This is a genomic window from Paenibacillus massiliensis subsp. panacisoli DSM 21345 (assembly GCF_000426545.1).
GTDB classification, from domain to species: Bacteria; Bacillota; Bacilli; order Paenibacillales; family Paenibacillaceae; genus Paenibacillus; species Paenibacillus panacisoli.
In genome coordinates this window covers 1-55839 of the sequence record NZ_AUFO01000029.1, presented here as the reverse complement: position 1 = coordinate 55839, position 55839 = coordinate 1, and the positions used below count along the sequence as shown (strand labels likewise).

General features: G+C 47.2%; 69 protein-coding genes, 1 rRNA gene and 1 other annotated feature (1 of these 71 only partly in view). Of the genes, 66 read left to right on the top strand and 4 right to left on the bottom strand.

The window, feature by feature from the left end; all coding sequences use genetic code 11:
- The 58 genes from ispD to rpsI all read left to right on the top strand — a co-directional run.
- Nucleotides 1–293, top strand: partial view of a 2-C-methyl-D-erythritol 4-phosphate cytidylyltransferase gene (gene ispD, locus K331_RS0119505; RefSeq protein ID WP_028591602.1) — the 3' portion only. 406 nt of this gene lie to the left of the window's left edge; the window shows 293 of its 699 coding nt (coding positions 407–699); its start codon lies off the left edge, out of view; its stop codon occupies nucleotides 291–293.
- Complete coding sequence (ispF, locus tag K331_RS0119500) at nucleotides 290–781, top strand: 2-C-methyl-D-erythritol 2,4-cyclodiphosphate synthase (protein ID WP_028591601.1); 492 nt, start codon at nucleotides 290–292, stop codon at nucleotides 779–781. Before ispD ends, ispF begins: the two co-directional genes overlap by 4 nt.
- A gap of 29 nt (nucleotides 782–810) precedes the next feature.
- Entirely contained in the window at nucleotides 811–2271 is a 1461-nt protein-coding gene (gene gltX, locus K331_RS0119495; RefSeq protein ID WP_028591600.1) for a glutamate--tRNA ligase, read from the top strand.
- Between the two features lie 440 nt (nucleotides 2272–2711).
- Nucleotides 2712–3410 (top strand): serine O-acetyltransferase, encoded by a 699-nt coding sequence (cysE, locus tag K331_RS0119490; protein ID WP_028591599.1) that lies wholly within the window; start codon nucleotides 2712–2714, stop codon nucleotides 3408–3410.
- A gap of 103 nt (nucleotides 3411–3513) precedes the next feature.
- Nucleotides 3514–4917, top strand: a complete 1404-nt coding sequence (cysS, locus tag K331_RS0119485) for a cysteine--tRNA ligase (RefSeq protein ID WP_028591598.1) — start codon at nucleotides 3514–3516, stop codon at nucleotides 4915–4917.
- Between the two features lie 11 nt (nucleotides 4918–4928).
- Nucleotides 4929–5351, top strand: coding sequence for a Mini-ribonuclease 3 (locus K331_RS0119480; RefSeq protein WP_051289926.1), 423 nt, complete (start codon nucleotides 4929–4931; stop codon nucleotides 5349–5351).
- A gap of 134 nt (nucleotides 5352–5485) precedes the next feature.
- Nucleotides 5486–6232: a 23S rRNA (guanosine(2251)-2'-O)-methyltransferase RlmB gene (gene rlmB, locus K331_RS0119475; RefSeq protein WP_018888205.1), complete on the top strand. Its 747-nt coding sequence runs from the start codon at nucleotides 5486–5488 to the stop codon at nucleotides 6230–6232.
- Between the two features lie 3 nt (nucleotides 6233–6235).
- Complete coding sequence (locus K331_RS0119470) at nucleotides 6236–6757, top strand: NYN domain-containing protein (RefSeq protein ID WP_028591596.1); 522 nt, start codon at nucleotides 6236–6238, stop codon at nucleotides 6755–6757.
- 171 nt (nucleotides 6758–6928) lie between these two features.
- A complete protein-coding gene (sigH, locus tag K331_RS0119465; protein ID WP_018888207.1) occupies nucleotides 6929–7573 on the top strand; it encodes an RNA polymerase sporulation sigma factor SigH in 645 nt (214 codons plus the stop codon).
- A gap of 455 nt (nucleotides 7574–8028) precedes the next feature.
- Entirely contained in the window at nucleotides 8029–8178 is a 150-nt protein-coding gene (rpmG, locus tag K331_RS31625; RefSeq protein ID WP_081625363.1) for a 50S ribosomal protein L33, read from the top strand.
- Nucleotides 8179–8199: 21 nt separating this feature from the next.
- The gene (gene secE / locus K331_RS0119460; RefSeq protein ID WP_018888208.1) at nucleotides 8200–8391 is read left to right on the top strand and encodes a preprotein translocase subunit SecE; all 192 of its coding nucleotides are present in this window, start codon (nucleotides 8200–8202) and stop codon (nucleotides 8389–8391) included.
- 22 nt (nucleotides 8392–8413) lie between these two features.
- Complete coding sequence (gene nusG, locus K331_RS0119455; protein ID WP_018888209.1) at nucleotides 8414–8947, top strand: transcription termination/antitermination protein NusG; 534 nt, start codon at nucleotides 8414–8416, stop codon at nucleotides 8945–8947.
- A 71-nt stretch (nucleotides 8948–9018) separates the two neighbouring features.
- Entirely contained in the window at nucleotides 9019–9444 is a 426-nt protein-coding gene (gene rplK, locus K331_RS0119450) for a 50S ribosomal protein L11 (protein ID WP_018888210.1), read from the top strand.
- 78 nt (nucleotides 9445–9522) lie between these two features.
- Entirely contained in the window at nucleotides 9523–10215 is a 693-nt protein-coding gene (gene rplA / locus K331_RS0119445) for a 50S ribosomal protein L1 (RefSeq protein ID WP_018888211.1), read from the top strand.
- Between the two features lie 68 nt (nucleotides 10216–10283).
- Nucleotides 10284–10436, top strand: a sequence feature (ribosomal protein L10 leader region).
- A 70-nt stretch (nucleotides 10437–10506) separates the two neighbouring features.
- Nucleotides 10507–11010 (top strand): 50S ribosomal protein L10, encoded by a 504-nt coding sequence (gene rplJ / locus K331_RS0119440; protein ID WP_018888212.1) that lies wholly within the window; start codon nucleotides 10507–10509, stop codon nucleotides 11008–11010.
- Between the two features lie 71 nt (nucleotides 11011–11081).
- On the top strand, nucleotides 11082–11447 hold the full coding sequence (gene rplL, locus K331_RS0119435; protein WP_028591595.1) for a 50S ribosomal protein L7/L12: 366 nt from the start codon (nucleotides 11082–11084) through the stop codon (nucleotides 11445–11447).
- A gap of 181 nt (nucleotides 11448–11628) precedes the next feature.
- On the top strand, nucleotides 11629–12225 hold the full coding sequence (locus tag K331_RS0119430; RefSeq protein ID WP_028591594.1) for a class I SAM-dependent methyltransferase: 597 nt from the start codon (nucleotides 11629–11631) through the stop codon (nucleotides 12223–12225).
- Between the two features lie 373 nt (nucleotides 12226–12598).
- The gene (gene rpoB / locus K331_RS0119425; protein ID WP_028591593.1) at nucleotides 12599–16144 is read left to right on the top strand and encodes a DNA-directed RNA polymerase subunit beta; all 3546 of its coding nucleotides are present in this window, start codon (nucleotides 12599–12601) and stop codon (nucleotides 16142–16144) included.
- Nucleotides 16145–16264: 120 nt separating this feature from the next.
- Nucleotides 16265–19879: a DNA-directed RNA polymerase subunit beta' gene (gene rpoC / locus K331_RS0119420; protein ID WP_018888216.1), complete on the top strand. Its 3615-nt coding sequence runs from the start codon at nucleotides 16265–16267 to the stop codon at nucleotides 19877–19879.
- 247 nt (nucleotides 19880–20126) lie between these two features.
- A complete protein-coding gene (locus K331_RS0119415) occupies nucleotides 20127–20381 on the top strand; it encodes a ribosomal L7Ae/L30e/S12e/Gadd45 family protein (protein ID WP_018888217.1) in 255 nt (84 codons plus the stop codon).
- Between the two features lie 147 nt (nucleotides 20382–20528).
- Nucleotides 20529–20951, top strand: coding sequence for a 30S ribosomal protein S12 (gene rpsL, locus K331_RS0119410; protein ID WP_018888218.1), 423 nt, complete (start codon nucleotides 20529–20531; stop codon nucleotides 20949–20951).
- Between the two features lie 53 nt (nucleotides 20952–21004).
- Nucleotides 21005–21475 (top strand): 30S ribosomal protein S7, encoded by a 471-nt coding sequence (gene rpsG / locus K331_RS0119405; RefSeq protein WP_018888219.1) that lies wholly within the window; start codon nucleotides 21005–21007, stop codon nucleotides 21473–21475.
- Between the two features lie 47 nt (nucleotides 21476–21522).
- Nucleotides 21523–23598: an elongation factor G gene (gene fusA / locus K331_RS0119400; protein ID WP_028591592.1), complete on the top strand. Its 2076-nt coding sequence runs from the start codon at nucleotides 21523–21525 to the stop codon at nucleotides 23596–23598.
- 98 nt (nucleotides 23599–23696) lie between these two features.
- The gene (gene tuf, locus K331_RS0119395) at nucleotides 23697–24887 is read left to right on the top strand and encodes an elongation factor Tu (RefSeq protein ID WP_018888221.1); all 1191 of its coding nucleotides are present in this window, start codon (nucleotides 23697–23699) and stop codon (nucleotides 24885–24887) included.
- Nucleotides 24888–25202: 315 nt separating this feature from the next.
- Entirely contained in the window at nucleotides 25203–25511 is a 309-nt protein-coding gene (gene rpsJ / locus K331_RS0119390) for a 30S ribosomal protein S10 (protein WP_009226637.1), read from the top strand.
- A 39-nt stretch (nucleotides 25512–25550) separates the two neighbouring features.
- On the top strand, nucleotides 25551–26174 hold the full coding sequence (rplC, locus tag K331_RS0119385; protein WP_018888222.1) for a 50S ribosomal protein L3: 624 nt from the start codon (nucleotides 25551–25553) through the stop codon (nucleotides 26172–26174).
- 25 nt (nucleotides 26175–26199) lie between these two features.
- Nucleotides 26200–26823: a 50S ribosomal protein L4 gene (rplD, locus tag K331_RS0119380; protein WP_018888223.1), complete on the top strand. Its 624-nt coding sequence runs from the start codon at nucleotides 26200–26202 to the stop codon at nucleotides 26821–26823.
- A complete protein-coding gene (gene rplW / locus K331_RS0119375) occupies nucleotides 26823–27113 on the top strand; it encodes a 50S ribosomal protein L23 (protein ID WP_018888224.1) in 291 nt (96 codons plus the stop codon). Before rplD ends, rplW begins: the two co-directional genes overlap by 1 nt.
- A gap of 29 nt (nucleotides 27114–27142) precedes the next feature.
- Nucleotides 27143–27973: a 50S ribosomal protein L2 gene (rplB, locus tag K331_RS0119370; protein WP_018888225.1), complete on the top strand. Its 831-nt coding sequence runs from the start codon at nucleotides 27143–27145 to the stop codon at nucleotides 27971–27973.
- A gap of 66 nt (nucleotides 27974–28039) precedes the next feature.
- On the top strand, nucleotides 28040–28315 hold the full coding sequence (gene rpsS / locus K331_RS0119365; RefSeq protein ID WP_018888226.1) for a 30S ribosomal protein S19: 276 nt from the start codon (nucleotides 28040–28042) through the stop codon (nucleotides 28313–28315).
- Nucleotides 28316–28350: 35 nt separating this feature from the next.
- Nucleotides 28351–28683: a 50S ribosomal protein L22 gene (rplV, locus tag K331_RS0119360; protein ID WP_018888227.1), complete on the top strand. Its 333-nt coding sequence runs from the start codon at nucleotides 28351–28353 to the stop codon at nucleotides 28681–28683.
- A 13-nt stretch (nucleotides 28684–28696) separates the two neighbouring features.
- Entirely contained in the window at nucleotides 28697–29362 is a 666-nt protein-coding gene (rpsC, locus tag K331_RS0119355; protein WP_018888228.1) for a 30S ribosomal protein S3, read from the top strand.
- 2 nt (nucleotides 29363–29364) lie between these two features.
- Nucleotides 29365–29799: a 50S ribosomal protein L16 gene (rplP, locus tag K331_RS0119350; protein ID WP_018888229.1), complete on the top strand. Its 435-nt coding sequence runs from the start codon at nucleotides 29365–29367 to the stop codon at nucleotides 29797–29799.
- On the top strand, nucleotides 29789–29986 hold the full coding sequence (rpmC, locus tag K331_RS0119345; protein ID WP_018888230.1) for a 50S ribosomal protein L29: 198 nt from the start codon (nucleotides 29789–29791) through the stop codon (nucleotides 29984–29986). The genes rplP and rpmC overlap by 11 nt, the downstream gene beginning before the upstream one ends.
- A gap of 50 nt (nucleotides 29987–30036) precedes the next feature.
- Nucleotides 30037–30300 (top strand): 30S ribosomal protein S17, encoded by a 264-nt coding sequence (gene rpsQ, locus K331_RS0119340; protein ID WP_018888231.1) that lies wholly within the window; start codon nucleotides 30037–30039, stop codon nucleotides 30298–30300.
- 36 nt (nucleotides 30301–30336) lie between these two features.
- Complete coding sequence (gene rplN, locus K331_RS0119335) at nucleotides 30337–30705, top strand: 50S ribosomal protein L14 (RefSeq protein ID WP_018888232.1); 369 nt, start codon at nucleotides 30337–30339, stop codon at nucleotides 30703–30705.
- A gap of 45 nt (nucleotides 30706–30750) precedes the next feature.
- Nucleotides 30751–31107 (top strand): 50S ribosomal protein L24, encoded by a 357-nt coding sequence (rplX, locus tag K331_RS0119330; RefSeq protein WP_018888233.1) that lies wholly within the window; start codon nucleotides 30751–30753, stop codon nucleotides 31105–31107.
- A gap of 28 nt (nucleotides 31108–31135) precedes the next feature.
- Nucleotides 31136–31678 (top strand): 50S ribosomal protein L5, encoded by a 543-nt coding sequence (rplE, locus tag K331_RS0119325; RefSeq protein WP_018888234.1) that lies wholly within the window; start codon nucleotides 31136–31138, stop codon nucleotides 31676–31678.
- A gap of 64 nt (nucleotides 31679–31742) precedes the next feature.
- Nucleotides 31743–31928 carry a type Z 30S ribosomal protein S14 gene (locus K331_RS31620; protein ID WP_013312154.1) on the top strand — a complete coding sequence of 62 codons (186 nt, stop codon included), beginning with the start codon at nucleotides 31743–31745 and terminating at the stop codon, nucleotides 31926–31928.
- A 32-nt stretch (nucleotides 31929–31960) separates the two neighbouring features.
- A complete protein-coding gene (rpsH, locus tag K331_RS0119320) occupies nucleotides 31961–32359 on the top strand; it encodes a 30S ribosomal protein S8 (protein WP_018888235.1) in 399 nt (132 codons plus the stop codon).
- A 31-nt stretch (nucleotides 32360–32390) separates the two neighbouring features.
- Nucleotides 32391–32933 (top strand): 50S ribosomal protein L6, encoded by a 543-nt coding sequence (gene rplF, locus K331_RS0119315; protein ID WP_018888236.1) that lies wholly within the window; start codon nucleotides 32391–32393, stop codon nucleotides 32931–32933.
- 116 nt (nucleotides 32934–33049) lie between these two features.
- Nucleotides 33050–33418 (top strand): 50S ribosomal protein L18, encoded by a 369-nt coding sequence (gene rplR, locus K331_RS0119310; RefSeq protein WP_018888237.1) that lies wholly within the window; start codon nucleotides 33050–33052, stop codon nucleotides 33416–33418.
- 27 nt (nucleotides 33419–33445) lie between these two features.
- Nucleotides 33446–33943 (top strand): 30S ribosomal protein S5, encoded by a 498-nt coding sequence (gene rpsE, locus K331_RS0119305; RefSeq protein WP_018888238.1) that lies wholly within the window; start codon nucleotides 33446–33448, stop codon nucleotides 33941–33943.
- Nucleotides 33944–33955: 12 nt separating this feature from the next.
- Nucleotides 33956–34141, top strand: coding sequence for a 50S ribosomal protein L30 (gene rpmD / locus K331_RS0119300; protein WP_018888239.1), 186 nt, complete (start codon nucleotides 33956–33958; stop codon nucleotides 34139–34141).
- 44 nt (nucleotides 34142–34185) lie between these two features.
- Complete coding sequence (gene rplO, locus K331_RS0119295) at nucleotides 34186–34626, top strand: 50S ribosomal protein L15 (protein WP_018888240.1); 441 nt, start codon at nucleotides 34186–34188, stop codon at nucleotides 34624–34626.
- On the top strand, nucleotides 34626–35921 hold the full coding sequence (gene secY, locus K331_RS0119290; protein ID WP_028591591.1) for a preprotein translocase subunit SecY: 1296 nt from the start codon (nucleotides 34626–34628) through the stop codon (nucleotides 35919–35921). Before rplO ends, secY begins: the two co-directional genes overlap by 1 nt.
- 88 nt (nucleotides 35922–36009) lie before the next feature.
- On the top strand, nucleotides 36010–36654 hold the full coding sequence (locus K331_RS0119285) for an adenylate kinase (protein ID WP_028591590.1): 645 nt from the start codon (nucleotides 36010–36012) through the stop codon (nucleotides 36652–36654).
- Nucleotides 36655–36659: 5 nt separating this feature from the next.
- Nucleotides 36660–37412, top strand: a complete 753-nt coding sequence (map, locus tag K331_RS0119280) for a type I methionyl aminopeptidase (RefSeq protein ID WP_028591589.1) — start codon at nucleotides 36660–36662, stop codon at nucleotides 37410–37412.
- A 9-nt stretch (nucleotides 37413–37421) separates the two neighbouring features.
- Complete coding sequence (locus K331_RS0119275) at nucleotides 37422–37730, top strand: KOW domain-containing RNA-binding protein (RefSeq protein WP_018888244.1); 309 nt, start codon at nucleotides 37422–37424, stop codon at nucleotides 37728–37730.
- A gap of 2 nt (nucleotides 37731–37732) precedes the next feature.
- Nucleotides 37733–37948, top strand: coding sequence for a translation initiation factor IF-1 (gene infA, locus K331_RS0119270; RefSeq protein ID WP_006212898.1), 216 nt, complete (start codon nucleotides 37733–37735; stop codon nucleotides 37946–37948).
- Between the two features lie 84 nt (nucleotides 37949–38032).
- The gene (gene rpmJ / locus K331_RS0119265; RefSeq protein ID WP_003333770.1) at nucleotides 38033–38146 is read left to right on the top strand and encodes a 50S ribosomal protein L36; all 114 of its coding nucleotides are present in this window, start codon (nucleotides 38033–38035) and stop codon (nucleotides 38144–38146) included.
- A 20-nt stretch (nucleotides 38147–38166) separates the two neighbouring features.
- Nucleotides 38167–38535, top strand: coding sequence for a 30S ribosomal protein S13 (gene rpsM / locus K331_RS0119260; protein ID WP_018888245.1), 369 nt, complete (start codon nucleotides 38167–38169; stop codon nucleotides 38533–38535).
- Nucleotides 38536–38554: 19 nt separating this feature from the next.
- Complete coding sequence (gene rpsK / locus K331_RS0119255) at nucleotides 38555–38950, top strand: 30S ribosomal protein S11 (RefSeq protein ID WP_018888246.1); 396 nt, start codon at nucleotides 38555–38557, stop codon at nucleotides 38948–38950.
- 136 nt (nucleotides 38951–39086) lie between these two features.
- Nucleotides 39087–40031, top strand: a complete 945-nt coding sequence (locus tag K331_RS0119250) for a DNA-directed RNA polymerase subunit alpha (RefSeq protein ID WP_018888247.1) — start codon at nucleotides 39087–39089, stop codon at nucleotides 40029–40031.
- 34 nt (nucleotides 40032–40065) lie between these two features.
- Nucleotides 40066–40431 carry a 50S ribosomal protein L17 gene (rplQ, locus tag K331_RS0119245; RefSeq protein ID WP_018888248.1) on the top strand — a complete coding sequence of 122 codons (366 nt, stop codon included), beginning with the start codon at nucleotides 40066–40068 and terminating at the stop codon, nucleotides 40429–40431.
- An 803-nt stretch (nucleotides 40432–41234) separates the two neighbouring features.
- Complete coding sequence (gene truA, locus K331_RS0119235; protein ID WP_028591587.1) at nucleotides 41235–42011, top strand: tRNA pseudouridine(38-40) synthase TruA; 777 nt, start codon at nucleotides 41235–41237, stop codon at nucleotides 42009–42011.
- A gap of 202 nt (nucleotides 42012–42213) precedes the next feature.
- Nucleotides 42214–42651: a 50S ribosomal protein L13 gene (gene rplM, locus K331_RS0119230; RefSeq protein WP_028591586.1), complete on the top strand. Its 438-nt coding sequence runs from the start codon at nucleotides 42214–42216 to the stop codon at nucleotides 42649–42651.
- A gap of 19 nt (nucleotides 42652–42670) precedes the next feature.
- Nucleotides 42671–43063, top strand: a complete 393-nt coding sequence (gene rpsI / locus K331_RS0119225) for a 30S ribosomal protein S9 (RefSeq protein WP_018888251.1) — start codon at nucleotides 42671–42673, stop codon at nucleotides 43061–43063.
- A 296-nt stretch (nucleotides 43064–43359) separates the two neighbouring features.
- Here the strand turns inward: rpsI and K331_RS0119220 are convergent, their stop codons facing one another.
- On the bottom strand, nucleotides 43360–45318 hold the full coding sequence (locus K331_RS0119220) for a copper amine oxidase N-terminal domain-containing protein (protein WP_028591585.1): 1959 nt from the start codon (nucleotides 45316–45318) through the stop codon (nucleotides 43360–43362).
- A gap of 229 nt (nucleotides 45319–45547) precedes the next feature.
- On the opposite strand from K331_RS0119220, the gene K331_RS32770 reads away from it, so the two are divergent.
- Nucleotides 45548–45850 (top strand): hypothetical protein, encoded by a 303-nt coding sequence (locus K331_RS32770; RefSeq protein WP_226383641.1) that lies wholly within the window; start codon nucleotides 45548–45550, stop codon nucleotides 45848–45850.
- Between the two features lie 253 nt (nucleotides 45851–46103).
- Here the strand turns inward: K331_RS32770 and K331_RS0119210 are convergent, their stop codons facing one another.
- Nucleotides 46104–47819, bottom strand: a complete 1716-nt coding sequence (locus K331_RS0119210; protein ID WP_028591584.1) for an NAD-dependent malic enzyme — start codon at nucleotides 47817–47819, stop codon at nucleotides 46104–46106.
- A 271-nt stretch (nucleotides 47820–48090) separates the two neighbouring features.
- Here K331_RS0119210 and K331_RS0119205 point away from each other — a divergent pair, with 271 nt between their 5' ends.
- The 4 genes from K331_RS0119205 (at nucleotide 48091) to K331_RS0119190 (ending at nucleotide 52236) form a co-directional block, all read left to right on the top strand.
- Nucleotides 48091–48783 (top strand): phosphoadenylyl-sulfate reductase, encoded by a 693-nt coding sequence (locus K331_RS0119205; protein WP_028591583.1) that lies wholly within the window; start codon nucleotides 48091–48093, stop codon nucleotides 48781–48783.
- Between the two features lie 117 nt (nucleotides 48784–48900).
- Entirely contained in the window at nucleotides 48901–50070 is a 1170-nt protein-coding gene (gene sat, locus K331_RS0119200) for a sulfate adenylyltransferase (protein WP_028591582.1), read from the top strand.
- Between the two features lie 227 nt (nucleotides 50071–50297).
- Nucleotides 50298–51059, top strand: coding sequence for an N-acetylmuramoyl-L-alanine amidase CwlD (gene cwlD, locus K331_RS0119195; RefSeq protein WP_028591581.1), 762 nt, complete (start codon nucleotides 50298–50300; stop codon nucleotides 51057–51059).
- 73 nt (nucleotides 51060–51132) lie between these two features.
- Complete coding sequence (locus tag K331_RS0119190; RefSeq protein WP_036635359.1) at nucleotides 51133–52236, top strand: P-loop NTPase; 1104 nt, start codon at nucleotides 51133–51135, stop codon at nucleotides 52234–52236.
- Between the two features lie 78 nt (nucleotides 52237–52314).
- Here K331_RS0119190 and gerD read toward each other — a convergent pair whose 3' ends face one another.
- Together gerD and pdaB are read right to left on the bottom strand one after the other, a co-directional pair.
- Nucleotides 52315–53043, bottom strand: a complete 729-nt coding sequence (gene gerD, locus K331_RS0119185) for a spore germination lipoprotein GerD (RefSeq protein ID WP_028591579.1) — start codon at nucleotides 53041–53043, stop codon at nucleotides 52315–52317.
- 176 nt (nucleotides 53044–53219) lie between these two features.
- A complete protein-coding gene (gene pdaB, locus K331_RS0119180; protein WP_025679953.1) occupies nucleotides 53220–54008 on the bottom strand; it encodes a polysaccharide deacetylase family sporulation protein PdaB in 789 nt (262 codons plus the stop codon).
- A gap of 101 nt (nucleotides 54009–54109) precedes the next feature.
- Here pdaB and K331_RS0119175 point away from each other — a divergent pair, with 101 nt between their 5' ends.
- The 3 genes from K331_RS0119175 to K331_RS0119165 form a co-directional block, all read left to right on the top strand.
- Nucleotides 54110–54724, top strand: a complete 615-nt coding sequence (locus K331_RS0119175) for a stage II sporulation protein M (protein WP_028591578.1) — start codon at nucleotides 54110–54112, stop codon at nucleotides 54722–54724.
- 359 nt (nucleotides 54725–55083) lie between these two features.
- Nucleotides 55084–55308, top strand: a complete 225-nt coding sequence (locus K331_RS0119170) for a hypothetical protein (RefSeq protein WP_018888315.1) — start codon at nucleotides 55084–55086, stop codon at nucleotides 55306–55308.
- A 360-nt stretch (nucleotides 55309–55668) separates the two neighbouring features.
- A 16S ribosomal RNA gene (locus K331_RS0119165) occupies nucleotides 55669–55839 on the top strand; the annotation flags it as partial.

Here is a 55839-nt window from a genome sequence, read left to right as displayed (position 1 = left end):
AGGATACGATTAAGCAGGTGGATCAGGACGGTAAAGTTGTGGCAACGCCAGAACGCCGAAGTCTGTGGAGCATTCAAACGCCACAGACTTTTCGTCTTTCCGATTTGGAAGAGGCATATGTGCTGGCGGAGAAAGACGGATTCCTGGGTACGGACGATTCGATGCTGGTAGAGCGTCTTGGTATCCGTGTACAGATGGTAGAGGGCAGCTATACCAATATCAAGATTACTACCCCGGAGGATCTGGAGATCGCAACATTATGGACGGGCAGAGAGGAAGAGGAGACAGAATGATTCGAGTAGGACAAGGATTCGATGTTCATCAGTTGGTCGAAGGAAGGCCGTGTATTATCGGGGGCGTAACTATTCCGTATGAGAAAGGTCTGTTGGGCCATTCCGATGCGGACGTACTGTTACATGCGATTACGGATGCGATCTTGGGCGCCCTAGGTATGGGAGATATCGGCAAGCATTTTCCTGACAACGATCCTGCATTTAAGGATGCGGATAGCCTCAAGCTACTGCAGCATGTATGGCAATTGGCCAAGGAGCAGGGATACGAGCTTGGCAATGTAGACAGCACGATTATTGCCCAGCGCCCGAAGATGGCTCCATATATTCCACAAATGGTAGATGTTATAGCAGAAACGCTTGGGGCGAAGGAACGTTCACAGGTTAACGTCAAGGCTACAACGACTGAGCAGCTTGGCTTCACCGGGCGTGGTGAGGGAGTCGCTGCACAATCGGTTGTGTGCCTTGTCAAGGGTATGCTATCATCATGAGTTGAGAGATAAGTTACGGAGGGGATTGTATGAGCACGGAAGTCCGTGTACGGTATGCGCCAAGTCCAACGGGACATCTACATATCGGAAATGCAAGAACAGCACTGTTCAATTATTTGTATGCTAGAAATCAGGGTGGTAAATTCATTATTCGTATTGAAGATACCGATGTGAAGCGTAACATTGAGGGTGGCGTGGAGAGTCAGCTTAAATATTTGAAGTGGCTTGGCATCGACTGGGATGAAAGCGTGGATGTTGGCGGTGAATACGGCCCTTATCGTCAGACTGAGCGTCTGGATATCTATAAGGAGCAATGGCAGTCCTTGCTGGACAATGGCCTTGCTTATCGTTGTTATTGCACGGAGGAAGAGCTGGAGAAAGAGCGTGAAGAGCAGATGGCTCGTGGCGAGACCCCTCGTTACTCTGGCAAGCACCGGGATTTGACTGAGGAACAATGTAAGGCCTTCGAAGCAGAGGGACGTGTGCCGAGCATTCGTTTCCGGGTACCGGAGGACCGTGAATATACATTTGATGATATGGTGAAGGGCTCCATTACGTTCAACTCCAAGGAGAGTGGCGATTTTGTTATCGTCAAGAAGGATGGAATTCCGACCTATAACTTCGCGGTAGCAGTGGATGATCATTTGATGAAGATTACTCACGTCCTGCGCGGCGAGGATCACGTATCCAATACTCCGCGGCAGCTGATGATCTATGAGGCGCTTGGTTGGGAGCCGCCGATCTTTGGACACATGACTCTAATCGTGGGTGAGGATCACAAGAAGCTTAGCAAGCGGAATGAATCCATTATCCAATTCATGGAGCAATATGACCGTCTTGGCTATTTGCCAGAGGCTATGTTCAACTTTATCGCACTTCTGGGATGGTCACCAGAGGGAGAAGAAGAGATCTACGATCAAGAGCAATTGATCTCCATCTTCGATCCGAATCGTCTGTCCAAGAGCCCGGCTGTATTTGATCCGCTGAAGCTGGCTCATCTGAATAATCACTACATCAAGCATGCTGACTCTGCACGGATTACGGCAATGGCTGTTCCGCATCTGCAGGAAGCTGGATTAATTCCACAGGAGCTGACAGAGGAGCAGGCTGCATGGGCCGAGGCTCTGGTACGCTTGTATCAGGAGCAAATGACAGCTGCGTCGGATATTGTCAAATTATCAGACGTCTTCTTCCGCTCACATCTGAAGCTTGATGGGGAAGCCCAGGCTGTACTGGCAGAAGAGCAGGTCCCAGCTGTACTACAGGCATTTGTGGACAAGGTACAGGCAAGTGAAGAGTTCACAGCAGCACGTATGGCTGCCCTCATCAAGGAAGTACAGAAGGAGACTGGCTTCAAGGGCAAGCAGCTATTTATGCCGATTCGTGTGGCGTTGACGGGCCAGACCCACGGAAGAGATCTGAACGAGACTATTTATCTTCTTGGTCGGGATAAGGTCATTCAGCGTTTGCAATCCCAGATCAAAGGCTAAGTCCTGAACTGGAATTGTTGTCAGTTTGTTGTCTTTCCGCTATAATGGGTGTCACCAACGAAATGATTGATGACGGTGTATTTGCGCCGTAACATAAAAGCAACGAGCAGGAGAAGTACATTGCAATAGTCATCTAACCAGAGAGGACAGACGAAGGCGAAGGCCGGGGCTGTGAGTTGTCCAGATGGCCAGCAGTAGAAATGCGCCTGGGAGCTGTTCGATTGAACCTGTGATACCGGATCGGTAGCCAGGACAGGTTGAACCGTGTCATCCGCGTTACTGGATGTGAAAGATGAGAGGTCGGCATATGCTGCGGCATCTCAAGCAGAGTGGAACCACGGTAAAACGTCTCTGCAGCTTTGGCTGCGGAGGCGTTTTTTTATGCCTTATTTGCCTTATTGCATGTATGGAATCTCGACCGAAGCAAAAAGGGGGCTCCTATGTTCACAAAGATGAAGTCGGACATTCAGGCGGTGCTGGATAACGACCCGGCAGCTACAGGGCCGCTGGAGGTTATTTTTACGTACTCCGGGATTCATGCCATTTGGTTTCACAGAGCAGCTCATGGCCTTTATCGCAAGGGCTGGCGTACACTGCCTCGCATTATATCGCAATTTTCGCGCTTTATGACAGGAATCGAGATTCATCCGGGAGCCCGCATCGGGGATCGTCTATTCATAGACCACGGTATGGGTATCGTCATTGGTGAAACCTGTGAGATCGGAAATGATGTCATTTTATATCAGGGAGTTACTCTTGGGGGAACGGGAAAAGAAAAGGGTAAAAGGCATCCTACCATTGGTAATAATGTAGTTATCGGCTCGGGCGCGAAAATACTGGGGTCATTCACTGTAGGAGATCAGTCCAATATAGGCTCCAACTCAGTGGTCCTGAAGGAGGTTCCTCCATATAGTACGGTAGTAGGTATTCCAGGACGTATTGTGAAGCAGGCGGGAATTAAACAGGATCGCTTAAGCCACCAGCTTCCAGACCCGATCGTAGATTCCATACGGAGTCTGCAGGCTGAAATCGAGCTACTGCGCACAGAGCTTGCTGAAGTGAGAAGCAGCCCATCTTCGCGGGAAAAGCTTCACGATGAGCGTATGCATGTCCCATCGGTAAAAGATGAGCAGGATTGAGAAACGTCCTGGCAATCAAGTAAGATGATATTAATACAGCAAAAGCTGTCCGGATATAGCTTCTCGTGCGGTGCATGGGATTCCGGTTAAGGAGGAATAGCGTATGACGCTTCAGGTCTATAACACGATGCATAGGAATAAAGAGGTGTTCGTCCCCCAAGAACCTGGAAAGGTCAAGATGTATGTATGCGGACCGACGGTGTATGACTATATTCATATTGGCAATGCCCGTCCAATTATCGTGTTTGATATGGTGCGTAGCTACCTTGAGTATTCAGGATACGAAGTTAACTACGTTACGAATTTTACCGATGTGGACGATAAGCTGATCCGTAAGGCGGAAGAGCTTGGCACAGATGTACCTACAGTGGCTGAGCGCTTCATTAAAGCTTACTACGAGGATATTGCGGGGCTAGGTATACCTGCGGCCACTCTTAATCCGCGAGTTACCGAGAGCATGGATCTGATTATTGAATTCATCCGTGAGCTGGTTGAGCGTGATTACGCCTATGAGAACGGCGGAGATGTATTCTACCGTACCGAGAAGTTCAAGGACTACGGCAAGCTGTCAGGTCAGAATCTGGAGCAGCTGCAATTTGGCATTCGAATCGGTGTCGATGAGCGCAAGGAGCGCCCGGAGGATTTTGTACTGTGGAAGGCTGCCAAGCCAGGCGAGATCTACTGGTCCAGCCCGTGGGGAAATGGTAGACCCGGCTGGCATATCGAATGCTCTGCCATGGCCCGTCATTACCTGGGCGATACGCTGGATATTCATGGCGGTGGACAGGATCTGCAGTTCCCGCATCATGAATGTGAGTGCGCGCAGTCGGAAGCATTGACCGGCCAGCCGCTCTCCCGTTACTGGATGCATAATGGCTATATTCGAATCAATAATGAGAAGATGTCGAAATCGCTCGGCAATGGTATCCTTGTCAAGGATCTGCGGGCACAGTATAAGAAGGAAGCCATACGTTACTTCATGCTGTCTACGCATTATCGCAATCCACTGAATTTCAATGAGGAGACCATGAGTCAGGCTGAGAAAAGTGTCGAACGTATTGCGAATGCTGTCGCAAATGTAACACACCGCTTGAAGACGGCATTGCCAGGTGATGGCCAAGTAGGCCAAGAGCTAGCGAGCAAGCTGCAGCAAATCCAGTCTCAGTTCCGCGAGAAAATGGATGATGACTTTAATACGCCAGATGCGATTACAGCATTGTTCGATTGGGTAAGTGAAGCTAATCAGACATTGCAGCGGGAGGTAGTGATTACTGCTGAGCTGACAGCTCTCCTGAAGACTTTCGAGGGGATGAACAATGTACTGCGACTTTATGACGCTACGAGCAGTGAACTGCTGGATGAGGAAGTAGAGCAGCTGATAGCAGAGCGTGTAGAGGCAAGAAAGTCCAAAAATTGGGGCAGAGCGGATGAGATTCGTGATCTGCTGGCAGAACAGGGCATTCTGCTAGAGGATACAGCTCAAGGCATGCGCTGGCGGCGGAGATAAGCGGAGGGAACATGGAATTGCAGAAGCTTTGGTTCCCCTATCCCCCTTCCAAGCCAGCAAGACTCATCCCCCCTATATCGTTGGCTTATATTGGGGACGCTGTATATGAGGTTGCCATACGCCAATTTTTGCTGAGCCAGACTAACTTGCGCCCACACCATCTGCACCGCAGAGCGATAAGTCTGGTGTCAGCCAAGGCGCAGAGTGTGATGCTGCAGAAGCTCGAAGCGATCCTCACAGAAGAGGAGCAGGATATTGTACGGGCTTGTCGCAATGCTAAATCAGGCAGCATTCCCAAAAATGCGGATGTGCTGGAGTACAGACATGCTACAGCTCTGGAAGGGCTGGTAGGATTTCTGTACTGTGATGGTCGATTGGACAGACTCACCGAGCTGCTTGATGAGGGGATTCGGGCGATGGAGTCTAATGTCTAGCATTAACGAGGCGAATTTCGACAAAGTTTGAAAGCTCACTTTGGGCAAATACTTTGTGGGTATACAATAAAGAAATTATATAGTGCATGTAAGAAGTGGGCAGGAAGGCTTCATACAGCAGGGAGGTTACACGGATGGAAGAAGAATGGATTGCCGGTAAGCACTCGGTTATCGAGGCTTTGAAGTCAGGCAGGACAATTAATAAAATATGGCTGGCTGAGCAAGCACAGAAGCACTTGGTTCAGCCAATCATTGCGGAGGCCAAAAAAGCGGGTGTCATCGTACAGCAGGCGGACAAGCGTAAGCTGGATCAGATGGTTCCAGGCATACAGCACCAAGGAGTAGTGGCACAGGCAGCGCCATATGCCTATGCAGAGGTTGAGGACCTGCTCGCAGCTGCTGCGGCAAAAGGACAAGCTCCTTTTCTGATATTGCTGGACGAAATAGAGGACCCTCATAATCTGGGCTCCATTCTACGTACAGCTGACTGCACAGGTGCTCATGGCGTAATCGTACCCAAAAGACGCTCTGCATCCATCACGGCAACGGTCTCCAAGACGTCAGCGGGGGCAGTAGAATATGTACCCGTCGCTAGAGTGAGCAACCTTGGACAGACCATTGATCGTCTGAAGGAAGCTGGTATATGGGTGGTCGGTACCGATGTCGAAGCTACAGAGCCGGTGTTCGGTAATAATGTATTCACAGGACCGGTCGCCGTCGTGATCGGAAATGAAAACAAGGGAATGGGGCGGCTGATCCGTGAAAAATGTGACGTCCTTGTCAAGTTGCCGATGGAGGGTCGAATTAATTCCCTGAACGCTTCCGTAGCTGCCGGGGTCGTAATGTACGAAGTACTGCGCGGTCGATTGGCCGGGAGCTAGCCTATGGCTGATATGCGGGATGTTCTGCTTGTGGACGGTTATAACATGATCGGGGCCTGGTCCGAACTTTCCGCATTGGCGCAGCACAGCTTGCAGGAGGCACGGGACAGTCTGCTTGAGAGGCTCGCGGATCATCAGGCCTTTTCGGGGAGAAGGGTCATCGTTGTATTTGATGCGTATCGTGTACCCGGGCTTGGCAAATCTTTTACACATAGCAAAGTACAGATTTACTTTACCAAGGAGAAAGAGACGGCAGATGAATGTATTGAGCGTCTGGTTCGGGAGTTAAGTACGAGGCGTCGAACGATCTATGTGGCAACAAGCGATCAGGTGGAGCAGCATGTGGCTTTTGCTCAGGGAGCTCTACGGGTATCTGCTCGAGAGCTGAAGATTGAGGTGCAGGAGTCCGAGCGACAGGTAAAGCAACGGATTGAGCTGGATCAACAGCGCTCAAAGGGCAATACACTGGATGCAAAGCTTTCGCCAGAGATGAGAAAGCTATTCGAGCGCTGGCGCAGAGAGTGAGCCTAATCTTCTTCAAATAATTTTAAATTTTTACAAATTACACATTAATTATCCTCCTTTATGATAATTGTGGAAAGTTCAGTTGACGTTGTCGTATGCGTTCGCTTATACTTGTCGTATATTTTGAGAGAAGTAACGGGGACCTTGCGTTGCGGCCGGAGGGATTGTTAAGTGAGTGTCGACCTCAAGGATATCATGTTATCTGATTATGATTACAGGGATGATGAAGACATTGTTGCAGCGGTCCATGAAGGTGACAGCGAGGCTCTGGAGTTCCTGATCAACAAGTATCGGAACTTTGTTCGCGCGAAGGCCAGATCTTATTTTCTGATCGGTGCCGATCGCGAAGACATCATTCAAGAAGGCATGATTGGCCTGTATAAGTCCATTCGTGATTTCAAGGGTGATAAGCTGGCTTCCTTTAAAGCGTTTGCGGAATTATGTATCACGCGACAGATTATTACAGCGATCAAGACGGCCACACGTCAGAAGCATATTCCTTTGAACTCTTACGTGTCGCTGGACAAACCTATTTATGATGAAGAGTCAGATCGTACATTGATGGATGTCATCTGCGGTTCGCAAGTCAGTGACCCTGAGGAATTGATTATCAATCAGGAAGAATTTGTCGGCCTGGAAGACAAGATGTCTGAGATATTGAGCGATCTGGAGCGCAAGGTATTAATGTTATATCTAGATGGGCGTTCCTATCAAGAAATTGCAGTGGATTTGAACCGTCATGTGAAGTCTATAGACAATGCTTTGCAGCGAGTCAAACGAAAGCTTGAAAAATACCTAGAAGTTCGCGATAATTAGTATATACGTTTCGAGAAAAGGCTCAGTGATTCGAGTCTTTTTTTGTTGGAGATTATTCTGCACAATCTAAAGTGAGTAACACTGAAGTGTAGTCTCCAATTTCAGCAATTAGTGGATCGAAGTGATTCATCCGTCTATGTATTTCACAAGAGCAATGACACCAAACGGTACAAAATGCTCGTTGTCGACAAGTCGGAGGTTTATAACGCTGCGATTTGATAAATACTGGCATATGAATGTATGGATATCCAATCTGGCGATCGTGGCCAGAAGCCTTTAGCCGTTTGGGATTTAGACAGCAAGATGCGGAAAATAAATCAGAGAAAATGACTACAAACATTCGTTGACATGACTACCCCCTTGTGATAAAGTGTTTTAGGTAGGCCTAAATTCGCGTTTTTTAGGATCAATTTAGAGACTCCGTCTTTTTTGGATGTCTTCGGGAGGTGCACATCATGCGGGTAATAATTACTTTGGCTTGTACAACTTGCAAACAAAGAAATTACACTACGACCAAAAACAAGCGTAATCACCCTGACCGCATGGAGATGAAGAAATTCTGCAAGTTCTGTAACGAGCAGACTCCTCATCGGGAAACTAGATAGTTTTTTGGAGGTGTAGTCGGCGTGAAACGTAGTTTCAAGTCTCTGATTTCCTTTTTCTCTGAAAGCTGGGCTGAACTCAAGAAAGTTCGCTGGCCCAATCGTAAAGAGTTGACGAACTATACGTTGATCGTTATCGGTACAATTGCGTTTGTCACAATTTATTTTTGGGTTCTGGATATCGGCATCTCTGCTGTGATCGAAGCGATTATTTAAGAAGGGTCCCAGGTGGCTTGATATGGAAAAAAGATGGTATGTCGTTCATACCTATTCTGGGTATGAGAACAAAGTCAAAGCCAATTTGGAAAAACGCGTTGAGTCCATGGGCATGGAGGACAAGATATTCCGAGTTCTTGTTCCGATGGAAGAAGAACTGGTAAACAAAGACGGTAAGAAAAAGACTGTCATGCGTAAAGTTTACCCGGGTTATGTCTTGGTCGAAATGATTCAAACCGATGATTCCTGGTATGTTGTGCGCAATACACCGGGCGTGACCGGATTTGTAGGATCGACGGGTTCTGGTTCCAAGCCTACGCCTTTGCTTCCTGAGGAAGTTGAGCAGATTCTGAAGCATATGGGTATGGTCGAGCCGAAACCGAAGATTGAATTCGACGTGAAGGAATCCGTTCGGATTAAAGTTGGTCCATTTGCGAATTTTGTGGGCTCCGTGGAAGAAATATTGGCTGACAAAAGCAAGTTGAAAGTGCATGTCAACATGTTTGGACGGGAAACCCCGCTGGAGTTGGATTATACTCAAGTGGAGAAAATATAGGTTTTCTTAAGGTTTCTTGTGGGAGGATCATCTGATCCATTGTACCACTATTGAGTCAAGGAGGTGTCACCATGGCAAAAAAGGTAATCAAAATGGTAAAACTGCAGATCCCTGCAGGTAAAGCGAATCCAGCGCCTCCAGTAGGTCCGGCTTTGGGTCAAGCAGGTGTCAACATCATGGCATTCTGTAAGGAATTCAACGCTCGTACTGCTGATCAAGCAGGCCTGATCATTCCGGTTGAAATTTCTGTGTTTGAAGATCGTTCCTTTACTTTCATCACAAAAACTCCACCGGCTGCAGTTCTGTTGAAAGTTGCTGCTAAAATCGAAAAAGGTTCCGGCGTGCCGAACAAAACGAAAGTAGCTACTGTAAAACGCGATACTGTTCGTCAAATCGCTGAGCAAAAAATGCCTGACCTGAACGCAGCTTCCGTTGAAGCAGCTATGCGTATGGTTGAAGGTACTGCTCGCAGCATGGGTATCACCATCGAAGATTAATCGTAAGCTTCGACAATCGGCTTTGTACCGATTCATGTGGGAGGTATATCCGCTAATACCACAAAGGAGGAAATGAAAATGGCTAAACACGGTAAGAAATACCTGGAAGCTGCTAAGCTGATCGACAGCGAAGCAACTTACGAGCCTTTGGAAGCCGTTGAACTGGTGAAAAAGGCAGCGACTGCAAAATTCGACGAGACCGTTGAAGTAGCAGTTCGTCTGGGCGTTGACGCTCGTAAACAAGACCAAGCCGTTCGTGGCGTAGTTGTATTGCCGCACGGTACTGGTAAAACCCAACGCGTCTTGGTGTTCGCTAAAGGCGACAAAGTGAAAGAAGCAGAAGCAGCTGGTGCTGATTATGTTGGTGATCAAGATATGATCAACAAAATCCAACAAGGCTGGTTCGAATTCGATGTCTGCGTAGCTACACCAGATATGATGAGTGAGGTTGGTAAACTGGGTCGTCTGCTCGGTGGTAAAGGTCTCATGCCTAACCCTAAAGCAGGAACAGTTACTTTCGATGTTGCCAAAGCTGTTCAAGAAATCAAAGCTGGTAAAATCGAATACCGTCTCGACAAAGCTGGTCAAATTCACGCGCCAATCGGTAAAGCGTCCTTCACAGCTGAGCAACTGGGTGAGAACCTCAAAGCTTTGGTTGATGCCCTGAACCGCGCGAAGCCTGCGGCTGCTAAAGGTGTATACCTGAAGAACATCGCAGTATCTTCCACAATGAGCCCAAGTGCTCGTGTAAACACAGCTAGCTTTAGATAATAATTTTTGATTGACTAGTTCAATCTGATCTGTTATTATATTGAAGTTGGTTACGGAAGATTGACCGTTAAATTTGAATATGCTTACCGTAGACAGTAGGTGCCGTCAGGCTTAATTTCCTACCGAGGTGTTATGATAGAACGACTCATGCGGCGGTTCTTACCGCCCATGTTGATTTATCAAGCCTTCGTGATTGCTACGGAGGCTTTTCTTGTGCTCAAGTAGCCTACTTGTAGTGAGATCTAGGGATCTTCATTAGAAGTGAATAAATTTCATCAGGAGGTGTACAGTTTGGCAAATGCAAAAGTGATTCAAGCAAAACAAGAAGCCGTTGAAGCTGTAACTGCAAAGCTGCGCGAGAGCGCAACTACTGTTGTTGCTGACTATCGTGGTCTGAATGTTGCTCAAGTAACTGAGCTGCGCAAGCAACTGCGTGAAGCAGGCGTAGAACTTCAAGTACTGAAGAACACATTGTTGCGTCGTGCAACTGCAGCTGCAGAACTGTCTGAACTGGACGAAGTATTGACGGGCCCTACCGCAATCGCGTTCAGCGTTGACGATGCTGTAGCTCCAGCAAAAATCCTTAATGATTTTGCTAAAAAGAACGATGCTTTGAAACTGAAAGGCGGAGTAGTAGAGGGTCGTGTAGTTGGTGCTGAAGAAATCAAAGCACTGGCAGAACTGCCATCCCGCGAAGGTCTCCTTTCCATGCTCCTCAGCGTGCTTCAAGCTCCTGTGCGCAACTTCGCGCTTGCAGTTAAAGCTGTTGCCGAGAAGGAAGAGCAAAGCGCATAATCGAATATTCGGTTCTGCGACTGCAGTAATGGTATAAACAAAAAAACTATTATATAAACGGAGGTTCAACCATGAGTAAAGAGCAAATCTTGGAAGCAATTAAAGGTATGACTGTACTGGAACTGAACGATCTTGTTAAAGCAATCGAAGAAGAATTCGGCGTAACAGCTGCTGCTCCAGTAGCAGTAGTAGGCGGAGCTGTTGGTGGCGCTGCTGAAGCTGAGCAATCCGAGTTTGATGTAGTTCTGGCTAACCCAGGCGCATCCAAAATCAACGTTATCAAAGCAGTTCGTGAAGTTACAGGTCTCGGCCTGAAAGAAGCTAAAGAGCTTGTTGACAACGCTCCAAAGCCAGTTAAAGAAAAAGTGGGCAAAGAAGAAGCTGAGTCCATCAAAGCTAAGCTGGAAGAAGCAGGCGCTACTATCGAGCTGAAATAGTATTTTGCAATGAGGTTAGTAATAAACCCCTTGGAGTATTCTTCAAGGGGTTTATTGCTGTAGTTTGTTCAGTATAGATGTCTGAAAAAGCCTGGAGATGGATAGGATGTTAAGAAACCCTCTATCATCGTACTCTCAGGAGACGGACCGCGATCATAACAAAACCAAAGGTGGGCAGATGATGTCTGAGCATTATTATTCCAATAGCCCGAGTGTGGGACATGATCGGCGTGTGCTGGAGACGGAGCTGCGCGGACATTCTCTTCGCTTTATTAGTGATGCCGGGGTATTTTCTAGGGATGGAGTGGACTATGGCAGTCGAGTGTTGATTGAGGCCATGGAGCTGCCGGCGGGTGCGAACATTTTGGATGTGGGCTGCGGATATGGACCGATAGGTCTTGTGGCAGCACGCCTGAATCCTTCGGGCCATGTAACGATGTTGGACATTAACGAGCGGGCAGTTCAGCTGAGCAAAGAAAATGCAAGCAACAACGGGATTAAGAATGTGACTGTGATGCAGAGTGATCGGCTAGAGGCTGTGCAGGGACGGCAATTCGATGTGATTCTGACCAATCCGCCTATACGGGCCGGTAAGCAAACGGTGCATTCGATCTTTGAGCAGGCTGCGGTTCATGTGAAGGAAGGCGGGACACTGTGGGTAGTCATTCAGAAGAAGCAAGGTGCGCCATCGGCACGAGCCAAGCTGGAGGAGTTATTTTCACAGGTCGAGGAAGTCACCAAGGACAAAGGCTATCGGATATTTAAGGCAAGTAAATAATTACAGAAAATTCGAATAAGACCATTGACTTAGGTCATAGCCTATGATATTATTGTATAATGTCAGTATTAGGATGCCCTTTATGGCTTTAGTTTGCTGAAATGTCAACTATTTTATACGAGAATTAGGCATGGATAAGTCCTTCTCTACGTATAATATAACCATTTTGGGTAAATCTACAAGTAATAATGTGGTTCCGGCAGGAAGACCTCACAGATGAGTCGCTCTTTTTTCGAATGAATTCGAGTAAGGGCTTTTCTTTATTTGTGTGGTATGTGTGTTACATGCTCTTCTGTATGAGTTCATTATACGGCTCCAAACAGAGGTTCGCAATGAAATTTTTAAGTGAGTAGACATGAGGGGTGAGTTAAAGTTGGCAGGACATCTTGTTCAATATGGTCGACGCACTCGGCGCAGTTATGCACGAATTAACGAGGTACTCGAAGTTCCCAATCTGATTGAGATCCAGCAGAAATCGTATGACTGGTTCCTTGAAGAAGGATTGCGTGAAATGTTCCAGGATATCTCGCCAATTCAGGATTTTACGGGAAATCTGGTGCTGGAATTCATCGATTACAGCCTCGGGGAGCCTAAATATACAGTTGACGATGCGAAGGAACGCGACGTCACGTATGCAGCGCCTCTGCGTGTAAAGGTCCGGCTTATTAATAAAGAAACCGGAGAAGTTAAAGAGCAGGAAGTATTTATGGGAGACTTCCCGCTGATGACCGAGACCGGTACGTTTATTATTAACGGTGCGGAACGGGTTATCGTCAGCCAGTTGGTTCGCTCTCCCAGCGTCTATTTCAGTACTAAAGTAGATAAAAACGGTAAACAGGCCTATACGGCAACAGTAATTCCTAACCGCGGAGCCTGGCTTGAGCTGGAAATGGACGCGAAGGATATTATCTATGTCCGCATTGACCGTACCCGTAAGATTCCGGTTACTGTTCTGCTGCGTGCTCTGGGGTTCGGCACCGATGCCGAGATTCTGGATTTGCTTGGCAATGACGAATATATTCGCAACACACTGGACAAGGATAACACCGATTCTACGGAAAAGGCCCTCATTGAGATTTACGAGCGTCTTCGTCCGGGTGAGCCGCCTACGCTGGATAACGCCAAGAGCTTGCTCGTAGCGCGTTTCTTTGATCCAAAACGTTATGACCTGGCTAATGTAGGTCGTTACAAAATCAACAAAAAGCTGCACATCAAGAACCGTCTATTCAACCAACGTCTGGCGGAGTCACTGGTAGATACCACTACAGGTGAAATCATTGCCGAGGCGGGTCAAATGGTGGATCGTCGTCTGCTGGATGAGATCATGCCACACCTGGAGAACACTGTTGGCCACCGCACTTATCATGTAGCGAGCGGTGTACTGGACAGCAATGATATTCCTCTCCAGACGATTGACGTGTTCTCGCCGATCGAGGATGGTAAGGTAATCAAGTTGATCGCTAACGGCAATATTGATAAATCCGTGAAGAACGTAACACCTGCGGACATCATTTCGTCGATTAGCTATTTCATCAACTTGCTTCACGGAATCGGTAGCACCGATGACATTGACCACCTGGGCAACCGTCGTCTGCGTTCTGTAGGTGAGTTGCTGCAGAATCAGTTCCGTATCGGTCTATCCCGTATGGAGCGTGTAGTTCGTGAGAGAATGTCGATTCAGGATGCAAATGTGATTACACCACAGGCCCTGATCAACATACGTCCCGTTATCGCATCCATTAAAGAGTTCTTCGGAAGCTCCCAATTGTCTCAGTTCATGGATCAGACCAACCCACTGGCTGAACTGACGCATAAGCGTCGTCTATCAGCACTGGGACCAGGTGGTCTGACACGTGAGCGTGCGGGCATGGAAGTACGGGACGTTCACCCGAGTCACTACGGTCGTATGTGTCCAATCGAGACACCGGAAGGACCGAACATCGGTCTGATCAACTCCTTGTCCACCTTTGCGCGGATCAATGAGTATGGCTTCATTGAGGCACCTTATCGTTGGGTTGATCCTAAGAACAGCCAAGTTACTACGCAGATTGATTATCTGACGGCTGACGAAGAGGATAACTATGTCGTGGCACAGGCGAATGCGGAGCTGACAGAAGAGAATACCTTCAAGGATGAAGTCGTAATTGTGCGTTACAACAAGCAATCCGACAACATCATTCCGATGCAAAGTAGCCGTGTTGACTACATGGACGTATCACCGAAGCAGGTTGTATCCGTAGCGACGGCGCTCATTCCGTTCCTTGAGAACGATGACTCCAACCGTGCGCTCATGGGATCTAATATGCAACGTCAGGCTGTTCCGCTTCTGATTCCGAAGGCTCCGCTGGTAGGTACAGGAATGGAGCATAAGGCTGCGAAAGACTCTGGTGTGTGTATTGTGTCCAAATATGACGGAATTATTGAGCGTTCCTCTGCGAATGAGATCTGGCTGCGCCGGGTTGAATTAGTGGACGGTCAAGAAGTCAAAGGCGACATTGTTAAATATAAATTACACAAATTTATGCGTTCGAACCAAGGAACATGCATCAATCAGCGTCCAATTGTGAAACGTGGGGATGCCGTCAAGAAGGGCGACATTCTTGCAGATGGACCATCCACAGAGATGGGCGAATTGGCACTGGGACGTAACGTAGTCGTAGCATTCATGACTTGGGAAGGTTACAACTACGAGGATGCGATCCTGCTGAGTGAGAAGCTTGTGAAAGAAGATGTATACACCTCCATTCATATTGAGGAATACGAATCCGAAGCACGTGACACGAAGCTCGGCCCTGAAGAAATTACTCGTGATATCCCGAACGTGGGCGAAGAAGCGCTCCGCAATCTGGATGAGCGTGGTATTATCCGGATTGGTGCCGAGATTGGCGCAGGCGATATTCTCGTAGGTAAAGTTACACCTAAGGGGGTAACGGAGCTGACGGCGGAAGAGCGTCTCTTGCATGCGATCTTCGGTGAGAAAGCGCGCGAGGTGCGTGATACCTCCCTGCGTGTACCACACGGTACTGACGGTATCGTTGTGGACGTTAAGGTGTTCACTCGTGAGAACGGTGATGAACTGCCACCAGGTGTGAATCAACTGGTTCGCGTATACATTGCCCAAAAACGTAAAATCTCCGAAGGCGATAAGATGGCCGGACGTCACGGTAACAAGGGTGTCGTTGCCCGTATTCTGCCAGAAGAGGATATGCCGTTCCTGCCGGACGGTACTCCGGTTCAGGTCGTACTGAACCCGCTGGGGGTACCATCACGGATGAACATTGGTCAGGTACTCGAGGTTCACTTGGGTATGGCCGCAATGCGTCTGGGTATTCACGTTGCTACTCCGGTCTTCGACGGAGCGAACGAGTATGATGTATTCGACACCATGGAAGAAGCAGGTATGCAGCGTAATGGTAAGACCGTACTGTACGATGGACGTACAGGCGACCGTTTTGAGCGTGAAGTTACTGTAGGCGTCATGCACATGATCAAACTGGCGCACATGGTTGATGATAAAATCCATGCCCGTTCCACAGGACCATACTCTCTCGTTACGCAACAGCCGCTGGGTGGTAAAGCTCAGTTCGGTGGACAGCGTTTCGGTGAGATGGAAGTATGGGCACTTGAGGCTTATGGTGCTGCCTATACACTTCAAGAGATCCTTACCGTCAAATCTGACGATGTGGTCGGCCGTGTGAAAACGTACGAATCCATCGTGAAGGGCGAGAATGTTCCAGAACCAGGCGTGCCTGAATCCTTCAAGGTATTGATCAAGGAGCTGCAAAGCTTGGGTATGGACGTCAAGATTCTCTCTGAAGACGAGCAGGAAATTGAAATGAAAGAAATCGACGACGAGGACGATAACACAGGCGACAAGCTGAGCCTTAACTTGGAAGGTGCTGAAGTCGGAGCTGAATAAGCTTCGGCAAGGCCGCTGATATTCGTCTACAGCAATGGTATTCTGCAGGCTCCCGTACCGGAGAGAATCCTCTCCGGTGTGGAACCTAGAACATAGGATTGGGTTAAGGAGGGTTGCTCCTTGTTGGACGTCAACAATTTCGAATATATGAAGATCGGGCTTGCTTCCCCGGAAAAAATTCGCTCTTGGTCCCGCGGAGAAGTCAAAAAACCGGAGACAATTAACTACCGTACGTTGAAACCGGAAAAAGAAGGACTGTTTTGCGAAAAGATTTTCGGACCGACGAAGGACTGGGAATGTCACTGTGGTAAATACAAACGTGTCCGTTATAAAGGCGTTGTATGTGACCGTTGTGGTGTCGAAGTAACCCGCGCCAAGGTTCGCCGTGAACGGATGGGCCACATTGAGCTGGCTGCTCCAGTTTCGCATATCTGGTATTTCAAAGGGATTCCAAGCCGTATGGGCCTTGCGCTCGATATGTCTCCAAGATCCCTGGAAGAGATCATCTACTTCGCTTCCTACGTAGTCACTGATCCAGGTGATACACCATTGGAAAAGAAGCAACTGCTCTCCGAGAAGGAATACCGCAGCTATCGTGAGAAATACGGCTATGGATTCCAGGCTGGTATGGGAGCAGAGGCTGTTAAGAAGCTCCTCCAAGATCTGGACATCGAGAAAGAACTGGAGTTCCTGAAGGAAGAGCTGCGTACAGCTCAGGGACAACGTCGTAACCGTGCTATCAAGCGTCTTGAGGTTATTGAGGCATTCCGCAACTCTGGTAACCAACCGGACTGGATGATTATGGATGTTCTTCCGGTAATTCCTCCAGAATTGCGCCCAATGGTACAGCTCGATGGTGGGCGTTTTGCGACCTCTGACCTGAATGATCTTTATCGCCGCGTGATCAACCGTAACAATCGTCTGAAAAGACTGTTGGATCTCGGTGCTCCAGACATCATCGTACAGAACGAAAAACGGATGCTGCAGGAAGCTGTCGATGCGCTGATCGACAACGGTCGCCGTGGCCGTCCTGTTACTGGACCAGGTAACCGTCCACTGAAATCCCTCAGCCATATGCTGAAGGGTAAGCAAGGTCGTTTCCGGCAGAACCTTCTCGGTAAACGGGTTGACTATTCCGGTCGTTCCGTTATCGTAGTAGGTCCTTACCTGAAAATGTATCAATGTGGTCTCCCGAAAGAAATGGCTCTGGAGCTGTTCAAGCCATTTGTTATGAAGGAGCTTGTTAATAAAGGTTTGGCTCATAATATCAAGAGTGCGAAGCGCAAGGTTGAACGCGTGAGCGCTGAAGTATGGGATGTTCTTGAAGAAGTTATCAAGGAGCACCCGGTTCTGTTGAACCGTGCCCCTACGCTTCACCGTCTTGGTATTCAGGCATTCGAGCCAATCCTGGTAGAAGGACGTGCGATTCGTCTGCATCCACTCGTATGTACAGCCTACAACGCTGACTTCGATGGTGACCAAATGGCGGTTCACGTACCATTGTCCGCTGAAGCACAAGCTGAAGCACGGCTTCTGATGCTCGCTTCCGGTAATATCCTGAACCCTAAGGACGGCAAGCCTGTTGTTACTCCGTCTCAGGATATGGTCTTGGGCTCTTACTATCTGACAATGGACAACAAAGAAGAAATTGGCAGCAACATGGTGCTGCGTGACGTTCATGAAGCGGTATCCGCATACCAACGCGGTATCGCCGGTCTGCATGCGCGTGTAGCCATCCCGGTTAAGTCTTTGGGCAAAACGAGCTTTACTGAAAAACAACAAGGTGCTTTGCTGATCACAACGATCGGTAAAATCATTTTCAATGAAATCTTCCCGCCAAGCTTCCCGTATATTAACGACGCTACCCGTGCGAACCTGTTGCAAGGTACAGCTGAGGAGTTCTTCGTATACGAGAAGGGTGTTAATTTGAATGAAGCTATTCAGAATGCGCCTCAAGCTGGTGGTGTTGGTAAGGATTATCTGGGTAACATTATCGCCCGTTGCTTCGAGATCTACCATACGACTCTGACTGCAGTGATCTTGGATAAGATCAAGCAGCTTGGCTTCACGTACTCTACTCGTGCGGGTGTAACCGTAGCCGTAGCAGACGTAGTCGTACCGCATGAGAAGCAGGAGATCCTGAAGGCATCCGATGATAAAGCGCAAATCGTTACGAACCAGTACCGTCGTGGTCTGATTACGAATGAAGAGCGTTACGATAGAATCATTGATATCTGGTCCAAAGCAAAAGATGATATTACCGAAGTGCTGATGAAGTCCATGGATCGTTATAATTCTATTATGATGATGGTGGATTCCAAAGCGCGTGGTAACAAATCGCAGATTACCCAGCTGGGCGGTATGCGTGGTCTGATGGCGAATCCATCAGGTCGTATCATCGAGCTCCCAATTAAATCGAACTTCCGTGAAGGTCTTACGGTTCTCGAGTACTTCATCTCCACGCACGGTGCACGTAAAGGTCTGGCGGATACGGCGCTGCGTACAGCGGATTCGGGTTACCTGACTCGCCGTCTGGTAGACGTAGCTCAGGACGTTATCGTTCGCGATGAGGATTGCGGCACGGATAAAGGCTTCACAGTAAGCCGTATCCAAGACGGTAAAGAGGTTATCGAGGACCTGTATGACCGTATTGAAGGTCGTTACTGCTTCGAGACCGTTCGTCATCCAGAAACGGGTGAAGTATTGGCTCGCCGTAACGAGTTGATCGATTCTGACAAAGCCGAAGCCATTGTCAAAGCTGGTGTAGCTAAGCTGCAGATTCGCTCCGTACTCAGCTGCCGTGCGAAGCATGGTGTCTGCAAGAAGTGCTATGGTCGCAACCTTGCGACTGGCAAGCACGTGGAGATCGGTGAAGCGGTTGGTATCATCGCAGCTCAATCCATCGGTGAGCCAGGAACACAGCTCACGATGCGTACGTTCCATACAGGGGGCGTAGCTGGAGACGATATCACACAAGGTTTGCCTCGTATTCAGGAGCTGTTCGAAGCACGTAACCCTAAAGGTCAAGCTACGATCAGTGAAATTGACGGCGTCGTCAAGGAAATCCGCGAAGGCAAAGATCGTCGTGAGATTGAAGTTGAGGGTGAAGCAGAGACTAAGACATACTCTGTTACCTATGGGTCTCGTCTGCGCGTAAGCGAAGGCATGACCATTGAAGCAGGGGATGAGCTGACCGACGGTTCTATCGATCCGAAGGAAATGCTGCGCATTAAAGGCGTTCGCGGTGTGCAGAACTACATCCTGCAAGAGGTTCAACGTGTATACCGTAACCAGGGTGTTGAGATCAACGACAAGCACGTTGAAGTTATGATTCGTCAAATGCTGCGTAAAATCCGTATCATTGACGCTGGTGACACGACATTGCTGCCAGGCTCCTTCGTGGATGTTCATGAATATGAGCAAGCCAATAAGATTGCCATTCTTGGTGGTAATGAGCCGGCTGTTGCCAAGCCAGTCCTGCTCGGTATTACGAAAGCTTCCCTGGAGACAGACTCCTTCTTGTCTGCGGCTTCCTTCCAGGAGACGACACGCGTACTTACCGATGCTGCAATCAAGGGCAAGGTAGACCAATTGCTTGGTCTGAAAGAAAATGTTATCATCGGTAAGCTGATTCCAGCGGGTACGGGAATGAACCGTTACCGGAGTGTAAGATTTGCCGAGGCTGACAATGGTGAATTGTCTGCTGAAGAGCTGGAGACAGCTAGCGTTGAATAAGCTGCTGTAACGTACCCATAAATATTCAGGAGCGCTGTCTGATGTAGACGCGCTCCGCATTAAAAAATTCCCGAAAATACTGCCTCGATGTACGGCCATAACTGGTCATGAATTGCGATGTAGCAGTATTTTCGGAGTTTTTTTGTGAAATAGATATATGTCTTGACATTGTCTATTAGGAATGCTAATATAGCAAAGGTGCGTGAGTTGCAGCTGAGATATTCAGGTCTTTTCGGAGGAATGCGAAATGTCTAACAATGAATATGCACTGCAAGATGCTCATGTCAAGATCGGTACCAAGCAGACACTTAAGACTGTCGAATTGGGTTTAGCCTCAGAGGTATATCTGGCGCAGGACGCAGATCCACGCCTCGCTTCACGCTTGCTTGAACTGTGTAACAGACAAGAAGTGAAGGTTACGCTTGTAGCTACCATGCAAGAGCTTGGTAAAGCTTGCGGAATTGAAGTGGGAGCAGCGATGGCTGCTATCGTAAAACAATAACGTAAGGAATGTTTTTGTCAGTGCTTCTGTAAGCATCAAAGGCAAGAACTTTTCATTTGTTCTTTTATGAACCGCCTGGGTCTGTGGACTTAAAAGTGAGTTTGCAAAAGATCATTTTAAAAATCGAGGAAGGAGGTGGCAATTAACATGCCAACTATCAATCAATTGGTGCGTAAAGGCCGTAAAGCTAAAATTTACAAATCCAAATCACCAGCTCTGCAAAGAGGATTCAACGCTCTGAAACGTGAGGCTACTGAAATCAGTGCTCCACAAAAGCGTGGTGTCTGCACTCGTGTAGGTACAATGACTCCGAAAAAACCGAACTCCGCACTTCGTAAATATGCTCGTGTTCGCTTGACGAACCGTGTAGAGGTGACTGCTTACATTCCTGGTATCGGACATAACCTGCAAGAGCACAGTGTCGTGCTGATTCGTGGAGGTCGGGTAAAAGACCTTCCAGGGGTACGTTACCACATCGTTCGCGGTGCATTGGATACTGCAGGTGTTAACAACCGTATGCAAGCTCGTTCCAAATATGGTGCGAAGCGTCCAAAAGCTAAAAAAGCTTAATGAATTCAATCCCGGCATGAATGTCGGTGAATATGTGAGAAAGGGGGATATCCATGCCACGCAAAGGTCCAGTTACCAAGAGAGACGTGCTGCCTGATCCGGTATACAACAGCAAGTTGGTTACTCGTCTGATCAATCGCATCATGCTCGACGGAAAACGCGGAGTTGCTCAAAACATTCTGTACAATGCGTTCAAGCTTATCCAAGAACGTACTGGGAATGACCCAATGGAAGTTTTCGAAGCAGCTATCAAGAATATCATGCCAGTCCTGGAAGTTAAAGCTCGTCGTGTAGGCGGCGCTAACTACCAAGTACCAATCGAGGTTAAGCCAGAGAGACGTACTTCCCTGGGACTTCGTTGGCTCGTGAACTACTCCCGCAACCGCGGTGAGAAGACAATGGAAGAGCGTTTGGCTGCTGAGATTATCGATGCATCCAACAACACAGGCGCTTCCGTTAAGAAACGCGAAGACACGCACAAAATGGCTGAAGCGAACAAAGCATTCGCTCACTACCGCTGGTAGGATTCAGTTTTACAAAATAACTTCTATTTTGAAGGGAGACCCATTTCATGGCAAGAGAGTTCTCCTTGAAAAATACACGTAATATCGGGATCATGGCTCATATTGATGCGGGTAAAACTACGACAACTGAGCGGATCTTGTTCTACACAGGCCGTACGCACAAAATCGGTGAGGTTCACGAGGGTGCTGCGACAATGGACTGGATGGAGCAAGAACAGGAGCGCGGAATTACGATTACATCCGCTGCGACTACAGCCGCTTGGAAGGGTCACCGCGTTAATATCATCGACACCCCGGGGCACGTTGACTTCACTGTTGAAGTTGAACGTTCCCTTCGTGTATTGGACGGAGCAGTAGGTGTTTTCAGTGCGAAGGAAGGCGTTGAGCCTCAGTCTGAAACTGTATGGAGACAGGCTGACCGCTATGGCGTTCCACGGATCGCATATGTTAACAAAATGGATATCATCGGTGCTGACTTCCTGAACGTTGTTGCTGACATGCGTGATCGCCTTCAGGCAAACGCTGTTGCAATCCAACTGCCAATCGGTGCTGAGAATGACTTCCAAGGTATCATTGACATCGTTGAGCAAAAAGCTCACATGTACAAAGATGATCTGGGTCAAAACATCGAAGAGGTAGAAATTCCAGATGAGTTCAAAGGCCAAGTCGAGGAGCTCCGCAATGAGCTGATCGAGAAGGTTGCTGAGCTGGATGAAGAGCTGACTATGAAATACCTTGAGGGTGAAGAGATTTCCGTAGAGGAAATCAAAGCTGCTCTCCGTAAAGGTGTAGTAGAAGTTAAGATCTTCCCAGTTATCTGTGGATCTTCTTACCGTAACAAAGGCGTTCAATTGATGCTGGATGCAGTTATCGACTACCTGCCAGCACCAGTTGACGTACCAAGCATTCAAGGTCACCTGGAAGATGGAACTGAAGTAGAGCGTCACTCTTCTGATGAAGAGCCATTCTCTGCTTTGGCTTTCAAAATCATGACTGACCCTTATGTTGGTAAATTGACATTCTTCCGCGTATACTCCGGTGTTCTGCAATCCGGTTCTTACGTATTGAATGCAACGAAAGGCAAGCGTGAGCGGATCGGACGTATCCTGCAAATGCATGCTAACAGCCGTCAAGAGATCACTGAAGTATTCTCTGGTGATATTGCAGCAGCTGTAGGTTTGAAAGATACTGGAACAGGTGATACACTGTGTGATGAGAAGCATCCAGTTATCCTTGAGTCCATGAACTTCCCTGATCCGGTTATCGAGATCGCGGTTGAGCCTAAGACTAAGGCTGACCAAGACAAGATGTCCGTAGCTCTGGGTAAGTTGACTGAAGAGGATCCAACTCTTCGCGCTTCTACTAACGAAGAAACAGGACAAACTATCCTGGCTGGTATGGGTGAGCTTCACTTGGATATCATCATCGATCGTATGCGTCGTGAGTTCAAAGTGGAGACGAACGTAGGTAAACCACAAGTTGCCTATCGTGAGACATTCCGTGCTCCTGCACGTGTTGAGGGTAAGTTCGTTCGTCAATCCGGTGGTCGTGGTCAATACGGTCACGTATGGGTTGAGTTCGAGCCACTTGAAGCAGGTACAGGAAGCCAGTTCGAAAGTAAAGTTGTTGGTGGATCTGTTCCGAGAGAATATATCGGACCTGCTCTTGCAGGGATCGAAGAGCAAATGAAGAACGGCGTAATCGCAGGCTTCCCGCTTGTTGACGTTAAGGCTACCATCGTTGATGGTTCCTACCATGATGTTGACTCCAACGAAATGGCATTTAAAATTGCTGGTTCGATGGCGCTGAAAGCTGCGAAAGACAAATGTAAGCCGGTATTGCTTGAGCCGATTATGAAAGTTGAAGTAACGGTTCCTGAGGAGTACATGGGCGACGTTATGGGTATGCTGAACTCCCGTCGTGGACGCATCGAAGGTATGGATGCTCGCGGTGGTGCTCAAATCATCCGTGCGAAGGTGCCTTTGTCCGAGATGTTCGGATACTCGACAACTCTTCGTTCTGGTACACAAGGACGCGGTGTGTTCTCCATGGAACTCTCTCACTATGAAGAAGTTCCTAAGAGCATTGCGGACGAAATTGTATCCAAAACAAAAGGTGAGTAATACACCTGAAGTGTAACTGGACTGGCGGAGCTTCACTCATAAGGTGTCGCCTCGACAGTCTACACATAAAACCAAGATATTGAGGAGGACTTGTTCAAATGGCAAAGGCTAAGTTTGAGCGTAATAAACCGCACGTTAACATTGGTACTATCGGTCACGTTGACCATGGTAAAACAACTCTGACTGCTGCAATCACAACTGTATTGTCCAAAACTTACGGTGGTGCTGCAGTAGCGTTCGACCAAATCGATAAAGCTCCAGAAGAAAGAGAGCGTGGTATCACAATCTCCACAGCTCACGTTGAGTACGAAACTGACAATCGTCACTATGCACACGTTGACTGCCCAGGTCACGCTGACTATGTTAAAAACATGATCACTGGTGCAGCTCAAATGGACGGAGCAATCCTGGTTGTATCCGCAGCTGACGGCCCAATGCCACAAACTCGTGAGCACATCCTTCTGTCCCGCCAAGTAGGCGTACCTTACATTGTTGTATTCTTGAACAAATGCGACATGGTTGAAGACGAAGAGTTGCTTGAACTGGTTGAAATGGAAGTTCGTGACCTGCTGAACGAATATGAGTTCCCAGGCGATGACACTCCGATCACTCGTGGTTCCGCTCGTGAAGCTCTGCAAAACCCTGATGGTGAGTGGGCTCAAAAAATCGTTGAGATGTTCAAAGAAATTGATACTTACATCCCAACTCCAGAGCGCGACACTGAAAAACCTTTCTTGATGCCTGTTGAGGATGTATTCTCCATCACTGGTCGTGGTACAGTTGCTACAGGTCGTGTAGAGCGTGGTACTGTTAAAGTCGGTGACGAAATCGAAATCATCGGTATCCAAGAAGAAACTAAGAAATCCGTTGTTACGGGCGTTGAAATGTTCCGTAAATTGCTGGATTCCGCTCAAGCTGGTGACAACATCGGCGCACTGCTTCGTGGTGTAGATCGTACTCAAATCGAGCGCGGTCAAGTACTGGCTAAACCCGCTTCCGTTAAACCACACACTGAATTCACTGCTCAAGTGTATGTTTTGACTAAAGAAGAGGGTGGACGTCACAAACCTTTCTTCACTGGCTACCGTCCACAGTTCTACTTCCGTACAACTGACGTAACTGGTATCATCAACCTGCCAGAAGGTACTGAAATGGTTATGCCTGGTGACAACATCACAGTTACAGTTAACCTGATCGCTCCAATCGCGATCGAAGAAGGTACTCGCTTCGCGATTCGTGAAGGCGGACGTACAGTAGGCGCTGGCGCTGTAGCAACAATCATTAAATAATAAGGGATTATCCCTTATCACATAAGCAACATTGTACTGGAACGAGTAACATTGTACTGTAACGATTCGGAAGCCTCCACCTTCGGGTGGGGGCTTTTTCATTAGCGTATCTGCAATGATATTATTATTTTATATTTTTTTGGTTTAATGCTTGCATTAAGCCTATATATTCTATATAATAAGAATGTTGTTTGTGACTGTGCGATGATGTGAGAGGTTACTGACACACCCGGCCCCTTTGCCATGGGGTGGTGGTTAGAAAATTTTCACGGAGTATGTCCGATACCAAATTGGGCGATAGAAGGAGGGACTACAATGGCAAAGCAAAAAATTCGTATTCGTTTGAAAGCATACGATCACAGAATTCTTGATCAATCCGCTGAGAAAATTGTTGAGACAGCAAAACGTTCGGGTGCAGGTGTATCTGGGCCAATTCCGCTGCCAACTGAAAAACAAGTTATTACTATTCTCCGTGCGGTACACAAGTACAAGGATTCCCGGGAGCAATTCGAGCAACGCACTCATAAGCGTCTGATCGATATTGTGAACCCAACTCCACAAACTGTGGATGCCTTGATGCGCTTGGATCTGCCGTCCGGTGTAGATATCGAAATTAAACTGTAATAAGTAGATGTAACTAAGGAAAGGAAAAGAGGTGTCAACATGAAAGGTATCTTAGGAAAAAAACTTGGAATGACCCAAGTGTTTACCGCTGAAGGTAATGTAGTTGCGGTTACAGTAATCGAAGCTGGTCCTAACGTTGTTCTGCAAAAGAAAGACGTGGAAAACGATGGCTACGAAGCGATTCAACTGGGTTACTCAGATAAGAAAGAAAAGAATGCCAACAAACCAGAAGCAGGACATGCCAAAAAGGCTAATACTGCACCTAAGCGCTACGTTCGTGAATTCCGCGGTGTTGATTTTGCTGCCTACGAAGTAGGTCAAGAATTGAAAGCAGATATCTTCGCTGAAGGTGAGTTCGTTGACGTAACCGGTACTTCCAAAGGTAAAGGTTTCGCTGGTGTTATCAAACGTTGGGGACAAAGCACAGGTCCTATGTCTCACGGTTCCCGTTACCACAGAGGTCCAGGTTCCATGGGTTCCATCCAAGCGAACCGCGTACCTAAAGGTAAACGTCTGCCAGGACACATGGGTCATGATACAGTGACGATCCAACGTCTTGAAGTTGTTAAAGTCGATGCAGAACGCAACGTGCTGCTCGTAAAAGGCTCCATTCCTGGACCGAAAAACAGCTTAGTGAAAATTAAAGAATCGGTGAAGAAATAAGGACTGAAGAAAGGAGGAACACGAAATGCCTAAGGTAGCACTTTACAATATTAGCGGAAGCCAAGTTGGCGAAGTTGAACTGAATGATGCGATTTTCGGAATCGAGCCGAATAAGCACGTTCTTCACGAAGCAGTTGTTATGCAACTGGCATCCCTGCGTCAAGGTACTCACAAAGTGAAAGGGCGCTCTGAAGTACGTGGCGGTGGACGTAAACCTTGGAAACAAAAAGGTACAGGTCGCGCTCGTCAAGGCTCTATTCGCTCTCCACAATGGAAAGGCGGCGGTGTTGTTTTCGGACCTACACCACGTAGCTATGCCTACAAACTGCCTAAGAAAGTTCGTCGTCTTGCCATCAAATCGGCACTGTCTTCCAAAGTGATCGCGAACGAAATTATCGTATTGGATGCACTTACTATGAATGCTCCAAAGACGAAAGAATTCGCTGCTATCCTGAACAACCTGAAAGCAGACCGCAAAGCGTTGATCGTAGCGCCTAGCTATGATGATAATGTGGCTCTTTCCGCCCGCAATATTCCTGGGGTGAAGTTTGTTGCAGCAGACGGTATTAATGTTCTTGACGTGCTCAAACACGACAAGCTGATCATTACGAAAGAAGCAGTCCAGAAAGTTGAGGAGGTGTTCGCGTAATGAAAGATCCTCGTGATATTATCAAACGTCCTATTATCACTGAGCGTACAGCTGAGATGATGGGCGATATGAAATATGTGTTCGAAGTGGATATGCGTTCCAATAAGATCGAAATCAAACAAGCGATTGAAGCTATTTTCAACGTGAAAGTTTCCAATGTGAACACTCTGCGTGTTCCTGCGAAGCCAAAACGTTACGGTCGTCACTCCGGCTACACTAGCGAGTGGAAAAAAGCTTTCGTAACGCTGAGCAAAGACAGCAAACCGCTTGAGTTCTTTGAATCGGTATAAGAAACCTTTAAAGTAAGGAGGGAAAATCAGTGCCAATTAAAAAGTACAAACCGACGTCACCTGCAAGACGTGCAATGTCCGTATCTACTTTCGAAGAGATCACGACTAATCAGCCGGAGAAATCCTTGCTGGCGCCTCTGAGCAAAAAAGCAGGACGTAACAACCAAGGTAAAATTACGGTTCGTCACCACGGCGGTGGACACAAACGTAAATACCGTATCATTGACTTCAAACGTACCAAAGATGGAATACCGGGCCGCGTTGCTACAATCGAGTATGACCCGAACCGTACTTCCAACATCGCGTTGATTCATTATGTGGATGGCGAGAAGCGCTATATCATCGCTCCTAAAGGTCTGAAAGTAGGAGACGAGGTAGTGTCCGGACCAGCTTCCGACATCAAAATCGGTAACTCCCTGCCACTGGAAAACATTCCTGTAGGTACAGTGATCCACAATATTGAGTTAAAACCAGGTAAAGGCGGACAACTGGTCCGTGCAGCTGGTACTGAAGCTCAACTTCTTGGTAAAGAAGAAAAGTATGTAACAGTTCGTCTGTCCTCCGGTGAAGTTCGCCGCATTCTGAAAGTTTGCCGCGCTACAATCGGTTCCGTTGGTAACGAAGATCACGAGCTCGTGAAAATCGGTAAAGCGGGACGTAATCGTTGGTTGGGCAAGCGTCCTGAAGTCCGCGGGGTAGTAATGAACCCTAACGATCACCCTCACGGTGGTGGTGAAGGTCGTGCACCAATCGGGCGTAAGTCTCCAATGTCTCCTTGGGGCAAACCGACACTCGGATTCAAAACTCGTAAGAAAAATAAAGCTTCTGATAAATACATCGTTCGTCGCCGCACGAAATAATGCACGCATTGCTTAATGCGTGCCTGGACTAAGAACGAGAACGTTTGACGAAGGGAGGATTCACATATGAGCCGCAGTCTTAAAAAAGGACCATTCGTAGATGCATACCTGCTGAAAAAGGTAGAGGTTTTGAATGAAACGGACAAGAAAGTAGTAATCAAAACCTGGTCCCGTCGTTCCACAATTTTCCCGCAGTTCATCGGACACACTTTCGGTGTATACGATGGTCGCAAGCACGTGCCTGTATATGTAACTGAGGATATGGTTGGTCACAAGTTGGGAGAGTTCGCTCCTACCCGTACTTACAAGGGCCACGACGACGACAAGAAAACAAGAAGATAATGAACCACTGCTATGTTTGAGAGGAGGGTAACTCAATGGAAGCAAAAGCACATGCTAGATCTATTCGGATCTCCGCACGTAAAGTTAAACTCGTTATTGACTTGATCCGCGGCAAGCAAGTGGGTGAAGCGGTCGCAATCCTGCGCCACACACCAAAGTCAGCTTCTCCAGTAGTAGAGAAGTTGCTGAACTCTGCAATTGCTAACGCTGATCACAACTATTCCATGGACGTAAACAAATTGTATGTATCCGAGGTATTCGTAAACCAAGGACCAACAATGAAACGTTTCCGTCCACGCGCAATGGGTCGTGCTAGCCGGATTAACAAACGCACTAGCCACATCACTTTGGTGGTATCTGAAAAATAAGGAGGGAAAACGTGTGGGACAAAAGGTAAACCCCGTAGGACTCCGAGTCGGTATTATCCGTGATTGGGAATCCAAATGGTACGCAGGCAAAGATTTCGGTGATCTTTTGCTGGAAGACGTAAAGATTCGTGAACACCTGAAGAACAAGCTGAAAGACTCCGCTGTTTCCCGTATCGAGATCGAAAGAGCAGCGAACCGCATCAACGTAACAATCCACACTGCGAAGCCAGGTATGGTAATCGGTAAAGGTGGTTCTGAAGTTGAAATTCTGCGTGGTGAAATCACCAAAATCGCAGGCGGTAAAAAAGTACACATCAATATCTCTGAAATCAAAAACCCTGAACTGGATGCAATTCTGGTTGCTGAAAGCATTGCACAACAACTGGAGCGTCGCGTATCGTTCCGTCGTGCTTTGAAACAAGCAATTCAAAGAACTATGCGTTCCGGTGCAAAAGGGATTAAAACACAAGTGGGCGGCCGTCTTGGCGGTGCTGAGATCGCTCGTTCAGAAGGCTACAGTGAAGGAACTGTTCCACTGCACACGCTTCGTGCCGACATCGATTATGGTACAGCGGAGGCTCATACTACTTATGGTCGTATTGGCGTAAAAGTATGGATCTATCGTGGAGAGGTTCTTCCTACGGCTAAGAAACAAGCTGCTCAGGAAGGAGGCAACTAATCATGTTGGTACCAAAGCGCGTAAAACACCGCAAGCAACAACGCGGACACATGAAAGGCCGTGCTAAAGGCGGCACAACGCTGAACTTTGGCGAATACGGTCTGCAAGCTGTTGAACCAGCTTGGATCACTAACCGTCAGATCGAATCTGCTCGTATCGCGATGACACGTTACATCAAACGTGGCGGTAAAGTGTGGATCAAGATTTTCCCAGACAAACCGATTACACAAAAGCCTCTTGAAGTGCGGATGGGTAGCGGTAAAGGTAACGTTGAAAAATGGGTTGCAGTCGTGAAGCCAGGTAAGATCATGTTCGAACTTGCTGGCGTACCGGAAGAGGTTGCTCGCGAAGCAATGCGTCTTGCCGCTCACAAGCTGCCAATCAAAACTAAGTTTGTGAAACGTGAAGAATTGGGTGGTGAAGTAAATGAAGGCTAGTGAATTTCGCAACCTAACCACTGCTGAACTTGAACAAAAAATTACCGGGTTTAAAGAAGAACTCTTTAACCTCCGCTTTCAACTCGCTACCGGTCAGCTCGACAACCCGACTCGCATCCGCGATGTTCGTAAGGAAATTGCTCGTGCTAAAACCGTAATCCGTGAGAGAGAACTTGGGATTAGCTAAGAACTCATACCAGACGAGGACATCGTCTGTAATTAGGAAGGAGGCCAACAATGAGCGAACGTAATGCCCGTAGAGTACAAGTCGGCAAAGTAGTTAGTGACAAAATGGATAAAACGATCGTGGTAGCTGTAGAAACTTACAAAAAACATGATCTCTACCATAAACGTATCAAGTATACGAAAAAGTTCAAAGCACATGATGAGAACAACACTGCACAAATCGGTGATACTGTTAAAATCATGGAAACTCGCAAACTTTCCAAGGATAAGAACTGGAGAATGGTCGAGATCGTTGAGAAAGCAGTAATTATCTAATATAGAAGCAGTTTTGTCCGAAAGGAGGATATCTAAATGATTCAACCATTTACACGTTTGGCTGTAGCCGATAACTCTGGTGCTAAGCAACTGATGTGTATCCGTGTATTGGGCGGAACTGGACGTCGTACAGCCCAAATCGGTGATCTGATCGTTTGCTCCGTCAAACAAGCAACACCAGGCGGCGTTGTCAAAAAGGGTGATGTAGTTAAGGCGGTTGTTGTTCGTACAAAACGTTCCGTGCGTCGTAAAGACGGTTCCTACATCGGCTTTGACGAAAATGCAGCGGTAGTTGTGAAAGAAGACAAGAGCCCACGCGGAACTCGTATTTTCGGACCAGTTGCTCGCGAACTTCGTGATAAAGACTTCATGAAAATCGTTTCTTTGGCTCCGGAAGTAATCTAAGCAGAGACCCTGCCCGTATACAGCAAGTTATAGGAGGTGTACGAAATGCCAAAAGTGAAAAAGGTTCTGGAATCCCACAACAACAAGCTGCACGTCAAAAAAGACGACACTGTTATGGTGATTACAGGCAAGGATAAAGGTAAAAAGGGACGCGTAATTGCTGCTTATCCTCGTGAAAACCGTGTGCTTGTGGAAGGTGTTAACATGATCAAAAAACACCAAAAGCCTAACCAGCAAAATCCACAAGGCGGCATCATCGAGAAAGAAGCTCCAATTCATGTTTCCAACGTGATGCATATCGATCCAAAGAGCGGAAAAGTAACCCGTATCGGTTACAAAGTATTGGATAACGGTAAAAAAGTGCGCGTTGCTAAACGTTCCGGAGAACAAATCGATAAATAATCTTTAAAGGAAAGGAGGACCATTGTTCATGGCTATTCGAATGAAAGAGCGTTTTCTGAATGAAATCACTCCTGCTCTGATGCAGAAGTTCAACTATACGACTGTAATGCAAGTGCCTAAGATCGAGAAAGTTGTAATCAACATGGGGGTTGGCGAAGCTGTTCAAAACTCCAAAGTGCTTGATTCCGCTGTTAACGATCTGCAGCTGATTACTGGTCAAAAGCCAGTTATCACTCGTGCTAAGAAATCCATCGCAGGCTTCAAGCTGCGTGAGAACATGCCAATCGGGGTTAAAGTAACACTGCGCGGCGAGCGTATGTACTACTTCCTGGATAAGCTGTTCAACATTACACTGCCACGCGTTCGTGACTTCCGTGGTGTATCCACTAAAGCCTTTGACGGCCGTGGTAACTACACACTCGGTCTGAAGGAACAATTGATCTTCCCTGAGATCGAGTATGATCAAGTGGACAAAGTTCGCGGTATGGATATCGTTATCGTAACAACTGCGAACACTGACGAAGAGTCCCGTGAGTTGCTGACTCAACTGGGAATGCCTTTTGCAAAGTAATATTGGCTTAACGTTGTGGGCAGCTGCCCATTTCTCCGAATCTATCTAGGAGGTGTCAGGCTAAGTGGCAAAAACTTCGATGAAAGTTAAACAACAACGCACGCCGAAATTCAAAGTTCGCGCATACACTCGTTGTGAGCGTTGTGGTCGTCCACATTCCGTGTTGCAAAAATTCAAGATCTGCAGAATTTGCTTCCGTGAATTAGCTTATAAAGGCCAGATTCCTGGCGTGAAAAAAGCAAGCTGGTAAAAAGTCCTGAACGGGAAGGAGGTTTATACACAATGACTATGTCTGATCCAATTGCAGATATGCTTACTCGTATTCGTAACGCGAACACTGTTCGCCACGAGACAGTTGAGATGCCTGCTTCGACAATGAAAAAGCAAATCGCAGACATTCTGAAGCGTGAAGGCTTCATTCGTGATGCGGAATTTGTTGAGGATAACAAACAAGGGATTATCCGTGTTTTCCTGAAATACGGTGCTAATAACGAGCGTGTTATTACTGGTCTGAAAAGAATCAGTAAGCCTGGTCTGCGCGTGTACACGAAGAGCAATGAGATTCCTCGCGTACTGGGTGGACTCGGAATCGCGATCATTTCTACATCTAAAGGTATCATGACTGATAAAGAAGCTCGTCAGTCCAAAGCCGGCGGAGAAGTTATTTGCTACGTGTGGTAATACAAAGCTAAGAAGATAGGAGGTGCAATACATGTCCCGTATTGGTCGCAAACCAATCGCAGTACCAAGTGGTGTGGATGTAACACTGAATAACGCAGTGATCACTGTTAAAGGACCGAAAGGAACTCTGACTCGTGAACTTCACAAAGACATGCAGGTTACTGTTGAAAACAATGAAATTAACGTAGTTCGTCCTTCTGATAACAAACTTCACCGTTCTTTGCACGGAACAACCCGCTCCGTTGTCAATAACATGGTAAGTGGTGTAACTGAAGGATTCGCTAAATCTCTGGAACTGGTTGGGGTCGGATATCGTGCAAGCAAATCCGGAGATAAAATCGTTCTGAACGTTGGTTACTCCCATCCGGTAGAAATCACTCCAGAACCGGGCATCGAGTTCGAAGTTCCTTCGAACACTAAAATCATCGTTCGCGGAATCGACAAAGAGCGCGTAGGTGCCTACGCTGCTAAAATCCGTTCCGTTCGTGAGCCTGAGCCGTATAAAGGTAAAGGTATTAAGTATGAAGGCGAACGCATCATCCGTAAAGAAGGTAAAGCCGGTAAGAAGAAATAACTTTCTTACCGCCTTTCTGTGGTCTGCCGTCTTGGGGAGACTACGTGCCTCTTTTTTACCCAGTGCGTCTTGATCTGAAGCTGTTAAAGGCAAACTGAAGGGAGTGAAAGAAGAAGATGATTACGAAAAAGGATAAAAACAAAGCACGTGTGAGAAGACATCTGCGTGTTCGTAAAAAAATCCAAGGAACGGCTCAACGTCCTCGTTTGAACGTATTCCGTTCTGAAAAACATATCTACGCTCAACTGATTGATGACGTAGCAGGCGTGACATTGGCAGCTGCATCCACTATGGATAAAGAGCTGAGCAAAGATATCGCTAACGGTGCTAGCGTGGAATCCGCACGTAAAGTCGGAGAACTCGTTGCTAAGCGCGGTAAAGAAAAGGGTGTTACTGCGGTTGTTTTCGACCGTGGAGGCTACCTGTATCATGGACGTATCCAAGCGCTGGCTGAAGCAGCTCGCGAAACTGGACTTGAGTTTTAAGACATTTTACAAAAGGAGGTTAACGACTTGCGTGTAGATCCGAACACTTTAGAACTGTCTGAAAGAGTTGTAAATATTAATCGTGTAGCTAAAGTTGTAAAAGGCGGACGTCGCTTTAGTTTCAGCGCACTGGTTGTTGTCGGTGACGGCAATGGCTGGGTTGGTGCTGGTATCGGTAAAGCTGGCGAAGTACCTGAAGCGATTCGCAAAGGTGTGGAAGACGCTAAGAAAAACCTGGTACACGTTCCACTCGTAGGAACTACAGTTCCTCACCTGGTTACTGGTAAGTTCGGCGCAGGCCGCGTTCTGTTGAAGCCAGCATCTGAAGGTACTGGTGTAATTGCAGGCGGTCCTGTTCGTGCGGTGCTCGAACTGGCTGGCGTAGGTGATATTTTGACAAAATCTCTGGGTTCTTCGAATTCCATGAACATGGTCAATGCGACTTTGGAAGGTTTGTCCCGCTTGAAACGCGCTGAAGATGTAGCGAAATTGCGTGGCAAAACTGTCGAAGAGCTGCGCGGTTAAGGAGGATATGTCATGAGTAAATTAGAAATTACCCTTGTCCGTTCTTTGATTGGCCGCCCAGGTACTCAAAGAACAACTGTGAACACTCTGGGACTGCGTAAGCTGAACCAAACTGTAGTTCACAACGACGATCCTGCCATTCGCGGTATGATCAACAAAGTAAGTCATCTGGTTTCGGTTAAAGAAATCGAAGCTTAAGAGATACAGAAGTTCAACAAATAATCAAGGAGGTGCAACGAACGATGAAGTTACATGAGCTGTCCTCAGCTACTGGCTCCCGCAAAGAACGCAAACGCGTTGGTCGCGGTACTAGTAGCGGTACAGGTAAAACATCAGGTCGCGGTCATAAAGGTCAAAACTCACGTTCCGGTGGTGGTGTGCGTCCGGGCTTCGAAGGTGGTCAAAACCCATTGTATCGTCGCTTGCCTAAGCGCGGTTTCGTGAACCCAACTCGCAAAGAATATGCAGTTGTGAATATCGAAGATCTGAATAGTTTTGCAGAAGGTACTGAAGTGACTCCTGAATTTTTGGTTAACAGCGGAGTTGTGAAAAACACAAAATCCGGAATCAAAATTCTTGGTAACGGTGAAGTCACTGTCAAGCTTACTGTAAAAGCTAACAAGTTTTCTCAATCTGCGGTAGAGAAAATTGAAGCTGCCGGCGGTAAAACCGAGGTGATCTAATGTTCAAAGCCCTTTCTAATATATGGCGGGTTGAAGATCTGCGGAACCGCATCGGGTTTACACTTATGATTCTCATAGTGTTCCGTATTGGCTCATTTATTACAGTACCAGGAGTCGACAAAAATGTATTTACTAATGATACAGCAGGCAGTGAGCTGTTCGGCCTACTGAACACCTTCTCCGGAGGTGCGTTGTATCAGTTCTCTATCTTTGCTCTCGGGATCGTGCCGTATATTACGGCTTCGATCATCGTGCAGCTCCTATCCATGGACGTCATTCCGAAGCTTGCGGAATGGGCAAAGCAAGGGGAGCATGGTAAAAAGCAGTTGGCGCAAGTTACACGTTATGGTACGGTAGTACTGGCGCTCATTCAGGCATTTGGTACCTCGATCGGATTTAATCGTCTGTATGGAGCACAAATGATTCCTGGAGCAACAGTTGCAGACTACATCCTGATTGCGATCGTGCTTACAGCGGGGACTACGTTCCTGATGTGGCTTGGAGAGCAAATAACGGAAAGAGGTATTGGTAACGGTATTTCCATCCTCATCTTCGCAGGGATCGCAGCTGGCATACCAAGACACATTCGGACAATTGCTGAGTCGCAGTTTATCCAAGCGGATCAACTGTTCATCAATATTCTCAAAGCGATTATTATCGTTTTGGTAATTGTGCTGATTGTCGTGGGTGTTATCTTTATCCAGCAAGGTATTCGTAAGATTCCTGTGCAGTATGCCAAGCGCGTTGTGGGGAACAAAATGTACGGTGGCCAGAATACGCATATTCCGATGAAAATCAATGCGGCAGGCGTTATTCCGGTTATCTTCGCAGTGTCGTTGCTGCAGTTCCCGATTATTATTGCAAGCTTCTGGGCGGATAAGGCATGGGCACAATGGGTAACTACTCACTTGTACTATGACAAACCGCTTGGTATGGTGTTATATGTTGTAATGATTATCGGCTTCACATTCTTCTACACCTTTGTGCAGATGAATCCGCAGCAAATGGCCGACAATATGAAGAAGAACGGCGGCTACATCCCAGGCATTCGCCCTGGTAAAGCCACTGAGACCTACCTGACGCGGGTAATGTCCCGTCTTACTATGACAGGGGCACTGTTCTTGGCAGTCATCTCGGTTCTGCCGGTATTCTTCGGTGCACTTTCTGGTTTGCCTCGTTCTGTACAGATCGGAGGTACTTCACTGCTCATCATCGTTGGTGTTGCATTGGATACCATGAAGCAAATCGAAAGCCAGCTCATTAAACGCCATTACAAAGGCTTCATCAATAAATAGTCAATAGGTTCCGGAACAGGATTATGCCTGTTCATCGGCACCTATTGTGCTGTTTCTTGTGTAGGGGTCGTTCCTGAGGAGTGAGAGAGTGAACATTCTGATCATGGGCCCTCCTGGGGCTGGAAAAGGCACACAAGCTGAAGTAATCGTTAATGAACTCGGTGTCCCACATATCTCTACAGGTGATGCATTCCGTCTGGCTATGAAGCTCGGTACTCCAATCGGTATCAAGGCCAAAGAATACATTGATCGTGGAGATCTGGTACCTGACGATATTACGATCGGTATCGTAGAGGAGAGACTCCAGCAGGCAGACTGCAAGAAAGGCTTTCTGTTGGATGGATTTCCAAGAACTTTGGCACAGGCTGAGGCGCTGGACCAAATTCTCGGACGTCTGGGCATGTCGCTTGATCATGTTGTCGATCTGAAGGTAGACCGCGACCGTCTGCTGGCCCGTATTACGGGTCGCCGCATCTGCAAAACCTGTGGTGCAACGTACCATCTGGTATTCAATCCACCAAAGGTAGAAGGCATTTGTGACAAAGACGGAGGCGAGCTGTACCAACGCGCTGATGATAATGAAGAGAGCGTTGCGACACGGCTTGATGAGTATAGCAACAAAACGGCACCACTCCTCTCGTTCTATGAGAACAAAGATCTTTTGCGTCAAATCGACGGGGAGCAGGATATTCATCAGGTATCTGAAGATCTGGTATCCTTGCTGCGGGGTTAATTGTAATGATCGTTTGCAAGTCCGAAACGGAATTGAGCTATATGAGGGAAGCCGGACGCATCGTAGCTGAGACCCACAAGATTCTGGCCGAACAGATTGAGCCCGGCATAACCACCGGTGAGCTTGATCATATAGCTGATCAGTACATTCGCAGTCAGGGAGCTGTGCCGTCTTTTAAAGGTTATAATGGTTTTCCTGCTAGCATTTGCGCTTCAGTCAACGAACAATTGGTGCACGGGTTCCCCGGCAGCCGCAAGCTAGACGAAGGTGATATCGTTACGTTTGACATTGGTGCGCAGTATCGGGGGTACCATGGGGACTCCGCATGGACATATCCAGTTGGCAGCATCTCGGATGCTGCACAAAGGTTATTAGACGTGACGGAAGGCGCCCTGATGGAGGGACTGTCTCAGGTCAAGCCGGACGTTCGCCTGTTTACAATCTCGCATGCGATTCAGAGATACATTGAGGAAGCAGGCTTCTCAGTAGTGAGGGAATATGTCGGTCACGGCATAGGAGCCAAGCTGCATGAGGATCCGCAAATTCCGAACTACGGTATCCCGAACGTGGGACCGAGGCTCAAACCAGGCATGGTACTGGCGATCGAGCCCATGGTCAATGCCGGCTCCCGGCATGTACGGACGTTGGAAGACAACTGGACGGTCGTAACGGTGGACGGATCACTTTGTGCTCATTTTGAGCATACGGTCGCGGTAACGCCGGACGGCATGGAGATTTTCACTATACTGAAATCGTAGGTGGTAAGCATGAAAGCACAAAACAGCCTGCAGATCGGTCAGATTGTGAAAATCCTGAGAGGTAGAGATACCGGTCAGGCAGCTGTCGTAGTATCCATAGCGGATGATCGTTTTGTATATATTGCTGATGGCAACAAGCGCAAGTTTGATCAGGCCAAGAAGAAGAATATTCTTCACCTGATGCCGCAGCCAGTAATTAGCAGCGAAGTTGTGAATAGTTTGCAGGAATGCGGTCGGGTTACGAACGGAAAGCTGCGTCATGCAGTGAATGAATTCCTGGATTCCACCAATCCAACAACTGAAGAGAAAGGAGACTAGCTGTGGCCAAAGAAGATGTCATTGAAGTAGAAGGTACTGTGATCGAACCTCTTCCCAACGCAACATTCAAGGTGGAGCTCGAGAACGGTCACCAAATTCTTGCTCATGTTTCCGGAAAGCTGCGGATGCATTTTATCCGCATTCTGACAGGCGACAAAGTGGTCGTTCAGTTATCGCCTTACGATTTAACCAAAGGTCGTATAACGTACCGGAAATAAATCGTGTGTTATCTTTTGTTCCAAAAACTATGAATGGTTATGAAACGAGTTTTACCAGGGTAAGACTTGGAGGAGGTAATTAGCATGAAGGTAAGACCTTCTGTAAAGCCCATTTGCGAGAAATGCAAAGTCATTCGCCGCAAAGGCAATGTAATGGTTATTTGCGAAAATCCGAAACACAAACAAAAACAAGGTTAAAGAAGGGGGTGTAGCGTAAAATGGCTCGTATAGCTGGTGTGGATTTGCCACGTGACAAACGCGTTGAGATCGCCTTGACTTACATTTTCGGAATCGGTAAAACGACTTCTCAGAAAATCCTTAAAGAATCAGGCATCGATGTGAACACTCGTGTTCGCGACTTGACAGAAGATGAAGTGAGCAAATTACGTGAAACAATCGACGGATCGGTAAAAGTAGAAGGTGATCTGCGTCGTGAAATTTCCTTGAATATTAAACGTCTGACTGAGATCGGTTGCTACCGCGGTATTCGTCACCGTCGTGGTCTGCCTGTTCGTGGTCAACGTACAAAAACGAATGCCCGTACACGTAAAGGTCCTCGTCGTACTGTAGCAAATAAAAAGAAATAAGAAAGGAGGATAACATTCAATGGCTAAACCGAAAAAAGTTGTACGCACCAAACGTCGTGACCGTAAAAATATCGAATCTGGCGTGGCACACATCCGTTCCACGTTCAACAACACTATCGTTACAATTACGGACCCTCACGGTAACGCAATCTCTTGGGCAAGCTCTGGCGGTCTTGGATTCCGCGGTTCCCGTAAATCCACTCCGTACGCTGCACAAATGGCTGCTGAAACAGCTGCCAAGGCTGCAATGGAGCATGGCATGAAGAGTGTTGAAGTTATGGTTAAAGGACCAGGCGCAGGCCGTGAAGCAGCGATTCGTTCCCTGCAAGCTGCGGGTCTGGAAGTTAACCTGATTAAAGACGTGACTCCGGTACCTCACAACGGATGCCGTCCTCCAAAACGTCGTCGTGTCTAATGAGATTTATCCTGTACGTGTAGTATAAAACCATTGCAATCTGCTAATAATGATTGTTTAGACAATACTGCATGGTTAAAAATGGATATGGTGAAGGTTTCATATAGGAGCGACGTTTTGAAGGAGGGATATTGCAGTGATTGAAATCGAAAAGCCGAAAATTGAGACGGTGGACGTCAATGATGATGGCACCTATGGGAAATTCGTAGTAGAACCTTTGGAACGCGGATACGGCACGACGCTGGGCAACTCGCTTCGTCGTATTCTGCTCTCCTCTCTGCCGGGTGCGGCAGTGACATCGGTGCAAATCGATGGAGTTCTGCACGAGTTTGCAACAGTTCCAGGTGTGATGGAAGATGTAACGGAGATTATCTTGAACCTGAAGGCTCTCTCGCTGAAGATCCATTCCGATGAAGAGAAAGTGCTCGAAATCGATGCGGAAGGCGAAGGAACTGTGACGGCAGGAGATATTCGTGCGGATAGTGATGTTGAAATCCTGAATCCGGATCTTCATATCGCCACATTGGGGCCGGGTTCGAGACTTCACATGCGTATTTTCGCCAATCGCGGTCGCGGCTATGTTAAGCAAGACCGGAACAAACGCGAAGATCAGCCGATCGGCGTTATCCCCGTCGACTCCATCTATACACCGATCTCACGTGTAAACTACGGAGTGGAGAATACGCGTGTTGGCCAAGTAACCAACTACGATAAGCTGACACTCGAAGTATGGACCGACGGAAGTATTCGACCTGAAGAGGCTGTAAGTCTCGGGGCTAAAATTTTGACCGAACATCTTATGCTGTTCGTTGGCTTGACTGATGAAGCCAAAGACGCTGAGATTATGGTTGAAAAAGAGGAAGACAAGAAAGAAAAAGTATTGGAAATGACGATTGAAGAACTGGATCTTTCCGTCCGTTCCTACAACTGCCTTAAGCGCGCTGGTATCAACACGGTACAAGAGCTTACTACGAAATCTGAAGAAGATATGATGAAGGTCCGTAACTTGGGCCGCAAATCTTTGGAAGAGGTTCAAGAGAAGCTGGAAGAGCTTGGTTTAGGACTTCGTACGGAAGAATAGTTTAGCAACGTCCTGAGTGAAGGAGGGAAAACACATGGCATATCAAAAATTGGGCCGTAACTCCAGTGCACGTAAAGCATTGTTCCGTGACCTGGTAACGGATCTGTTCCTGTATGAGCGTATCCAAACTACTGAGGCGAAAGCGAAGGAAGTTCGTTCCATCGCTGAAAAGCTGATCACTAAAGCTAAAAAAGGTGATCTGCATGCACGTCGTCAAGTAGCTGCTTATGTTCGTCGCGAAACTTTGGACGGCGATCAGGATGCAATCCAAAAACTGTTTAGCGATTTGGCTACTCGTTACTCCGAGCGTCCAGGCGGGTACACTCGTATCCTGAAACTGGGACCTCGTCGTGGCGATGCTGCTCCAATGGTTTACTTGGAATTGGTTGACCGCGCGTAAGCAGGTGGAAGAGGAAAGGGTGGCAGAATCCGATGATTCTGAGCGGCCCTTTTTTTCTTCTGTGGGAGAAGCTCTGTAAGGGCTTCTCCTTTTTAATGATTGTATTTCGATCCCCCTATAATTCCCCCTTAGCCAAGGGAGACCCCAGGGGGATGCGGTCCCCTGGACCCCTGCAAGCTTGGCGGTAGGCGGGCATATAAGAGGGGAACGAATATATTGTCTAGGAACGGCTCTCCTTCCACAGCCGCATTCTTGCGAATGCAACCGTGGAAGAGCCTTTCATGCGAGTGCCTGGTTGCTGGCCTGCTTCGGGCCAGCGCTGCACTAGTGTCTTGCTTTCATGAACAGTTGCATGGAGTCATAGAGCAACGGAGGACTTTATATCAGCAAGCAAGCGCAGCGCTTGCTGTAATCAATGCTAACAAAATGTATGGGCAGAGGAAACGAAGTGCTCGCCTTTGTAGCTCAGCAGATTCAGGCATCGAGCATAGCTTGGCATGCGCCTATTCATCTGAATTTATGAGGTTAAACGTACAGCTTACGCCGGAACGGAGAGAGCAGAAAAAACCTGGAGAAGCGAAGCGCTCGCCTTTATCCCTGGATTCATTCCTTTCATATGAATTAATCAAAGAATCCGGGGATAACTGCGATCGGAAGGTTGTTCTGATCTCGGAGTGAATGTCCGGAGCCAGCGCGAGTGTGAACTCTATGAATGGATAGCCTATGTTGACGCACACAAATCTGCTTGCTGCAACAGCGATCCGATGCACATACATCATCCATAAGAAGGTGCGATTTCAGACATGCGGAATATTTGCATGAAAGTGAACTATGATGGAACGAGCTATTACGGTTTTCAGACACAGCCTGGCGGTAATACGATTCAGGATTATATTGAAGATGCTATCTTTTCCTTAACAGGAGAAAGGCTCAAGATAACTGCTTCAGGGCGTACGGACGCGGGCGTGCATGCGTATGGGCAAGTCTTCAACTTCCTTACGGAATCACGTATCCCGTTACACCGCTGGTGTCTGGCGCTGAATGCGTGGTTGCCGGAAGACATCATTCTTACGGAGGCCACAGAAGTGCCGCTGGAATTCCACGCACGTCATATGGCCAAGCGTAAGACGTACCGCTATACCGTGAATGCCAATCGCTTCCCGGATATTTTTCATCGCAGGACGCAGATGCATCATCCAACTCGTCTGGATATTGAAGCTATGAAGCAGGGGCTTCAGCTCCTCATCGGAACGTATGATTATACATCGTTCGCTTCCCGGCATTCGCAGAAGACGAATCATGTACGGACCGTGTATGATGCCCATATGACGGTGGATTATTCCTTTTCTAGACCTGGCTCGGATGATCAAGGAATTATTTATACGTATTTTACCGGCAATGGCTTCTTGCAGCATATGGTCCGGATCATGATGGGAACGTTGTTGGAGATTGGTGAAGGAAAGAAACGACCTGAGGATATCCCGCATATTTTGGCTGCCAAGAGCCGAAGTGCGGCTGGTCCGACTGCCGTGGCTCATGCCCTGATGCTGTGGAAAGTGGATTATGAAGAAAACACATAAAACACTTAAAAATACATGATAATTTGCTTGCGGAATTGCAATATATCGTGTAGTATATAAGTTGTGTTTTCTTAATGGCTTTCCCACAGCCCCAATTAAGATGTACACCTAATGAGTAAATATCCATCACAAATGCAATAACTTAATGAACGAAGATAAATGAATATTAATGATTGTAATGATCTGAGGGAGGAACATTTTCATGCGTACTACGTATATGGCTAAGCCAAGTGAAGTTGAGCGCAATTGGCATATCATTGATGCTGAAGGCAAAACTCTTGGTCGTCTGGCTAGTGAAGCTGCTGCATTGATCCGCGGTAAGCACAAGCCACAATTCACTCCACACGTTGACGGCGGTGATTTCGTTGTCGTTATCAATGCGGAGAAGATTGTACTGACGGGTAAGAAAATGGAGAACAAAAAATACTACCGTCACTCGCTGCACCCAGGTGGTCTAAAAGTGACTGTCGCTCAAGACATGATTAAAAACAAACCAGAGCGTATGCTGGAATTGGCTGTTCATGGTATGCTTCCTAAGACTCGTATGGGCGAAAAAATGAAGCTGAGATTGAAAGCTTACAAAGGCACTGAGCATCCACATGCAGCACAAAAACCTGAAGTTTACGAACTTCGCGGATAATTAAAAGGAGGACAGTTTCATGGCACAAGTACAATACTATGGGACAGGTCGTCGTAAACATTCGGTAGCTCGTGTTCGTCTTGTACCGGGTGAAGGACGCATTGTCATTAACAAACGTGATATCAATGATTATTTCGGTGTAGAAACACTGAAAATGATCGTAAGACAACCACTGAACCTGACTGAAACAAATGGTAACTACGATGTTGTAGTTATCGCACATGGTGGTGGTATCTCTGGTCAAGCTGGAGCAATCCGTCACGGGATCTCCCGTGCACTGCTCAAAGCAGATCCAGAATTCCGTCCCGCTCTGAAAAAAGCAGGATTCCTGACTCGTGACCCACGGATGAAAGAACGTAAAAAATACGGTCTCAAAGCCGCTCGTCGCGCACCTCAGTTCTCCAAACGTTAATATTTCTTGTTATCAAGAATATGCAGCTCTTGGCTTTATGGCCAGGAGCTGTTTTTATTTTAAGAGCTGTTTATATAGAACATAGCTGACATAGTGAATAATTTACTCGGTGAAGTTTTTGCTTTTGAGCTGCTTCCGATTGTGATAATTGGATTCGATCTGATGAACTATCTCTTGAACAAAGAAGGTATGTATTTGCAAGGTACGTCATTCTCTTCAACAAATAAAAGCCAACCAGTTGGTTGGCTTATAAGTAAAGCTACATTGCGTACGATCGAGCTAAAGCGAATTTATATTTAGAGTAAAATCTCCGTAATCTTTCCGCCCTCAAAGATCACTGCTTTGAAGTAAAAGGATCGATCTCCATAGACCCATATCTCCACACCAGATTCCTTGCTTTTGACTGTGGGTCTTCCCCAGGCGAATTCAGCTTGTGTAGTATTCATTCCAAAGCTTACCTCGTTACGCTTGATACTGTTCCAGATGGAGGTAGACCAGTTATATTTCTCATAAGGATTGTAGGTCAGGAATTGATCTGAATCAGACAGCATGTCTGGTATACGTGAAGCTCCAATATCAGCTGGTGTTCTATACACTTGGCCATTAGGTGTTCTGAATACAACACTGAAGGATTTCACTCCCATAGCGTCTGAGCTCACCTCAATATCCTGAATGGTCACCTTTTCGAATCGTTCTCCGGCATTGTAATAATTGTTCACCCAGTAGCTTTTGCCAATAAGATTCACCAGATTTCCGAGCGCGATGGACTTCTTGATCTTCCCGGTGGCAGAGGACTCTACAATTAACTTGGAGCCTGCGATGTCTAGTATCGCCTGCTGAAGCTTATTGTCCCATTGAGCTGTACCTTTCTTTAGATCCGCAAGGAGGCTTGCAGGGAACACTGTCTGCCCATTAGCAGTCTGTATTGCCCCTTTAAGTGTGATGGTCTGTCCGTTAAGTGAAGCTGTAGTACTGCCCTTACGAAGTACAATGACATCCTTACCTAGTCGCACAGTGAACTTCTGTCCCTCAACCGCAATGGTGCCTCCTAGTGTCTTGAATACAGGTTGTAGAGGCAGATATGCTTTGCCTTCTAGCATTGCTGCGCCAGTCAGTGGTTGAACAGTAGTCACAGATAGTGCTACAGAGGAGCTAAAGCCGCCAGTGCTAAGATTCACAGTTGAAGTGCCTATGCCACGTACCTTCAATGTACCTGGATCCTGGAGCGAAGCTACCTCAGTCTGATCAACCGTAATTTCTCCTGCATTGGGGTCTCGGACGAGCTGGTACCCATTCGAGTACGTCTCCTTGACCTGTAGATAGATAGTATCACCGACAGCTGCATTTCCCTCGCTACTCATTAAGGACACACTGCTTAGAACAGGAATAGATAGTGGGGTAGACACTCCATTTTGATATCCAATCCAGGAACCATCCCTTAGCTGTACAAAGAGCTCATTTTTGGAATCGACGAGCTTTACTGCATTCGTAATTCCACTCAGTTGGGTAGGCTTATAACGCTGCATACGGTCGTAGCTCCATACGGAGCCGTCTTGATGAATGGTGAAGAGGGTATGAGTACCTTTCTTCCAAATGATATAGCTGATGCCCTGTCCCACTTCAATCGGAGCCTCATCTGTCAAAAGATCAAGCATAACGACGCGCCCATTCGTCTGTAGTACAGCTGCATAGGCGCTGCTCATCTGGATATCAACAGCATGATCTACATGACCGACAATTCTAGGCTTGGAGCCAGTATAACCAGACGAGTACCATACATCGCCGGCATCAGTAATTGCTGTGAATTGTTCTTCACGTTTGTCGCCATCTACAATGTTTGATAGTCCATTCACAATTCGGCCACCTACGAGCACCGTCCCATCTTTTTTAACGGCAAATCCTTCTCCCGAGATCTCCTTAATGTTCGCCGATTGAGTGGGTACACTGGCTTGACCGGTTGCGGTGTTCCAGGACACCGAGTGCCCGTCCGTGGTCCAACCATAATGACTGGAGCCCTTCCCCGCAGTGATGCCGATAAGGTCCAAGTGTTCTAATGCAGGTCCATCGACACTGGTAGTCCACAATGAACCATCCTCAAGTAAATAATTGTTGCGATCAATGACATCTGATATTTTGGCGCTCTTCCATGAATCATTCACAGCAGATTGAGCTACCACCGCTGAATAGCTAGCCGTAGGTAAATATGTCGCTACTAAAAGTGTTGCTGCCAAAGCCGTTGTTACAATCTTCTTCATAAGTGCTCCCCTTTATGTGAATACATCTGATTCTTTTGACCTGAATCCAAGGTCTTTTTATTATTCTGGAGGCGCCCTTATTTTTCCTTCAATGGATGGAGCATTGTGTCAGACCAAGCCAGAGCTAACAGTCAAGCATAAGATGAAGGAGACAGAGAGAGCGATGGGGAGAGCTCTCTCTAAGAAGGGCAATGCGTGCAGATCGACATATGAAAAAGGGGGTGAGATCATGCAGCGAGGGACGAATTGGCGGAGAAAGCTATCCAGCCGTAAGTTCTGGGCACTGCTAGCTGGGTTGATTACTTCCATTCTGTCGGCTCTAGGCTATTCGGAGAGTATTGCGATTCGGGTGACGGGTATTATAACAGCAGCGGGTGCAGTTATTGCTTATATTCTCGCTGAGGCATATATAGATGGCAAGCATGTTGAATCGCAGTATATGAGAAAGGAAGACCATCAGATTCAGCAGGAAGGACACCCATCCCCTGATTCAGCGTCGAATGCTCCGCCTTCTGACACAGAAACCCATTGACTGGATTATGCTCAAGTATGAAAATCGGACGCATGCAACTTTATCAAATTGTCACCATGCAAGTAGAGCGGTCTCTCAGAATGCCAATATGCCAAACAAGCTAATACACCAATAAGCAACAGATCTTCCCGAGGGACAATCTGTTGCTTATTGGTGTTGTGTCGTTGCTATGGGGATTCCATCAATATCATGGGCAACAAGTGGATGCTGGTGTACTTATAGATAGATATCAGTACTGTTGTTGTATTTTCATTTAGTAGCTCATCATAGGCTCGGACGCGTGAATAGGTCTATATTGTGGCTCCCATACGAGACTTCGGATAGCTGTAGCAAGATCCTCCGGTTGCTCCCGAGCTACATGATCCTCGATAGCCGCCTGAGCTACTGCTATGGCAACCTGGAAGGATACCTTCTTAAGCTCCTCAATACTAGGCAGTAGAGACGCACCCGGACGGTCTAGACGAGTGCTCTTGGCTACGGCATCTGCAGCTGCTGTGAACATGTTAGGTGTAATCATGGATGCTCGAACTGCAATTGCGCCCAAGCCTAGACCTGGAAAGACAAAGGCGTTATTGGACTGTCCAATTTCGTATGTAATTCCCTCGAAGGATACGGGCTCAAAGGGACTACCTGTCGCTACAAGTGCCTTACCATTAGTCCAGCGGATGAGATCCTCAGGCATGGCTTCAGCAAGAGTAGTAGGGTTGGACATCGGCATAATGACGGGACGTTCCACGTGACAGGCCATCTCCTTGATAATTTCTTCTGTGAAGGCTCCGCTTACGCCACTTGTTCCGATCAGGATCGTCGGCTTCACCTGACGGATTACCTCAAGTAAGCTGATTGCACCATTCAAGTCCCGCTGCCAGTGCATTGTCTCTTCTGCTTGACGTACATAAGGCTGTTGGAATTCCAGGATGTCCTCCATACCTTCTGTTAAAAGACCGCGATAGTCGATGGCCCAGAATCGTGCGGAGGCTTCTTCTTTTGTAAGTCCATCTCGTACCATGGCATCACGGATTTGATCAGCATTCCCAATTCCCGCTGCCCCCGGACCAAATACGACCACACGTTGATCGCGCAGTGAGCTACCGTTTATCTTCAGGGCGGAAATAATTGCGGCCAGCGTTACAGCTCCAGTACCTTGAATGTCATCATTGAAGGTCAGGATCTGTTCGCCATAGCGGTTAATAATGTTGCGTGCATTTACATTACCAAGATCCTCCCAATGCAGCAGAGCTTTAGGAAATTGTCTTAGAGCATGTTGGACAAACAGATCAATGAACTCTTCATATTGCTCTCCACGAATGCGGTAATGACGATTGCCTATGTATAAGGGATCTGCCAGTAGCTTTTCGTTATTAGTACCCACATCCAATACAACTGGTAGTACTCGAGCCGGATTAATGCCGGCTGCAGCTGTGTATACAGCGAGCTTTCCAATCGCAATATTGATGCCGCCCACTCCCCAGTCGCCAATGCCTAGAATACTCTCCGAGTCCGTAACGACAATAAGGTCTACATCCTCCTGCGTGAGGCCGGTATTGGCAAAGGCCTGCTGAATACCTTCTGGATCATCAATGGAGAGATATATACCACCTGGGCGATGATATTCATGACTGTATTCCTGTATAGCCTGGCCTACGGTCGGGGTATAGACTATAGGCAGCATTTCACTCAAATGATCCGAGAGCAGTCTATAGTAAAGCACTACATTTCGATTGTACAGGTCATTAAGGGATGCATTGCGGCGAAGCATGGTTGGCTGGGCGAGGAATTGCTCATAGGCTCTCTCCACCTGTTCCTCCAGCGTTAATACGGTTGGGGGTAAAATGCCGTTCAATCCCAGCCTTTGGCGCTCCTCGTAGGTAAAAGCCACCCCTTTGTTGAGGAGCGGATTCGCCAGTACATCCTTTCCTTTTAGTGAAGTACATAAAGACCCGTCTTCTCGAATATAAAATGCTTCCATTTCCTAAATACCTTCTTTCTCATTTTTCATTACATTTTTTTGCTAAGCTGCGCAGAATACACGCCTCTCTTATCTTACGGGCAGGGGACGTGTGGGTCCAATTAAATTTCTTTGACTTTATGATAAAAGAAAAGGCAATCCAACTCGTGGGGCAAACTGCTGCAAACGCGTTGACTTTTTACCAAAAAGAATTATACTTAACTTAATAATTCATATTTGATTAGTAGGTATTGTGTAGCAGCCTAAAATGAATGAAGGAGCTATGTGAATCATGAACCTATTGGAAAAGGAACGCTTGATTGAAGTGAAAGCCGTGGAGCTGGAGCATGCATCACCAGAGGATATTATTCGGTATGCTGTGGAGACCTTCCCGAACATTACATTTGCTTGCAGCTTTGGGGCAGAGGATGTTGTATTGGTTGATATGCTTCAGAAGATAAGCCCATCCACAGACATTTTCTATCTGGATACCGATTTTCATTTTCAGGAGACCTATGATACGCGTGATCGACTGGCAGACCATTACAACATTGACTTTGTAAAGGTAGCGCCGCAGATCACACCGGAGGAGCAGGCGCAGCAGCATGGTGAAGAGCTGTGGAAGTCAGACCCCAACGCATGCTGCAACATTCGCAAGGTAGAGCCACTTACTAGAATCCTATCGCAGTATGAGGCCTGGATTACGGGGATTCGCAGAGATCAGGCGCCTACACGTGCCAATGCCAAAAAAATCGAATATGATCAAAAATTCGGACTTGTAAAATTCAACCCGATTGCTCACTGGACTTCAGAGGATGTATGGCAGTACATCAGAGACAACGGAATTATCTATAATCCGCTGCATGACCGCAATTATCCAAGCATTGGTTGTGAATATTGCACCAGACAGGTGGCTGCAGGAGAAGACCCGCGTGCAGGTCGTTGGTCTGGTAATGATAAGACAGAATGCGGACTTCATAAATAAGCTCTTATAAATCAATACAGCTCATTAGCCGGAATACGAATAGACGCATCATTTTATCACCTAGCAAGAAAGGCATTCATTTATCTTATAGTAACCACTATCGTAAGGAGTGAGAAAATGTCTGGCTTAGCACCGCACGGCGGCACCTTGATCAATCGTATCGTGGAAGGAGAGGAACGTACTTCTCTTTTACAGATCGCTTCTGGCTTGGAGAACATTCGTATCAATACGTGGGCAATCTCGGATTTGGATCTCATTGGGGTTGGGGCCTTTTCCCCATTGACAGGGTTTATGGATGAGAGAGACTATTTGTCCGTTGTGTCGACCATGCGTCTGCATGATGGCACCGTCTGGAGTATCCCGATTACATTATCAGTAGATGAGGACACAGCTAGTCGTCTTACTGTTGGGGAGAAGGCAGCTCTGATCGGAGCAGAGGATGCCGTAGTCTATGGTGTTATTGAGATTACAAGTCTGTATCGCCCGGATCGTGGAGAAGAGGCGGTCAAAGTATTCAAGACGGATGACCCTGCGCATCCTGGTGTGCAGAAGCTGCTGGAGCGTCCACCTGTGAATGTAGGCGGTCATATTCAGGTATTAAATCGTCCTCAGCCGAAGCGATTCGCCGAGTTCTATTTCGATCCGGCTCAGACACGCGAACATTTTGCCAAGCAGGGATGGAAGACAGTCGTAGGATTTCAGACGCGTAATCCGGTCCACAGAGCTCATGAGTATATCCAGAAGAGCGCCATGGAGATTGTCGATGCGTTGTTCCTGAATCCACTTGTTGGTGAGACGAAGTCTGATGATGTTCCGGCAGATGTTCGCATGAAGAGCTATCTGACGCTACTGGAACATTATTATCCTTCGGATCGTACATTTCTGGGGGTATTTCCAGCTGCGATGCGTTATGCGGGGCCAAGAGAAGCTATATTTCATGCAATGGTCCGCAAAAATTATGGCTGCACGCATTTCATTGTTGGTCGTGACCATGCTGGGGTGGGTGATTATTATGGTACCTATGAGGCTCAGGAGATATTCCGTAACTTTACCGCTGAGGAGCTTGGAATAACTCCGCTGTTTTTTGAGCATAGCTTCTTCTGCACGACTTGCGGCAACATGGCGTCCAGCAAGACTTGTCCACATGGCAAGGAATCCCATCTCACGTTATCGGGTACCAAGGTGAGGGGATTACTACGTGAAGGGAAATGCCCTCCGCCGGAGTTCACGCGACCTGAAGTCGCACAAATACTGATTGAGGGGATGTCCGAGCAGGTTCATTCCTAATGGATCGTTAACCATTTCTGATAACCTTCAATCAATCCTGAAAAGTTCTAATTGAGCGCCTTGTCCCATATAGATTATAAGAGTCTGTATGGGAACGGAGGCGTTTTTTTGACGATTCTAGAATGTGTGAATTCTCAGCGGGGCTGAGCCATTCTACAATCACAAGAAAAACCTTCCTTGAACCCGGTCTATCTTCCTGGAAAGTACGCCGATAGGAGGTTTCTTGTATGTCTAAGCATCGTCATCGCACCACCATGATGTGGATACGTTATAGCACGGTCAAGAGGATAGGGGTCTTATTAGGGCTAGGGGTACTCCTGGTCACCCTTGTGCTATATGAGAATCCTGTATCGCGAACCTGGAATTCATGGGGATTGCCACTATCGGGAAAAGTCATTGTACTGGATGCTGGTCATGGCGGGCCAGATGGTGGTGCAGTAAGTAAGGGGGGGGTCATCGAAAAGGATCTTAATCTCGCCATTGCTCTCTATCTACGTGATTATTTACAGCAGGCGGGAGCTATGGTAATCCTGACACGGGAACGGGATCATGATCTGGCTTCCCCCGATACACGGGGCTATGCCAGACGCAAGACGGAGGATCTCAAGCAGCGAGTCCGAATGATCGAGGAACAGAGTCCGGATTTGTTCGTCAGCATTCACATGAATAGTATGCCTTCCAGTCGTTGGAGTGGTGCTCAGACCTTTTACTACCCTAATCATGCAGATAATGCGACAGTTGCTGAATTGATTCAGGATGAGATCAGACGCAGCATGGAGAATACGGACCGGGTGGCCAAGACTGTGAATACGGTGTATTTGCTACAGAAGCTGCAGGTGCCCTCGGCACTGGTGGAAATCGGCTTCTTGTCCAATCCTGCCGAAGCAAGACTGCTGGCAGATGAAGCCTATCAGCGCAAGGTGTCAGCTGCTCTCTATAAAGGCATTCTCCGCTACATGTCTGGCGAAAAGCTGAATCCTTCGTCATAGGCTAGGAGATAATGGTATAATGGAAGCTCAGTACGACATACATACCATTCTATGAAGCAGAGGTGCTTTCATGATGCAATCTAAAGAAGAGATTCTGCAGAAGCTGGAGCCAATAGTTGAACCCCGAACTGGCAAGAGCTTAACAAGCCTGGATTTTGTACGTGATATTGTCGTAAGAGAAGATCGAATTTCACTGACCGTGGTGCTGATGGATGCGACAGAGGAAGAGAAAGAAGGCCTTCTTCAGGAGATTCAAGGGCGTTTGAACGAAACGGAGAACCTTCATATCCATGTTCGGTTCCGCGAGGCCTCGGAGCATGAGCGTTCTACAATTGGCGAATCCACAGTAGCTGACCCAGCAGAAGACCCTGTTCTAACGAAGGGACACGCTGCGGGGATGGAAGGACATGAGCTGCTGGATGAGGCATCAGGGGTGGAATTTATCGCGATTGCCAGTGGAAAAGGTGGTGTCGGCAAGTCTACCGTAACGGTTAACCTTGCGGTTGCTCTTGCTCGCGCAGGTAAGCGTGTTGGTGTTATAGATGCGGACATTTATGGATTTAGCGTGCCAGACATGATGGGGATCGAGACGTATCCTGAGGTTGTAGATGGTGTTATTCATCCTGTCGAGCGCTTTGGTGTCAAGGTCATGTCTATGGGATTCTTCGTACGTGAGAATAATCCGGTAGTATGGCGTGGGCCTATGCTGGGCAGAATGCTGAGACAGTTCTTTAGCGATGTGGCCTGGGGCGAGCTAGACTATCTACTGCTTGATTTGCCACCGGGAACAGGAGATGTAGCACTAGATGTACACCAGATGATTCCACACAGCAAAGAGATTATCGTCACCACACCTCATGCAACAGCAGCCTTTGTAGCAGCAAGGGCCGGAGCCATGGCTATTCAGACATCGCACGAGATTCTTGGTGTAGTCGAGAATATGTCTTATTACATCGCATCCAATGGGGAAAAGGACTATGTGTTTGGTAAGGGGGGCGGGGCTATGCTTGCAGACACTGTGCATGCACCACTTCTGGCACAGATTCCATTGGGTGCCCCGGATAATCATCCTTCAGAGCCTGATTTTTCCCCGTCGGTGTACAAGCCTGATACCGTTCAGGGAGAAATATACGATGAGATGGTACGCGGACTTTTGGCACGTAAGGTGAATTCGTAGGTTGGTGGACATACTACGGAAATATTAATGTGAAAAAGCTGGCCGAGGCCAGCTTTTTTTGGAAATGTAGCTGTTTGTTTACTGAGAAGCGCCGCCTTGTTGACCTTGACCTTTTTCTTCTTCGCCGGACTTGGATTCGCCCTTTTTTTCTTCCTTCGGTTCGAGTTCTTCTTTGACAGCTGTCTTGAGCAGGCTCAGTACTTCCAAGCGGAACAATGGATTTTGCATTGCCTCCTGCATAATGGACATGGTCTGCTTACGATATTCCGGTGATTTAGTCATCTCCAAGAGCATCTGTGAGACCTCTGGTGACTTGAACATGTCTTCCATGGACTTCTGATAAGCTGGGTCCTTGATAAGCTCCATGTGTAGCTTTTTATTCTGAGCGGTGATGACCTTGGCAAATTCGCCAGCGAATTTCGGATCTGTCATGATCTTCTCGAATTCCTTCTGGTAAGCAGGAGACGTGAGCGTATCCTTTACAGCCATACGAATGTCCTCATTCGTTCTTGAGGGCAAAAGCATCTTCATACTCATGCCGCCACCGGAGGATTTCTCTTTGCCTTCGCCGCCTTCTTCGTTTTCACTGCCACCACCAGAGGAACTTTCAGAGCTGGATTGGCCAGTAAGGGCCTCTTCTACGGCTTTTTTACCATCGTCACTTTTAAGAATGTCAATGACCATGGACTTCGTTTCCTTATAGCTGCTCTGAGGAGGAGAGGAATAATTTTGATCAGATCCGCAACCGCTCAGGATGATGCCGAGTACAAGCATTAAGCTGAACCAACGATAATCCGGCCTTTTCATGCTGTAGCCTCCTTGTCTTTACTGTGGGTAGTATGCGACGAACAAGGCCGAATTATAATCAACACAAATAAGAGCCAACATTTGTTAGCTCCAATATAGATCCATCTGTTTTTGCTTGATGCCGTTGCTTGATGCTTTTTGCTTATATGTTGTTCTGATGCTAATTACAGAATCATTTAGGGATTCGTATAAGTTGCGGCCTGGTCACGAACTTCCTTGCCTTGGGCTGTGCCTTGCTGCAGCAGCTCGGATACAGAGACGAACTCATAGCCCTGCTCACGAAGCTTATCTATAATTACTGGCAATGCTTCATGCGTCTGGGTCACAGAATCACTCGCATGCAGGAGGACAATATCGCCCGGATGAGCTTTACTTACAACCCGATCAATAATGGCCTGGGTCCCTGGATTCTTCCAATCCAATGAGTCAGTATCCCATTGAATGGCGGTATAGCCAAGATCGGATGTGATTTGCAGCACGCGTTTGTCAAAATCTCCATTAGGCATGCGAATTAATTTAGGTTCTTTCCCTGTTAATTCGGTTAACATAGTATGAGCAGTAGTGATTTGTTTGCGGATGTCCTCGTCACTCAGGCTAGTGTAGTTCTCGTGCTTATGACCATGGCTGCCGATTTCGAAGCCACTGTCCTTGATTTCATTTACAAGCTCGGGATGGGTCTTGCCCCAGGGGGAGGAGAGGAAGAATGTCGCCTTTTGCACATTCTTGTCCTTCAGTACCTGCAGAATAGGTGCTGCTCGCTTCTCACCCCAACTAATGTCGAAGGTCAGTGCAATAACCTTTTTGTCGCTTGGTACGCTATACACAGCTGAGGGTGCCTCTTCAGAGAAGACACTGATGTCACTGGTCTCCACATAAATAATGCCTAGCGCAAATATTGCTGCAGCTATTGCTATAAGACTTCGTTTAATGGTCTTGCCGCTAATTACATAAAAAAACGAATTCATGATCGTTTCCCCTTTCCCGCAATGCTTGTTCAGCTTGTTTATTTATCCCTATTTCAGCAACAAGTAAAATATGACTTCACCAGAATATAGGAGGACAGACAATGGGGTTGAAAAAATTTCTAAGTATCTTGCACTCGATGAGCGCCTTGATTTGGATTACTACAATTATTTTTGGTCTGAGTATGGCTGCAGGCTGGTTCAGCACGGGGGCTATACAGTCCTTACTAGTGAATCAACTGGATCAGCTAGGAGAGGTGGCGCAAGGACTGCAGCAATCGGATAATGCACAGCTCAGCTTCTTTGTCTTTATATTTTTGAATAATGCAATTAAATGCGTACTGGTTATTTTTCTTGGGGCGGCATTTGGAATCTTTCCATTACTGTTTATTACGATTAACGGAATGGTTATCGGTTTTCTTGTACATATGGTGGCAGCCAGCGGAACAGTCAGCTTATATGACCTTATCGTCAAAGGCTTATTGCCACATGGCATCATCGAACTACCGGTACTCGTCATTGCCTGTGCGTATGGCCTGAGATTCGGGGGGATGGTATGGTCGTCCATTACAGGGGCGATCAGCGGGGAGCGAAGTACGAGAAGGGACTGGCCCACATTTATGCGTGAGACAGGGAATATGTCCTTGTGGGTGGTCGTTCTGCTGTTCATAGCAGCAGTCATTGAGAGTACAGTAACTTACAGCCTGCTAGGGGGATAAGTTGAGTGACAGGATTGGCCAAAGGCAAGGCAGATTCCCGGGATTGGGTTACTGCTGATCTTCTTTGAGCTGCCTGGACAAGTCTATCAAAGGATATGAATAACCTTCATGTTCTGAGTCTCAACTTCGCTAGATTTGTTTAATGAATGTATAAAGCATGGGACAACGATACAGAATGAACTAGTGCATGCAACAACGAGTTAACATAGGCATTCCATACATGCGGTAGCTTGCTCTACTCAATTCATCTGTTGAAGGCGCTAGTCTGAGACAGGTGGATTACTCCTTGGTTATGGCTTGGGGCGTGTGTGGGATGAGTCTTGCCTTAATACTACTATTTGCTAAGGGGTCTGGTTCTGATGATGGGTATGCTTTTCAATGAAAAAGAGTGCAAGGAACTGGATTATGTACTCCGACGTGAGTTAGACGAAATGCTGATGGAGATGGGGGACAAAAGGCTTGATCAGGATATTCGCAATGCCATTGCTCTGCGGTATAAAACAGTATTTCGTATGTATGCGCGTTTTGCGCCACCCAAGCAATTGTCCAAGTATGCTCGCAAAATGAAGCTCCCTTATTCATGAAATTCAAATATGTATTGACTTTATAAGTCTTAACGTGATAAATTAAATTTCGCTCGTTTCGAAGAGCAGGACTTAAGAAAAAACGTTGATTAAATAAAACGCGAAAAAAAGTCTTGTCAAATGAAATTGAGTGTGATATATTATAAAAGTCGCCGCTGAGATGCGGTGGTAACGCAAGAAAAGAAACAAATGAATGAAGTTGATCTTTGAAAACTGAACAACGAGTGAGCGGATTTTGTGAAGCAAAATCCAACGCGAAGGTTTTTGGTACATGTCTTTGACTGTATGAAAACTGGAGCAAACTAATGAGATATTAAATCTCGTCAGATTCAAAATGAGCTATCGCTCTTTTCAATAACTTTATTGGAGAGTTTGATCCTGGCTCAGGACGAACGCTGGCGGCGTGCCTAATACATGCAAGTCGAGCGGACGGATGAAGAAGCTTGCTTCTTCTGAGGTTAGCGGCGGACGGGTGAGTAACACGTAGGCAACCTGCCCTCTGGACTGGGATAACTACCGGAAACGGTAGCT

What these genes read in the sequence shown, in the direction of transcription:
- rplX (WP_018888233.1), top strand. Translation starts at nt 30,751, where the DNA reads ATGCCAAAAGTGAAAAAGGTTCTGGAATCCCACAACAACAAGCTGCAC.
- rpsM (WP_018888245.1), top strand. Translation starts at nt 38,167, where the DNA reads ATGGCTCGTATAGCTGGTGTGGATTTGCCACGTGACAAACGCGTTGAG.
- rplW (WP_018888224.1), top strand. Translation starts at nt 26,823, where the DNA reads ATGAAAGATCCTCGTGATATTATCAAACGTCCTATTATCACTGAGCGT.
- rplC (WP_018888222.1), top strand. Translation starts at nt 25,551, where the DNA reads ATGAAAGGTATCTTAGGAAAAAAACTTGGAATGACCCAAGTGTTTACC.
- rplM (WP_028591586.1), top strand. Translation starts at nt 42,214, where the DNA reads ATGCGTACTACGTATATGGCTAAGCCAAGTGAAGTTGAGCGCAATTGG.
- K331_RS0119210 (WP_028591584.1), bottom strand. Translation starts at nt 47,819, where the DNA reads ATGGAAGCATTTTATATTCGAGAAGACGGGTCTTTATGTACTTCACTA.
- rpmC (WP_018888230.1), top strand. Translation starts at nt 29,789, where the DNA reads ATGAAGGCTAGTGAATTTCGCAACCTAACCACTGCTGAACTTGAACAA.
- rpsQ (WP_018888231.1), top strand. Translation starts at nt 30,037, where the DNA reads ATGAGCGAACGTAATGCCCGTAGAGTACAAGTCGGCAAAGTAGTTAGT.
- rplQ (WP_018888248.1), top strand. Translation starts at nt 40,066, where the DNA reads ATGGCATATCAAAAATTGGGCCGTAACTCCAGTGCACGTAAAGCATTG.
- rplL (WP_028591595.1), top strand. Translation starts at nt 11,082, where the DNA reads ATGAGTAAAGAGCAAATCTTGGAAGCAATTAAAGGTATGACTGTACTG.
- rpsL (WP_018888218.1), top strand. Translation starts at nt 20,529, where the DNA reads ATGCCAACTATCAATCAATTGGTGCGTAAAGGCCGTAAAGCTAAAATT.
- rplK (WP_018888210.1), top strand. Translation starts at nt 9,019, where the DNA reads ATGGCAAAAAAGGTAATCAAAATGGTAAAACTGCAGATCCCTGCAGGT.
- rplF (WP_018888236.1), top strand. Translation starts at nt 32,391, where the DNA reads ATGTCCCGTATTGGTCGCAAACCAATCGCAGTACCAAGTGGTGTGGAT.
- K331_RS0119175 (WP_028591578.1), top strand. Translation starts at nt 54,110, where the DNA reads ATGGGGTTGAAAAAATTTCTAAGTATCTTGCACTCGATGAGCGCCTTG.
- nusG (WP_018888209.1), top strand. Translation starts at nt 8,414, where the DNA reads ATGGAAAAAAGATGGTATGTCGTTCATACCTATTCTGGGTATGAGAAC.
- K331_RS0119205 (WP_028591583.1), top strand. Translation starts at nt 48,091, where the DNA reads ATGAACCTATTGGAAAAGGAACGCTTGATTGAAGTGAAAGCCGTGGAG.
- rplE (WP_018888234.1), top strand. Translation starts at nt 31,136, where the DNA reads ATGGCTATTCGAATGAAAGAGCGTTTTCTGAATGAAATCACTCCTGCT.
- K331_RS0119220 (WP_028591585.1), bottom strand. Translation starts at nt 45,318, where the DNA reads ATGAAGAAGATTGTAACAACGGCTTTGGCAGCAACACTTTTAGTAGCG.
- pdaB (WP_025679953.1), bottom strand. Translation starts at nt 54,008, where the DNA reads ATGAATTCGTTTTTTTATGTAATTAGCGGCAAGACCATTAAACGAAGT.
- rpmJ (WP_003333770.1), top strand. Translation starts at nt 38,033, where the DNA reads ATGAAGGTAAGACCTTCTGTAAAGCCCATTTGCGAGAAATGCAAAGTC.
- gltX (WP_028591600.1), top strand. Translation starts at nt 811, where the DNA reads ATGAGCACGGAAGTCCGTGTACGGTATGCGCCAAGTCCAACGGGACAT.
- rpsI (WP_018888251.1), top strand. Translation starts at nt 42,671, where the DNA reads ATGGCACAAGTACAATACTATGGGACAGGTCGTCGTAAACATTCGGTA.
- truA (WP_028591587.1), top strand. Translation starts at nt 41,235, where the DNA reads ATGCGGAATATTTGCATGAAAGTGAACTATGATGGAACGAGCTATTAC.
- rpmG (WP_081625363.1), top strand. Translation starts at nt 8,029, where the DNA reads ATGCGGGTAATAATTACTTTGGCTTGTACAACTTGCAAACAAAGAAAT.
- rpsS (WP_018888226.1), top strand. Translation starts at nt 28,040, where the DNA reads ATGAGCCGCAGTCTTAAAAAAGGACCATTCGTAGATGCATACCTGCTG.
- rplP (WP_018888229.1), top strand. Translation starts at nt 29,365, where the DNA reads ATGTTGGTACCAAAGCGCGTAAAACACCGCAAGCAACAACGCGGACAC.
- K331_RS0119415 (WP_018888217.1), top strand. Translation starts at nt 20,127, where the DNA reads ATGTCTAACAATGAATATGCACTGCAAGATGCTCATGTCAAGATCGGT.
- rpsJ (WP_009226637.1), top strand. Translation starts at nt 25,203, where the DNA reads ATGGCAAAGCAAAAAATTCGTATTCGTTTGAAAGCATACGATCACAGA.
- K331_RS32770 (WP_226383641.1), top strand. Translation starts at nt 45,548, where the DNA reads ATGCAGCGAGGGACGAATTGGCGGAGAAAGCTATCCAGCCGTAAGTTC.
- tuf (WP_018888221.1), top strand. Translation starts at nt 23,697, where the DNA reads ATGGCAAAGGCTAAGTTTGAGCGTAATAAACCGCACGTTAACATTGGT.
- ispF (WP_028591601.1), top strand. Translation starts at nt 290, where the DNA reads ATGATTCGAGTAGGACAAGGATTCGATGTTCATCAGTTGGTCGAAGGA.
- K331_RS0119275 (WP_018888244.1), top strand. Translation starts at nt 37,422, where the DNA reads ATGAAAGCACAAAACAGCCTGCAGATCGGTCAGATTGTGAAAATCCTG.
- rplV (WP_018888227.1), top strand. Translation starts at nt 28,351, where the DNA reads ATGGAAGCAAAAGCACATGCTAGATCTATTCGGATCTCCGCACGTAAA.
- rplR (WP_018888237.1), top strand. Translation starts at nt 33,050, where the DNA reads ATGATTACGAAAAAGGATAAAAACAAAGCACGTGTGAGAAGACATCTG.
- rpsH (WP_018888235.1), top strand. Translation starts at nt 31,961, where the DNA reads ATGACTATGTCTGATCCAATTGCAGATATGCTTACTCGTATTCGTAAC.
- cysS (WP_028591598.1), top strand. Translation starts at nt 3,514, where the DNA reads ATGACGCTTCAGGTCTATAACACGATGCATAGGAATAAAGAGGTGTTC.
- sat (WP_028591582.1), top strand. Translation starts at nt 48,901, where the DNA reads ATGTCTGGCTTAGCACCGCACGGCGGCACCTTGATCAATCGTATCGTG.
- rplO (WP_018888240.1), top strand. Translation starts at nt 34,186, where the DNA reads ATGAAGTTACATGAGCTGTCCTCAGCTACTGGCTCCCGCAAAGAACGC.
- K331_RS0119170 (WP_018888315.1), top strand. Translation starts at nt 55,084, where the DNA reads ATGATGGGTATGCTTTTCAATGAAAAAGAGTGCAAGGAACTGGATTAT.
- rpmD (WP_018888239.1), top strand. Translation starts at nt 33,956, where the DNA reads ATGAGTAAATTAGAAATTACCCTTGTCCGTTCTTTGATTGGCCGCCCA.
- fusA (WP_028591592.1), top strand. Translation starts at nt 21,523, where the DNA reads ATGGCAAGAGAGTTCTCCTTGAAAAATACACGTAATATCGGGATCATG.
- K331_RS0119470 (WP_028591596.1), top strand. Translation starts at nt 6,236, where the DNA reads ATGGCTGATATGCGGGATGTTCTGCTTGTGGACGGTTATAACATGATC.
- map (WP_028591589.1), top strand. Translation starts at nt 36,660, where the DNA reads ATGATCGTTTGCAAGTCCGAAACGGAATTGAGCTATATGAGGGAAGCC.
- rpsK (WP_018888246.1), top strand. Translation starts at nt 38,555, where the DNA reads ATGGCTAAACCGAAAAAAGTTGTACGCACCAAACGTCGTGACCGTAAA.
- rpsG (WP_018888219.1), top strand. Translation starts at nt 21,005, where the DNA reads ATGCCACGCAAAGGTCCAGTTACCAAGAGAGACGTGCTGCCTGATCCG.
- K331_RS0119190 (WP_036635359.1), top strand. Translation starts at nt 51,133, where the DNA reads ATGCAATCTAAAGAAGAGATTCTGCAGAAGCTGGAGCCAATAGTTGAA.
- rlmB (WP_018888205.1), top strand. Translation starts at nt 5,486, where the DNA reads ATGGAAGAAGAATGGATTGCCGGTAAGCACTCGGTTATCGAGGCTTTG.
- K331_RS0119430 (WP_028591594.1), top strand. Translation starts at nt 11,629, where the DNA reads ATGTCTGAGCATTATTATTCCAATAGCCCGAGTGTGGGACATGATCGG.
- gerD (WP_028591579.1), bottom strand. Translation starts at nt 53,043, where the DNA reads ATGAAAAGGCCGGATTATCGTTGGTTCAGCTTAATGCTTGTACTCGGC.
- cwlD (WP_028591581.1), top strand. Translation starts at nt 50,298, where the DNA reads ATGTCTAAGCATCGTCATCGCACCACCATGATGTGGATACGTTATAGC.
- rplA (WP_018888211.1), top strand. Translation starts at nt 9,523, where the DNA reads ATGGCTAAACACGGTAAGAAATACCTGGAAGCTGCTAAGCTGATCGAC.
- secY (WP_028591591.1), top strand. Translation starts at nt 34,626, where the DNA reads ATGTTCAAAGCCCTTTCTAATATATGGCGGGTTGAAGATCTGCGGAAC.
- rplD (WP_018888223.1), top strand. Translation starts at nt 26,200, where the DNA reads ATGCCTAAGGTAGCACTTTACAATATTAGCGGAAGCCAAGTTGGCGAA.
- rplN (WP_018888232.1), top strand. Translation starts at nt 30,337, where the DNA reads ATGATTCAACCATTTACACGTTTGGCTGTAGCCGATAACTCTGGTGCT.
- cysE (WP_028591599.1), top strand. Translation starts at nt 2,712, where the DNA reads ATGTTCACAAAGATGAAGTCGGACATTCAGGCGGTGCTGGATAACGAC.
- K331_RS0119480 (WP_051289926.1), top strand. Translation starts at nt 4,929, where the DNA reads ATGGAATTGCAGAAGCTTTGGTTCCCCTATCCCCCTTCCAAGCCAGCA.